This is a genomic window from Marinifilum sp. RC60d5 (assembly GCF_052400665.1).
Taxonomy (GTDB): Bacteria; Bacteroidota; Bacteroidia; order Bacteroidales; family Marinifilaceae; genus JBQTGK01.
On the sequence record NZ_JBQTGK010000001.1, the window covers coordinates 807,400 to 865,070 of the forward strand.

At 34.8% G+C, this 57,671-nt stretch carries 53 protein-coding genes and 1 tRNA gene (1 of these 54 running past the window's edge); 31 read left to right on the forward strand and 23 right to left on the reverse strand.

Annotated features, from left to right (window positions below; translation table 11 throughout):
- Positions 1–313 precede the first annotated feature (313 nt).
- From ACT3CE_RS03440 to ACT3CE_RS03470, 7 genes are all read right to left on the reverse strand, one after another.
- A complete protein-coding gene (locus tag ACT3CE_RS03440; RefSeq protein ID WP_444708361.1) occupies positions 314–1,480 on the reverse strand; it encodes a trans-sulfuration enzyme family protein in 1,167 nt (388 codons plus the stop codon).
- Positions 1,481–1,625: 145 nt separating this feature from the next.
- A complete protein-coding gene (locus ACT3CE_RS03445) occupies positions 1,626–2,807 on the reverse strand; it encodes an ATP-binding protein (RefSeq protein ID WP_444708362.1) in 1,182 nt (393 codons plus the stop codon).
- A 141-nt stretch (positions 2,808–2,948) separates the two neighbouring features.
- Positions 2,949–4,181, reverse strand: coding sequence for an aminotransferase-like domain-containing protein (locus ACT3CE_RS03450; RefSeq protein ID WP_444708363.1), 1,233 nt, complete (start codon positions 4,179–4,181; stop codon positions 2,949–2,951).
- 88 nt (positions 4,182–4,269) lie between these two features.
- On the reverse strand, positions 4,270–5,178 hold the full coding sequence (locus tag ACT3CE_RS03455; RefSeq protein WP_444708364.1) for a thiamine pyrophosphate-dependent enzyme: 909 nt from the start codon (positions 5,176–5,178) through the stop codon (positions 4,270–4,272).
- Positions 5,171–6,361, reverse strand: coding sequence for a transketolase C-terminal domain-containing protein (locus tag ACT3CE_RS03460; RefSeq protein ID WP_444708365.1), 1,191 nt, complete (start codon positions 6,359–6,361; stop codon positions 5,171–5,173). Before ACT3CE_RS03460 ends, ACT3CE_RS03455 begins: the two co-directional genes overlap by 8 nt.
- A gap of 123 nt (positions 6,362–6,484) precedes the next feature.
- Entirely contained in the window at positions 6,485–6,778 is a 294-nt protein-coding gene (locus ACT3CE_RS03465) for a 4Fe-4S binding protein (RefSeq protein WP_444708366.1), read from the reverse strand.
- Positions 6,779–6,797: 19 nt separating this feature from the next.
- The gene (locus ACT3CE_RS03470; RefSeq protein WP_444708367.1) at positions 6,798–7,337 is read right to left on the reverse strand and encodes a 2-oxoacid:acceptor oxidoreductase family protein; all 540 of its coding nucleotides are present in this window, start codon (positions 7,335–7,337) and stop codon (positions 6,798–6,800) included.
- Positions 7,338–7,613: 276 nt separating this feature from the next.
- Here ACT3CE_RS03470 and ACT3CE_RS03475 point away from each other — a divergent pair, with 276 nt between their 5' ends.
- The gene (locus ACT3CE_RS03475) at positions 7,614–8,072 is read left to right on the forward strand and encodes an Lrp/AsnC family transcriptional regulator (protein ID WP_444708368.1); all 459 of its coding nucleotides are present in this window, start codon (positions 7,614–7,616) and stop codon (positions 8,070–8,072) included.
- 44 nt (positions 8,073–8,116) lie between these two features.
- Here ACT3CE_RS03475 and ACT3CE_RS03480 read toward each other — a convergent pair whose 3' ends face one another.
- The 5 genes from ACT3CE_RS03480 to lpcA all read right to left on the reverse strand — a co-directional run bounded on the left by ACT3CE_RS03480 (position 8,117) and on the right by lpcA (position 14,029).
- Entirely contained in the window at positions 8,117–9,013 is an 897-nt protein-coding gene (locus ACT3CE_RS03480; RefSeq protein ID WP_444708369.1) for a DMT family transporter, read from the reverse strand.
- A 356-nt stretch (positions 9,014–9,369) separates the two neighbouring features.
- Positions 9,370–10,041 (reverse strand): inorganic pyrophosphatase, encoded by a 672-nt coding sequence (locus ACT3CE_RS03485; protein WP_444708370.1) that lies wholly within the window; start codon positions 10,039–10,041, stop codon positions 9,370–9,372.
- Between the two features lie 230 nt (positions 10,042–10,271).
- Entirely contained in the window at positions 10,272–11,570 is a 1,299-nt protein-coding gene (locus tag ACT3CE_RS03490) for a cation:proton antiporter domain-containing protein (protein ID WP_444708371.1), read from the reverse strand.
- Between the two features lie 191 nt (positions 11,571–11,761).
- The gene (locus ACT3CE_RS03495; RefSeq protein ID WP_444708372.1) at positions 11,762–13,300 is read right to left on the reverse strand and encodes a YifB family Mg chelatase-like AAA ATPase; all 1,539 of its coding nucleotides are present in this window, start codon (positions 13,298–13,300) and stop codon (positions 11,762–11,764) included.
- Positions 13,301–13,453: 153 nt separating this feature from the next.
- A complete protein-coding gene (gene lpcA, locus ACT3CE_RS03500) occupies positions 13,454–14,029 on the reverse strand; it encodes a D-sedoheptulose 7-phosphate isomerase (protein WP_444708373.1) in 576 nt (191 codons plus the stop codon).
- 263 nt (positions 14,030–14,292) lie between these two features.
- Here lpcA and ACT3CE_RS03505 point away from each other — a divergent pair, with 263 nt between their 5' ends.
- The 6 genes from ACT3CE_RS03505 to ACT3CE_RS03530 all read left to right on the forward strand — a co-directional run bounded on the left by ACT3CE_RS03505 (position 14,293) and on the right by ACT3CE_RS03530 (position 20,695).
- Complete coding sequence (locus tag ACT3CE_RS03505; RefSeq protein ID WP_444708374.1) at positions 14,293–15,096, forward strand: ion transporter; 804 nt, start codon at positions 14,293–14,295, stop codon at positions 15,094–15,096.
- 222 nt (positions 15,097–15,318) lie between these two features.
- Positions 15,319–15,666 (forward strand): hypothetical protein, encoded by a 348-nt coding sequence (locus tag ACT3CE_RS03510; protein WP_444708375.1) that lies wholly within the window; start codon positions 15,319–15,321, stop codon positions 15,664–15,666.
- Between the two features lie 22 nt (positions 15,667–15,688).
- Positions 15,689–17,683, forward strand: a complete 1,995-nt coding sequence (gene mutL / locus ACT3CE_RS03515) for a DNA mismatch repair endonuclease MutL (RefSeq protein ID WP_444708376.1) — start codon at positions 15,689–15,691, stop codon at positions 17,681–17,683.
- Between the two features lie 105 nt (positions 17,684–17,788).
- The gene (locus ACT3CE_RS03520; protein ID WP_444708377.1) at positions 17,789–18,610 is read left to right on the forward strand and encodes a rhomboid family intramembrane serine protease; all 822 of its coding nucleotides are present in this window, start codon (positions 17,789–17,791) and stop codon (positions 18,608–18,610) included.
- Positions 18,611–18,676: 66 nt separating this feature from the next.
- On the forward strand, positions 18,677–19,612 hold the full coding sequence (locus ACT3CE_RS03525; RefSeq protein WP_444708378.1) for a rhomboid family intramembrane serine protease: 936 nt from the start codon (positions 18,677–18,679) through the stop codon (positions 19,610–19,612).
- A 9-nt stretch (positions 19,613–19,621) separates the two neighbouring features.
- Positions 19,622–20,695: an endonuclease/exonuclease/phosphatase family protein gene (locus ACT3CE_RS03530; RefSeq protein WP_444708379.1), complete on the forward strand. Its 1,074-nt coding sequence runs from the start codon at positions 19,622–19,624 to the stop codon at positions 20,693–20,695.
- A 4-nt stretch (positions 20,696–20,699) separates the two neighbouring features.
- Here ACT3CE_RS03530 and ACT3CE_RS03535 read toward each other — a convergent pair whose 3' ends face one another.
- From ACT3CE_RS03535 to dnaE, 4 genes are all read right to left on the reverse strand, one after another.
- A complete protein-coding gene (locus tag ACT3CE_RS03535) occupies positions 20,700–21,422 on the reverse strand; it encodes a toxin-antitoxin system YwqK family antitoxin (protein WP_444708380.1) in 723 nt (240 codons plus the stop codon).
- Positions 21,423–21,525: 103 nt separating this feature from the next.
- On the reverse strand, positions 21,526–22,446 hold the full coding sequence (locus ACT3CE_RS03540) for a DUF58 domain-containing protein (RefSeq protein ID WP_444708381.1): 921 nt from the start codon (positions 22,444–22,446) through the stop codon (positions 21,526–21,528).
- Between the two features lie 128 nt (positions 22,447–22,574).
- Complete coding sequence (gene trxA / locus ACT3CE_RS03545; RefSeq protein WP_320118075.1) at positions 22,575–22,892, reverse strand: thioredoxin; 318 nt, start codon at positions 22,890–22,892, stop codon at positions 22,575–22,577.
- 52 nt (positions 22,893–22,944) lie between these two features.
- On the reverse strand, positions 22,945–27,321 hold the full coding sequence (dnaE, locus tag ACT3CE_RS03550; RefSeq protein WP_444708382.1) for a DNA polymerase III subunit alpha: 4,377 nt from the start codon (positions 27,319–27,321) through the stop codon (positions 22,945–22,947).
- Positions 27,322–27,639: 318 nt separating this feature from the next.
- On the opposite strand from dnaE, the gene ACT3CE_RS03555 reads away from it, so the two are divergent.
- Both ACT3CE_RS03555 and rimM read left to right on the forward strand, forming a co-directional pair.
- Positions 27,640–28,170: a 30S ribosomal protein S16 gene (locus ACT3CE_RS03555; RefSeq protein WP_444708383.1), complete on the forward strand. Its 531-nt coding sequence runs from the start codon at positions 27,640–27,642 to the stop codon at positions 28,168–28,170.
- A 10-nt stretch (positions 28,171–28,180) separates the two neighbouring features.
- Positions 28,181–28,714: a ribosome maturation factor RimM gene (rimM, locus tag ACT3CE_RS03560; RefSeq protein ID WP_444708384.1), complete on the forward strand. Its 534-nt coding sequence runs from the start codon at positions 28,181–28,183 to the stop codon at positions 28,712–28,714.
- 44 nt (positions 28,715–28,758) lie between these two features.
- On the opposite strand, the gene ACT3CE_RS03565 is transcribed toward rimM, so the two are convergent.
- Complete coding sequence (locus tag ACT3CE_RS03565; RefSeq protein WP_444708385.1) at positions 28,759–29,181, reverse strand: acyl-CoA thioesterase; 423 nt, start codon at positions 29,179–29,181, stop codon at positions 28,759–28,761.
- 118 nt (positions 29,182–29,299) lie between these two features.
- Here ACT3CE_RS03565 and ACT3CE_RS03570 point away from each other — a divergent pair, with 118 nt between their 5' ends.
- Positions 29,300–30,022, forward strand: coding sequence for a head GIN domain-containing protein (locus ACT3CE_RS03570; protein ID WP_444708386.1), 723 nt, complete (start codon positions 29,300–29,302; stop codon positions 30,020–30,022).
- 42 nt (positions 30,023–30,064) lie between these two features.
- Here the strand turns inward: ACT3CE_RS03570 and ACT3CE_RS03575 are convergent, their stop codons facing one another.
- Both ACT3CE_RS03575 and ACT3CE_RS03580 read right to left on the reverse strand, forming a co-directional pair.
- Positions 30,065–30,628: an L-threonylcarbamoyladenylate synthase gene (locus ACT3CE_RS03575; RefSeq protein WP_444708387.1), complete on the reverse strand. Its 564-nt coding sequence runs from the start codon at positions 30,626–30,628 to the stop codon at positions 30,065–30,067.
- A 55-nt stretch (positions 30,629–30,683) separates the two neighbouring features.
- Positions 30,684–31,502, reverse strand: coding sequence for a 2,3,4,5-tetrahydropyridine-2,6-dicarboxylate N-succinyltransferase (locus ACT3CE_RS03580; protein ID WP_444708388.1), 819 nt, complete (start codon positions 31,500–31,502; stop codon positions 30,684–30,686).
- A gap of 131 nt (positions 31,503–31,633) precedes the next feature.
- On the opposite strand from ACT3CE_RS03580, the gene ACT3CE_RS03585 reads away from it, so the two are divergent.
- The 4 genes from ACT3CE_RS03585 to ACT3CE_RS03600 all read left to right on the forward strand — a co-directional run bounded on the left by ACT3CE_RS03585 (position 31,634) and on the right by ACT3CE_RS03600 (position 35,203).
- Positions 31,634–32,449, forward strand: coding sequence for a uracil-DNA glycosylase (locus tag ACT3CE_RS03585; protein ID WP_444708389.1), 816 nt, complete (start codon positions 31,634–31,636; stop codon positions 32,447–32,449).
- A 106-nt stretch (positions 32,450–32,555) separates the two neighbouring features.
- Positions 32,556–33,416, forward strand: a complete 861-nt coding sequence (locus tag ACT3CE_RS03590) for a carboxypeptidase-like regulatory domain-containing protein (protein WP_444708390.1) — start codon at positions 32,556–32,558, stop codon at positions 33,414–33,416.
- Between the two features lie 119 nt (positions 33,417–33,535).
- The gene (locus ACT3CE_RS03595) at positions 33,536–34,360 is read left to right on the forward strand and encodes a carboxypeptidase-like regulatory domain-containing protein (protein ID WP_444708391.1); all 825 of its coding nucleotides are present in this window, start codon (positions 33,536–33,538) and stop codon (positions 34,358–34,360) included.
- Positions 34,361–34,387: 27 nt separating this feature from the next.
- Positions 34,388–35,203, forward strand: coding sequence for a carboxypeptidase-like regulatory domain-containing protein (locus tag ACT3CE_RS03600; RefSeq protein WP_444708392.1), 816 nt, complete (start codon positions 34,388–34,390; stop codon positions 35,201–35,203).
- Here ACT3CE_RS03600 and cls read toward each other — a convergent pair.
- Positions 35,187–36,659, reverse strand: a complete 1,473-nt coding sequence (gene cls, locus ACT3CE_RS03605; RefSeq protein WP_444708393.1) for a cardiolipin synthase — start codon at positions 36,657–36,659, stop codon at positions 35,187–35,189. The two genes, ACT3CE_RS03600 and cls, sit on opposite strands and share 17 nt — an antisense overlap.
- A gap of 144 nt (positions 36,660–36,803) precedes the next feature.
- Here cls and prmC point away from each other — a divergent pair, with 144 nt between their 5' ends.
- From prmC to prfB, 5 genes are all read left to right on the forward strand, one after another.
- Positions 36,804–37,667 carry a peptide chain release factor N(5)-glutamine methyltransferase gene (prmC, locus tag ACT3CE_RS03610; RefSeq protein ID WP_444708394.1) on the forward strand — a complete coding sequence of 288 codons (864 nt, stop codon included), beginning with the start codon at positions 36,804–36,806 and terminating at the stop codon, positions 37,665–37,667.
- Entirely contained in the window at positions 37,667–38,158 is a 492-nt protein-coding gene (locus tag ACT3CE_RS03615; RefSeq protein WP_444708395.1) for a regulatory protein RecX, read from the forward strand. The genes prmC and ACT3CE_RS03615 overlap by 1 nt, the downstream gene beginning before the upstream one ends.
- 83 nt (positions 38,159–38,241) lie before the next feature.
- Positions 38,242–39,651: an LPP20 family lipoprotein gene (locus ACT3CE_RS03620; RefSeq protein WP_444708396.1), complete on the forward strand. Its 1,410-nt coding sequence runs from the start codon at positions 38,242–38,244 to the stop codon at positions 39,649–39,651.
- A 117-nt stretch (positions 39,652–39,768) separates the two neighbouring features.
- The gene (locus ACT3CE_RS03625) at positions 39,769–40,365 is read left to right on the forward strand and encodes a hypothetical protein (protein ID WP_444708397.1); all 597 of its coding nucleotides are present in this window, start codon (positions 39,769–39,771) and stop codon (positions 40,363–40,365) included.
- A 355-nt stretch (positions 40,366–40,720) separates the two neighbouring features.
- Positions 40,721–41,816 (forward strand): peptide chain release factor 2 gene (gene prfB / locus ACT3CE_RS03630; RefSeq protein WP_444708398.1). Its coding sequence is split into 2 segments (ribosomal slippage): positions 40,721–40,783 and positions 40,785–41,816, totalling 1,095 coding nucleotides; the frame shifts between segments, so codons are not numbered across the junction.
- A 21-nt stretch (positions 41,817–41,837) separates the two neighbouring features.
- Here prfB and ACT3CE_RS03635 read toward each other — a convergent pair.
- The gene (locus ACT3CE_RS03635) at positions 41,838–42,047 is read right to left on the reverse strand and encodes a hypothetical protein (RefSeq protein WP_444708399.1); all 210 of its coding nucleotides are present in this window, start codon (positions 42,045–42,047) and stop codon (positions 41,838–41,840) included.
- A gap of 240 nt (positions 42,048–42,287) precedes the next feature.
- On the opposite strand from ACT3CE_RS03635, the gene arsC reads away from it, so the two are divergent.
- From arsC to ACT3CE_RS03675, 8 genes are all read left to right on the forward strand, one after another.
- Positions 42,288–42,632: an arsenate reductase (glutaredoxin) gene (arsC, locus tag ACT3CE_RS03640; protein WP_444708400.1), complete on the forward strand. Its 345-nt coding sequence runs from the start codon at positions 42,288–42,290 to the stop codon at positions 42,630–42,632.
- A gap of 54 nt (positions 42,633–42,686) precedes the next feature.
- On the forward strand, positions 42,687–43,736 hold the full coding sequence (locus tag ACT3CE_RS03645) for an endonuclease/exonuclease/phosphatase family protein (RefSeq protein WP_444708401.1): 1,050 nt from the start codon (positions 42,687–42,689) through the stop codon (positions 43,734–43,736).
- A 213-nt stretch (positions 43,737–43,949) separates the two neighbouring features.
- The gene (locus ACT3CE_RS03650; protein ID WP_444708402.1) at positions 43,950–45,812 is read left to right on the forward strand and encodes a methylmalonyl-CoA mutase family protein; all 1,863 of its coding nucleotides are present in this window, start codon (positions 43,950–43,952) and stop codon (positions 45,810–45,812) included.
- Positions 45,813–45,868: 56 nt separating this feature from the next.
- Positions 45,869–48,025, forward strand: a complete 2,157-nt coding sequence (scpA, locus tag ACT3CE_RS03655) for a methylmalonyl-CoA mutase (protein ID WP_444708403.1) — start codon at positions 45,869–45,871, stop codon at positions 48,023–48,025.
- Positions 48,026–48,112: 87 nt separating this feature from the next.
- On the forward strand, positions 48,113–48,616 hold the full coding sequence (locus ACT3CE_RS03660; RefSeq protein WP_444708404.1) for a hypothetical protein: 504 nt from the start codon (positions 48,113–48,115) through the stop codon (positions 48,614–48,616).
- A 39-nt stretch (positions 48,617–48,655) separates the two neighbouring features.
- Positions 48,656–49,126 carry a hypothetical protein gene (locus tag ACT3CE_RS03665; RefSeq protein ID WP_444708405.1) on the forward strand — a complete coding sequence of 157 codons (471 nt, stop codon included), beginning with the start codon at positions 48,656–48,658 and terminating at the stop codon, positions 49,124–49,126.
- Positions 49,107–49,550, forward strand: a complete 444-nt coding sequence (locus ACT3CE_RS03670) for a DUF2752 domain-containing protein (protein WP_444708406.1) — start codon at positions 49,107–49,109, stop codon at positions 49,548–49,550. The genes ACT3CE_RS03665 and ACT3CE_RS03670 overlap by 20 nt, the downstream gene beginning before the upstream one ends.
- Positions 49,551–49,754: 204 nt before the next feature.
- Entirely contained in the window at positions 49,755–49,913 is a 159-nt protein-coding gene (locus tag ACT3CE_RS03675) for a hypothetical protein (RefSeq protein ID WP_444708407.1), read from the forward strand.
- Here the strand turns inward: ACT3CE_RS03675 and ACT3CE_RS03680 are convergent.
- Positions 49,910–50,758, reverse strand: a complete 849-nt coding sequence (locus ACT3CE_RS03680; RefSeq protein ID WP_444708408.1) for an MBL fold metallo-hydrolase — start codon at positions 50,756–50,758, stop codon at positions 49,910–49,912. The genes ACT3CE_RS03675 and ACT3CE_RS03680 overlap by 4 nt on opposite strands.
- A 107-nt stretch (positions 50,759–50,865) precedes the next feature.
- Here ACT3CE_RS03680 and ACT3CE_RS03685 point away from each other — a divergent pair, with 107 nt between their 5' ends.
- Both ACT3CE_RS03685 and ACT3CE_RS03690 read left to right on the forward strand, forming a co-directional pair.
- Positions 50,866–52,230 carry a UDP-N-acetylmuramate--L-alanine ligase gene (locus ACT3CE_RS03685; protein ID WP_444708409.1) on the forward strand — a complete coding sequence of 455 codons (1,365 nt, stop codon included), beginning with the start codon at positions 50,866–50,868 and terminating at the stop codon, positions 52,228–52,230.
- Positions 52,231–52,379: 149 nt separating this feature from the next.
- Positions 52,380–54,629 carry a tetratricopeptide repeat-containing sensor histidine kinase gene (locus ACT3CE_RS03690; RefSeq protein WP_444708410.1) on the forward strand — a complete coding sequence of 750 codons (2,250 nt, stop codon included), beginning with the start codon at positions 52,380–52,382 and terminating at the stop codon, positions 54,627–54,629.
- Between the two features lie 51 nt (positions 54,630–54,680).
- Here ACT3CE_RS03690 and ACT3CE_RS03695 read toward each other — a convergent pair whose 3' ends face one another.
- Positions 54,681–55,997: an acetyl-CoA hydrolase/transferase family protein gene (locus tag ACT3CE_RS03695; protein WP_444708411.1), complete on the reverse strand. Its 1,317-nt coding sequence runs from the start codon at positions 55,995–55,997 to the stop codon at positions 54,681–54,683.
- Positions 55,998–56,470: 473 nt separating this feature from the next.
- On the opposite strand from ACT3CE_RS03695, the gene ACT3CE_RS03700 reads away from it, so the two are divergent.
- Both ACT3CE_RS03700 and ACT3CE_RS03705 read left to right on the forward strand, forming a co-directional pair.
- Entirely contained in the window at positions 56,471–57,412 is a 942-nt protein-coding gene (locus ACT3CE_RS03700; protein WP_444708412.1) for a hydrogen peroxide-inducible genes activator, read from the forward strand.
- 229 nt (positions 57,413–57,641) lie between these two features.
- A tRNA-Glu gene (locus ACT3CE_RS03705) sits at positions 57,642–57,671 on the forward strand (it continues 42 nt past the right edge of the window).

Consider the following 57,671-nt stretch of genomic DNA (forward strand, 5'->3'; position numbering starts at 1 on the left):
TTATGAATATGGTGAGCAAAACTACAGCCCTAGGATTATTTAATTTCGGAGCATTTATTAATTCTGGCATTCTTATTTTTAAAATAAAAATGCCAGATTATTACATTCAAAAAATTTGAACCATAATAGTTCCCTACATTATGGTTTGTGTGGCATCTTACTTTTGAGCTTTCTACTCCAAATATTATTTTCTTTTTCTATTAATATTTGCAAGCTGCTCTCCCGCTTGTATTTTTTCTTTAAATTATAATGCCTGCCATGAGAATTTAGTAAGGCTATAATAAACTACTGCCAATTGTCAAATTTTAAACCATTATATTTTCTCCAGAGCTTCTCCAATCCTACTTTTAAGAAGTTCGATATTCTCGATACCCACCGATAAACGAATAACTCCTGGTAATGGGTATTTAGCGCCCCAAACTGGCTCAACCGGCAAAAGAATGGTATCTACTTCGCCCAAAGTTGGGACTAAAGGTATTGTATTTTCTAAAGCAGAAATAAAGCAATTGCATTTCTCTCGTTTATCCTCATCGGAATTTCCCTTAATATCAAAAGTTAGCATGCCTCCAAAACCTTTATTGCCAAACAAATCAACGGCTTCTTTTCTGGTTGGATGCGATTCCAACCCCGGATATAAAACCTCTTCTATTTTAGGATGATTCTCTAAATATTCGGCTAAAACAGATGCATTATCGCAATGCTGTTTAAAGCGCAATTCGAAAGTTTTAAGCTGTGTTCCCAGGCGGTAAGCATCATCAGGACTAAGAAAATGACCAGCCCACTTGCGATACTCAATTGCTTCTTTCATTAAATCCTTATCGTTACCACAAATAACACCGGCAGTTATGTTACCATGTCCGCTTAAATATTTTGTTACCGAATGAATTACCAAATCGGCCCCATCGAGCAATGGTTTCCACAAATAAGGCGTTCCAAAAGTGTTATCAACAATAATTTTACAATGATATTGCTTAGCTAGTGCCATTATTTTTTTTACATCAGCAACAATTAACATTGGATTCGATACCGCTTCGAAATAAAGAAATTCAGGACTAATTTCCTTCAGCATATTCTCCAGTTCCCCCAAATCATAAGAACCATTATTCGCATAAAATCGGCGAATATCCATATTTCTTCTCTTAATTAATACTGTATCGATAAAAGAATTGGTTCCACCATATATTTCATGAAAAAACAAACAGGGACCCGTTTCCTTTCCTTTCTGAAAAATAGATACAGCCACATCGATGGCCGCCATTCCTGTTTCCACAAGCAGGGCCCAATTACAGTTTTCCAATTCCATAATCTGCTTTTCTACCGCTACAGTAGTAGGATTACGATAACGAGAATAAATATAATTATCAGGCTCATGCGGATGATCAATCTCTGCAGAAAATGCTTGTTTTGCTGTTTTCGAATCTTTTAAGTTAAATCCGGCCTCTCGGTAAAGAGGTGTGTGTGATGCATTTATATTTTTCATTTGTCTATTCTAAATAAGATGATTCACAATTTTTAAAAATCATGAAAAATTAATCAAAAAAATTAAGAGATAAAGATAGATTGTAAAAAATTACGCATAAAAAAACCACTCGAAAGTGGTTTTTAAAACTCATAACTATTACTAATTAAACAGGAATTGTAAACCAAAAAGTAGTTCCTTTTCCTAATTTGCTACTTACACCAATTTTACCATTATGCCTTTCTATAAACTCTTTACTTAAAATAAGTCCGAGACCTGTACCTGTTTCATTATTTGTTCCTAAAGTGCTACTATTTTCTTCAAAAATAAAAATAGATTTTATTCTATCCTCACTTATGCCAATACCATTATCGCGGACACTGCATTTAAACTCCTTCTCGTTTTGTTCGGCACTTACAGATATTTTTCCACCGTTGTTACTATACTTAATTGCATTACTTAGTAAATTAAGCAGAACTGTTTCTATCATCTTAGAATCGGCCAACAAGTCTAATTGTTCATCAATTTTATAAGTAAGAGTAATTGTTTTCATTTTGGCCTGCAATTTCACAATATCAAATACATCATTCACTAAATTAATAAATCTAAAATTTTGCAAATTAACATCAATACCATTGGTTTGTGCCATCGTCCATTCCAATAAATTGTTCAGATAATCGTAGGTATTTTGCAAATTATTATTTAATAGCTTAGTGAATTTCTTAAGTTTCTCATCATTTTGATCTTTCACCATATCCACCAATAAATCGCTAAATCCCAGTAAAGAGCTAAACGATCCTTTTAAATCGTGTGCAACCACCGAAAAAAACTTATCTCTTATCGCGTTGTATCTTTTCCTTTCCAATTGGCATTTTATGCGTTCCGATATGTTTCTGGCACTACCAATTATTTCTTTCGGAATACCATTTTCATCACATACAAACTTAAAAACTATCTCAAAATCGATAGGCTTACCCGCTCTATTGAGAATTACAGTCTCAAAATAAACCGATTTACTTTTTTCTGATCGCTTAATTTCACATAAAGCAATCCTGGCTATTCTATTAAACTCCTTCGGTGTAACATGATCAGACAATTTACTTCCGGTCCATTCTTCTACTGTAAATCCCAATTGATTATAAATCGATGGATTTACATAGGTAAAACACGATTGCAAATTCATTTTCCACACTACATCCAAAGAACTATCGACGAATACTTTATAATCTATAGAACTTGTATTATACTCCAATAACTGTGGGTTAAACTTTTCTGTGCATCCCATATCCTCTTTATATAAGAAATAGTTATTTTTCAAGAAGTTAATAAAATTTAACCTAACCATCATAATTTTATCCTTCTTTTTTTTAGAGTAATTAAGTCATACCATACATATAATTTAACAACGTTTAATAAAAAAAACGCTGCAAATAGTAAGAATAACATTTGCAGCGCTTTATATGATTTCTATTTGAAATAGTAAATCCTTCTAGGCAAAAATTTCGCTTTCAGTAGTCACCATTTCCTTTTCTATAATTTTAGCCAATCGTCGAATACCTTCTATGGCTTTTTCGTTATTTACATAAGAAAAGTTAAGACGCATAGTATTGTTTCCACCACCATTGCAATAGAATACATTTCCGGTAACAAATGCTACCTTTTTCTCAATCGCTTTATGAAACAAATCCAGGGCATTCATATTTTCGGGTAAAGTAATAAACAGGAACATTCCTCCCTCGGGATGTGTCCAGCTTACCCCTTTAGGCATGCACTTCTCCATCTCGCTAAGCATTACATCGCGACGCTGATGATACAAATCGATTGTTTTTTTCAAATTACTTTCGAACACACCCGATTTTAAATAACGAACAGCAATTTTCTGCACAAAAGTAGGCGTACATAAATCGGCTGACTGCTTGGCAATTACAATTTTCTCATTCACGGCTTCGGGCCCTAATATCCAGCCAATGCGAAGACCAGGAGCAAAAATTTTCGAGAAAGTTCCCAGTGTCAAAACATGATCATCATTATCAAGCTCATACATCATAGGCTGTGCTTCGCCCTCGAAACGCACTTCGCGATACGGACAATCCTCAACAAGTAAAACATCATATTTATGAGCCAATTCAAGAATCTCTATTCGTCGCGATTTAGGCATTGTAATTCCAGTAGGATTCTGAAAATCGGGAATAACATAAATAAATTTTGGCTTAATACCCTGTTCTGCCAATTCTATCAGTTTAGCTTCCAGTAAATCGGCACTCATCCCCTGCTCGTCCATTGGTACTCCTGCCATTTTAGCACCATAAGCCTGAAAAGCACCAATCCCGCCAAGGTAAGATGGCAAACCGCAAATAACAGTATCGCCTTCGTTCACCAAAACTTTGCCCACTAAATCTAATCCTTGCTGCGATCCGGTGGTTACAATCAAATTATCTAAAGAACATTCAATTCCTTCGTCTTGATATTTTTTTAAAAGCAGCTCTCTTAACTCTGTAACTCCCTCGGTAGCATCGTACTGCAAAACAGCAGCACCTTCTTCTTTCAGCATTGTCGAAATTAAACCATCCAAACTATCAACCGGAAACGATTCGGGTGCTGGTAAACCTCCTGCAAAAGAGATTACTTCCGGGTTTTGCGTTAATTTTAAAATCTCACGAATGGCTGATCTTTTAATATTATTACTGATATGAGAAAAAGTACCTTTTAAATCGCTGATCATGATATTGTTATTTTTGTGTTTTGTGTTTTTGTATTATCTCTTTTCGTATTATGAAACTATTTTACAATCTATAAAGAGATTAATTTATTTACAGCCAGTTTTTGCGCATGCGCTTCCATTTGTAATCGCGATGTTTTGTTACACATTCAATATCCTCATCAGTCATGTGCTTAAAACGGGCCTGCTTTTTTAAGTAATCTTTCACCGATTTAAATTCCTTTGGATTTCGGTTCAGTTTATATTCTCCATCTTCATACTCTGCAAGAAAAATCAGACCACAGTCTACTGCGTCTTTGGCAATTTCTACCGATGTTTCGGTGGGTGTTCCCCATCCCGTAGGACAGGATGCATATACATGAATAAAAGTTGCTCCTTTGGTATGCTTGGCTTTGTTTACCTTGTTCATAAAATCCTGAGGATAACCAATACTGGCCGTTGCAGCATAGGCAATATCGTGCGCAGCAATAATCTCAAACAAATTCTTTTTGTGAGTTACTGTTCCCGGGAGATTTTTTCCTGCCGGTGTGGTAGTTGTTTTGGTTCCGTAAGGTGTTAATCCACTTTTCTGGATACCCGTATTCATATATGCTTCATTGTCGTAGCAGATATAAAGCACATCATCATTACGATCTATCATTCCCGATAAAGCCTGAAAGCCGATATCGGCCGTTCCCCCATCACCGGCAAACACAACGGTTTTAAAATCTTTCTGTCCTAAAGCCTTGGCTCCGGCAGCAATTCCCGCTGCCATACTTGCCGATCCCGGAAAGGTGGTAATAATGGCATTGGTATTGAATGCCATTTGCGGAAAAATAAATCCTACTGCCGACATGCATCCGGCTGGTAGCGCTGTATAAGTACGCTCGCCCAAAACCTTTAACGCCAGTCGAACAGCTATACTTCCGCCACATCCGGCGCAAGCCTTATGACCATAAAAAAATTCCTTTTCGGTCATGTTTTTCGCATTCACTTTTGGGATATCTACTAGATTAGTCATTGGTTTCAACATTTAGGCTAAAAAATTCTACTTTCTCTTCACTCTTATTCTCAAGTCCGGCGAAAAGCTTGTCAAACATCTCTTCAATTTCTGCTTTGGTGATATCGCGACCACCTAGTCCGCCAACAAAATTGCTTTTGTAAACATACTTGTCAACCTTCGAAAGAGCAGAATTTACATTGGTATAAACGGTTCCTTCGTATCCAAAAGAAATATCCTTATCGATAACCCCTATTGCTTTCACCCGCTTTGCCAAACTTTTCACTTCAGCTTCAGGAAAAGGACGCATGTAGCGGATTTTTAACAATCCAACTTTTTTACCTTCGGCTCGCATTTTGTCAACCACTACACGAACAGTTCCACAAACACTACCCAAAGCAACCAATACCACATCAGCATCTTCGCAGCGGTATTCCTCTACCATTCCGTGATATTTTCTACCAAACTTATCGGCAAAATCCTCATCACATTTGTGAATCACATCAATGGCATCGAGCATGGCTTTATTTTGCTGATATTTAAATTCGGTATTATCATCGGGACGAGAGCTAAAACCTAAATTCTTGGGTTCTTCGAACGACATTTTATTAGGCGTTTGAAATGGAGGTAAAAATTCATCTACCTTTTCCTGTTCAGGAATTTCAACCAACTCGTAGGTGTGAGTCAGAATAAATCCATCAAGATTCACCATCATTGGAGTTAGCACATCTTTGTGCTCAGCAATTTTGTAAGCCTGTATAATCATATCTAAAGCTTCCTGTGCATCTTCCACATATACTTGTATCCAACCCGAATCCAGCAATGAAAGAGAATCGCGCTGATCGCCATAAATACTCCATGGCAAAGCCACCGAACGATTGGCATTCATCATTACCACAGGCCAGCGACCACCACTGCAATAGTGTAATCCTTCGGCCATATACAACAATCCCTGAGAGGAAGATGCAGTAAATGTTCTGGCACCAACCGAACTAGCTCCCATGGTTGCTGAAATCGCTGAGTGCTCGGACTCTACATGCATATATTCTCCATCCATCTCGCCTGCTTCTACCATCTCTGATAATCGCTCAACGGTAATGGTCTGCGGAGTTATTGGATAGGCAGCAATCACATGCGGACGTGATAATCTTACGCCCTGCGCTACTGCCTCATCTCCTGAAATAAAAATCTTATTATTTTTCATCTCTAATAGTATCTTTTTTTTTAGCTTACCAATCATACTTAATCAATAAGCTACTAGCTGTCTGCTGTCAGCTTTTTATTACCCTTATCATTTTGCTTTTGCAAAAACTTGAAGCTTAAAGCTTTATTCCTTCACCATTGTAATTGCATTCTTAGGACATTCGTGGGCACATACGCCACAACCTTTGCAATAATCTAAATCGAATGTAATTTTGCCATCTTCTTTTTTTATGGTTCCATCGGGACAAAGCAAGTAGCAACGCAGGCAGTACACACATGCCTCATGATCTACCACAGGACGAAAGGTTCTCCACCCGGCATTGGTCTCAGGAAGGAATCCCGCTTCATATTGCGGTCCAGTTGGATAATCATCAATATGAATTGGAGTTTTATATTCAGTATGTTTTGGACGATTCATTTTAATCAATTAAGAATTATTAATTGTTCATTAGTTCAAATGCTTTTTCAACAATTTTCTCGTTTAGTGCTGCCAGTTTCGGTTTCATTTCGGTGTGGATACTCGCTATTGCAGCCTCCTTGCTTACCAATCCCGATACAGCCGCCAAAGCTCCATACATAGCAGTGTTGGTAATTGGTCTGCCTAATATTTCCATAGCCAGAGATGTTGCATCAATACCCTGCAAATCGAAATCTTTCAATTGCTCGCTATAAGAATCAATCTTTTGAGTATTAATTAAAATACAGGCTCCCGGTTTAATTCCTTTTTCGAATCCCGGCACAATTAAGGTTTCATCCATAACCACAACATAGTCGCTTTCCTGTACCTCGCTGCGATCGTGAATTTTTGTATCATCAATTTTGGTAAATGCCAAAACAGGAGCTCCTCTTCGCTCGGGTCCAAAAGATGGAAATGCCAAAGCATGCTTTTCTCCGTGAACACTAGCTGCAATTCCTAACAAACGAGAAGCGGTAAATCCACCCTGTCCTCCTCGTCCGTGCCATCTAATTTCTTTCATGTAAGTTAGATTTGAGATAAGAGAATTCAGATGTGAGATATCCTGAATCTCTCTCAATATTTAGTTTTTGTTGTTATCTGTAAATCAATCTCGTTCTTAGATCTTGAATTTAAAATCTAATCAAGAGGTTTACTCTTGTAAAAGTACCTGTTCACGAAATTATTTACCAGTATTTAGAATAAATACAGAAAACTAATCTAGTATATATGCTATATTAAAGAATTTATATCTTTACAAACACATAAAATACCAATATCAATAGAAAAATATTCTTCTATGGAAAATTTGGATCGAACCGATCGGAAAATTTTAGAGTTGCTACAGCAGGATTGTCGAATAACAATTAAAGAGTTAGCAGAAAAACTACACCTTAGTAATACACCTATTTACGAACGGGTAAAAAAGATGGAACGCAGCGGAATTATTAAAAACTATGTGGCTGTTCTCGATCCGGAAAAAATCGATAAAAGCATGGTGGTTTTCATCTCTATTTCAATAACCAAACACACCAGAGATGTGGTAGATCATTTTAGGCAGGAAGCTTTGGCTTTACCAGAAGTAATGGAGTTTTATATCACGTCGGGAAATTTTGATGCCATGCTTAAAATTATGGTGAAAGATATGAATGCTTTCCAGTTTTTTATTCAGGAAAAACTTTCAAAATTCGATTATATCACTCGCTTTAACAGCACTTTCGTGATTTCCTCGTCGGAGAAAATTGGGTATGATTTGTAGTTGTTTAGCCTGGTAAACTGCCATGGTAGTTTTATGAGAAAAACCTATTTATTTATAAAAGCAAATAGTTTTTTTACGCTTTGCATATTCATCTTCAGTTTTATCTCAGCGAACAATATACCAGCAAAAATCAGTAACCCACCAATAACTATTTTTTCGCTTAACGCTTCATTCAAATAAAAATAAGCAGTGATAGCAGCAAATAACGGTTCGAACGAAAAAATAATAGAAGTTGTTATTTCGGATATGTATTTTTGATAATAATTCTGAACCGTATACATAAATGCTGTGGCAAATAAAGCGGTAAAAATAATAGCCTGCCAGACTTTAAACTCCTTAGGAAAATACAATTCTCCTTTTACACCAGAATATAAAAAACATAAAAATCCGAATATAAAAAACTGAGTTATTGATAATAATATGGCATCACTTTTACCACTATAACGTGTGACCATAATAATGTAACTGGCAAAAAATATAGCCGAAAATAAAACCCAGGCATCACCTATATTAAGACTTAATCCATTTCCTAATGTGAGTAAAGCCAAACCCATTGTAGCTAAAACAATAGCAATTAAAATATTAAAACCAGGCAAACGCCTTTGCATTACAGATAAAATTATAGGAACAATAACAACCGATAAACCAGTAATAAAAGCACCCTTAGAGGCACTGGTGTATTGCAAACCAATAGTCTGTGCAAAAAAGCTAATCATTAACGGAATAGCTAAAATAGCTCCGTATTTTAAGGTATCTGAATTAAATTTTTTTAAGCGTTTAAAGAAAATAAATACAAGTACCAGAGCTGCTACTAAAAAACGATAAGCAAGAAAATTAGTGACACTAATAAGAGATACGGCATCTTTTATAAAGACAAAAGTCATCCCCCAAAATATTGTGCCCAACAAAAGCAACAGAATTGTTTTAATTTTAATATTCATATTTCTAATTTATATCTTAAATATTTTATTTAAGCATAGTAACAATAAATAGAAGCAGATAAAGATATTTCCCAATAAGAATTTAAAAGTAAAACCTAAAATTGGCGCACCGAAACAGCTTCATTAGTCATTTAGTAATGATGAAGCCATGGTACATAGAGAAGATCTATGATGAGCTAAAGTAATATCCGAAATCTTCCACAGCCTAGATATCACCGATTATAACAATTTACAGATACTCAATCTGATGCGAATATATTCTTTTTTTTATAAAGATAAAAATGCTGATAATTAAAAATAAAAAGCGACAACTCTGCAGAGTCATCGCTTTAAATATGATAGGTAGTTCTTGTTACTTATACATGCTTTAATATGTCTTCCAAATTCTCAAATCTGGTTTTGTAATCGTTCATCGACCGAAGAATTACTTCGTGAGACTCTTCACATCCATAAGTATGCGTAATTTCAGCTTGTCGATCAAGTCCTGGCATATCTTTGTAAGTCAGAAAATAGTGTTTTAGTCTATCAACAATTACATTGGGCACACACTTAATATCGGTAAACTGACCGTAAGTAGCATCGTTTTTTAGTACAGCAATAATTTTATCGTCGGCTTCGTTGCCATCAATCATTCTAAAGCCACCAATAGGGCGAACTTCAGCAATAATATCGCCATGAGAAATCGACTTCTCTGTTAGAATACAAATATCCAACGGATCGGCATCACCCTTAATTTCGGGCTTACCCGATTTTTCGCTACAATACTCACCTACAGAATCGCCGCAGTATGTTTGTGGTAAAAAACCATACAAAGCAGGCACTACATTCGAATATTTCTGAGGTCGGTCTATTTTTAAATATCCACTTGTTTTATCTACCTCGTATTTTACTGTATCGGTAGGTACCATTTCAATAAAAGCCATAACCGACTCAGGAGCATTATCTCCTACATCAAGTCCATGCCATGGATGCGACTTATAACGCAAGCCCATTAGTCTTGCAATTGGGTCGTTTAATTTATTTCCCATAATTAAAAATTTCATTTGTTGTTTCGGCACTCCAAACAACACAATTAGTTAGCTGTAGGCAAATGTAATAAAACAATATAAAAAACAACCTAATCGTCTTTTTCTTTTGTCTTAATAACTAGAAAATGAGTATTTATCGCCAGACACATTTGATACTCCGCAATATATCCAAAATTTGTAAGCTTTGGGATAGTCTCATTAAAAACAGGCACACTATTACCTATTGCTTACTACTCATCTTTACTGGCTGATGAATCCATTTCCTTATCACCAATCTTTTCTTCTTCAAAACCTGGGGTAATTGTTAAAGGAATATCCCGAACAATGGCCGAGTGAATCAGTCCCCAGGACATAATAAGACTCGTTGAAATAATAATAAACAATAAAATACCAGGATCGAAAGACTCGTTACTATACTTATGAGGAATTGCATAATACAACAAAACAGTAATCAAGCCTCGTGGTGCAATCCATATTTGTGGAAAAATATCAATCCCTATAAAAATACGAAGCAACAACCAGCGTATTACATATATACTAAGCAGAAGCATTAAACTAACTTCCAAAACCTGATAATCGAGCAAATTAGAAACAACAATACTTAAACCAAATATCACAAAGAAGAAGGTCCTGACCACAAAAGCAGATTCCATAGTTATTACATGCAACTCGCGCTTTAAAACTTCAAACCTTTCTTTGTGAAGAAATTTCCGAAGCTTGCCCCGATAAAATAATTCATTATTCTGAGCTATTATTCCAAATACTAGTATAATTATTAGTGGCGACAAGTGTAATATTTTCCCTACTGCATAAAGCAATACCAAAAGAGAAATCAACAGAAATAAATGTGCACCATCTTTAACAAACTGAAATGCATACAACAATAAATAGCTAGCCACAAAAGCAACTATGCATGATACAACAATACTGATTCCAAAACTTAACATAGGGTGCATAACTTCTGATACAGCAAAAGGATCTTGATTTTTAAAGTCAAGCACATTCAACACAAAATAAAAAAGCATAATGCCAATAATATCGCTAAAAGTACTTTCATAAACATGAAATTCCCTTTTTTCTTCGCTTAGCTTGCCAACACTGGGAATAATAATTGCACTCGAAAGTATCGATAATGGCGTGGCATACAAAACAGAAGTTAGCCAATCCATATTTGGAATGGCATAATAGATGATAGCCGACGCAACAAATAAAGAAACAGCCAGTCCTAAATTAGCAACTAGCAAGGATTTAGTAATTACCTTAATCTTCTCTTTTTTCAACTCCAGGTCGAGCGCCGCCTCTAAAACAATCATGATTAAACCAATAATTCCAATCACCTCGAGTATGGGAAAAAAATTAATTTCCGGAACATGAAGTATCTTTAGGCCATACTGAATAAAAATACCCAGTCCTATCAGCATCAATACCGATGGAACATGGGTTTTATCTGCAATCTTAGTAAAAATAAAAGAGAGTAAAATAATTAAACAACCTGCTATAATTATTTGATAGGAATCGAATTCTAACATTTGCAATAGATAAATATTGATTTTAGATCGAAAATAATCATTTTTAAGATACAAAATCCCCAAAGCCCAGGTTAAAATATTAGTTCCTTAGAAAAAACTTTTTTCCACATCCATAGTCATATACTAAAAATGATGAAAACGGAATTGGTAAAAATTGGTATGCTATGTCCATACAAATTTATAATTATCATCTATCCACCCCAACCATCGCGATCGAGACTGCGATACTGTATGGCTTCTGCCAAGTGCTCACTTTTAATGTCTTCTGCTCCTTCCAGATCGGCAATTGTTCGTGATACTTTTAATATTCTGTCGTAGGCTCTAGCCGATAAGCCAACCTTTTCCATAGCAGTTTTTAGCAACGCCATTCCTGCCTCATCGGGTCGGCAATATTTTCGCAATAGCTTAGAGCTCATTTGTGCATTGCAATGCATGCCCTCTTCGTCTTTAAAACGCTCGGTCTGAATATCGCGCGCCGCTTCAACCCGTTTACGAATAACTTCACTTTTTTCTGACAACTGAGAGTTGGAGATCTTATCGAAAGAAACCGGAACCACCTCTATGTGAATATCTATTCGATCTAAAAGCGGACCACTAATCTTACTCAGGTATTTTTGTACCATTCCGGGGCCACACAGACAATCCTTCTCGGGATGATTATAATATCCGCATGGACAAGGATTCATAGAAGCAATCAACATGGTGCTTGCAGGATATTCAACCGAAAATTTTGCTCTCGAAATGGTTATGGTTCTATCTTCTAATGGCTGGCGCATAACCTCTAAAACAGTACGCTTAAACTCGGGTAACTCATCTAAAAAAAGCACTCCATTGTGAGCTAAACTAATTTCACCTGGCTGCGGATAAGTTCCGCCACCAACCAGGGCCACATCTGAAATGGTGTGATGTGGATTTCTAAATGGCCTTTGTGTCATTAAAGAGCTGTTTTTCTCGAGAGTTCCGGCCACCGAATGAATTTTAGTAGTCTCTAATGCTTCCTGCAGACTTAAGGGAGGCAAAATACCGGGAATTCGCTTTGCCAGCATGGTTTTACCAGCACCAGGTGGGCCTATCATTATGATATTGTGTCCGCCTGCGGCAGCAATTTCTAAAGCTCTTTTCACATTCTCCTGTCCTTTTACATCAGCAAAATCGTGAGGAAATTTATTTAAATGAGCATAAAATTCGGCACGCGTATCAACCTCGGTTGGCTTTATTTCCTGATCTCCTTTTAAAAACTTGATTACCTCGTTTATTGAGTCGGCTCCATATACTTTTAGTTTATTAACTACCGCTGCCTCTCGTGCATTTGCTTTGGGTAATATTAACCCTTCAAAACCCTCTTCTCTGGCTTGTATTGCCATAGGTAAAACCCCTTTCACAGGCACTAAACTACCATCGAGAGAAAGTTCTCCCATTATCATGAATTTATCGAGTGTATCGCAAGTAATCTGTTCGGTAGCTGTTAATATTGCAATGGCAAGAGGCAAATCGTAGGCCGATCCTTCTTTGCGAATATCGGCAGGAGCCATATTAATAATAATTTTTTTACCCGGAATTTTATATCCCACTTCGCGCAGGGCAGAATCGATTCTCTGCTGACTTTCTTTAACTGCATTATCGGGCAAACCTACAAGTGAGAAACGCACTCCGGGAAAAACATTTACCTCGATAGTAATGGTTGTTGCATGAATACCATGAACGGCACTTCCATAAGTTTTAACAAGCATGTATATAGATTTTCTTTTTAACAAAAAGCTTTTTGAATATAAGCATTTTAAACGATCAATCAAAACACATCACCCTCATTATCAACTCAACAATATTAATTAACAAAAAAAGGATGCCGAACCGACACCCTTTTTCTGTTTCTTTACTTCCTCTTATTTCAATTTCGCTTCGATGTACTGAATCAAACAATGAATTACCTTAATATGAATTTCCTGCACCCTATCGGAATATGATTTCCAGGGCACTCTAATTTCCACGTCGCAAACATCAGCCATTTCGCCTCCTGTTTTTCCACTTAGTCCAACCACATACATTCCTTTTTCTTTTGCCACTTTAATGGCATTAAGAATATTAGCAGAATTTCCTGATGTACTAATTCCTAACAATACATCTCCTTTTTGTCCAACTCCTTCTACATATCTCGAAAAAATAGACTCGAACCCATAATCGTTACCCACACAAGTAATATGGCTGGGATCAGAAATAGCAATTGCAGGCATCGATACTCTATCATCGCGAAAGCGACCCGTTAATTCTTCGGCAAAATGCATCGCATCGCACATAGAACCGCCATTTCCACAAGAAATTATTTTGCCTCCATTTTTTATAGCCTCAGCCATGGCATCGCCAGCTTTTTCTATGGCCTTAAAATTTTCTTCCTTAGCAATAAATTCGTTCAACACAGTTTGTGCATCTAAAAAACTGCTTTTTATATCGTTTAGACTCATGTTATACCAATTAAGTTTCAAACTTATAAGAGATACCACCAGATATTTAAAAATAACTGATCAGCAAAATGCTTAAAATATTTTAAATATAGATTAGTGGTAATCAATTTTTCTCAAAAGTAAGAAAAGCAATAATAATTATGAATTAAGAATCAGGAATAATAGATCTGCGTAATAAACACTTTCTTAAAACAGATAAAGCAATTCATCGCACTTTTAAAATTTTCTGATTAAGTTTACTGTTAAAACCAAGCCTTTTAGCTATGTTACCTACAAAAGAAAAACTATACGAAATTATCTTTGAAGCTGATACCAAAAGTGGTAAAATATTCGATATCACTCTACTTGTTATTATTCTGCTTAGTATTCTTTTAGTAATGCTCGAAAGTGTACCTTCCATCGAAAACCAGTATCATCAACTTTTAAGAATTTCGGAATGGGCCATTACTATTATTTTCAGTATAGAATACATTCTGCGAATATGGATTGTTAGACATTCTAAAACCTACATTTTTAGTTTTTATGGGATAATCGATTTTTTATCGGTACTCCCTACCTATGTCGCGCTTTTTTTTGCCGGAACACAAGGTTTAATGGTAATTAGAGCACTGCGCCTGCTTCGGGTTTTTCGAATACTAAAATTAAACAGATACCTAAAAGAAAGTGCAATTATTATACGCGCACTTAAGCAAAGTAGAATTAAAATTTCTGTTTTTTTATTCGCAGTTATCACTTTAGTGATAATTATTGGAACAATAATGTACTTAATTGAAGGTGCCGAAAATGGATTTACCAGTATTCCGAGGGGAATTTACTGGGCCATTGTAACCTTAACCACTGTTGGCTATGGAGATATTTCGCCGGCTACCCCATTAGGACAATTACTAGCCAGTATGGTAATGATAATGGGATATGCTATAATTGCCGTTCCTACAGGAATTGTTACAGCTGAATTAAGCAAGCATAATCATCCAAATATATCAACTCAGGTTTGTCCTAATTGCCTAAGCGAAGGACACGCTCACGGTGCAAAATACTGCAGCAATTGCGGCAGTAAACTTAATTGATGCCTTTATACCTAACAGTATACCGAATTTTAAATAAAACAGCATATCTTTTAGAATTTTTTAACGCTTTGATGAAGGTAAAGAATCCAATTATTTCAATAATTTATAGGTATATTTGTAAGTCCTTTTTGAGACAGTTTAGTATTACAAATTCAATTTTCGACAGAATATATTGAATTATACTTATTCATTAACTAACAAATAGGTGTAAAACAAATAATTATGGGATTTGCTAGTTTTTTTAAAAAACCTGAATATAAGAGATTTAATATACAGCCTCGTTATTGGGACCCTGCAAAAGAGGAACGTCAGGATAGAGAAAGAAGAATGAAATCGGAACTCGGTATCAAGGATGAAAATGAAGAATATATTCCAAATATAAAGGGTCGAATGAGAAGCGAACTTCGACACAAACACATGGATACCAGTAGTGTAAGAAGATCTTCAAATATTAGGTTACTACTAATTTTTATTATACTTGCCCTGGCAGCTTTCATTTACATTAACGGATGGGATGAGGTGCTTCAAAAGATTATTGTTGGCATTGAACAGTTAAAGTCTAATCGCTAACATCTAAATATCAAATAAATATATGTCAGATTTGATACAGATTCTACCAGACAATGTAGCAAACCAAATTGCTGCAGGAGAAGTAGTACAAAGACCCGCATCGGTAGTAAAAGAACTTGTTGAGAACGCAATAGATGCAGGAAGCAGCTCGATTAAAATTAATTTAATAGATGCAGGAAAAACCCTTATTCAGGTAATTGATAATGGGTGTGGTATGTCGGTTACCGATGCCCGATTAGCATTTGAACGACACGCTACTTCTAAAATACGAAAAGCGAATGATCTGTTTGCCATCAGAACAATGGGGTTTAGAGGCGAAGCTTTAGCTTCTATTGCTGCAATTGCTAATGTTGAGCTAAAAACCAAACGCATCGAAGATGAGTTGGGAACTCATATCACTATTGATGGCTCTGAACTTATATCGCAAGAGGTATCGGCATGTTGCGAAGGAAGTAATTTTATTGTTAAGAACTTATTCTTTAATGTTCCTGCCCGACGAAAATTCCTAAAAGCAAATTCAACCGAACTTCGAAATATTATCACCGAATTTCATAGAATTGTTCTTTCAAATCCTGATATATCTTTTCAGCTAATCCATAACGATACCGAAATTCATAACCTGCCCGCAGGTAATATTCGCCAGCGCATTATGAATGTTTTTGGGAAAAGTATGAATTCCAGGCTAATTACAATCAATACCAAAACAAGTATTGTTAAACTTACTGGGTTTATAGGAAAACCAAAAAATGCAAAGAAAAATTTAGGGGAACAATTCTTTTTCGTGAACAATCGTTTTATGAGACATCCGTATTTTCATAAGTCTGTTATTCAGGCTTACGATAAAATACTACCTCCCGAAACGGTTCCTCCATATTTCATATTTTTCGAGGTTGATCCTAAAATTATAGACATTAATATTCATCCTACCAAAACAGAAATTAAGTTTGAGGATGAACGTGCCATTTACCAAATTATTCAAGCCTCAATTCGCGAGGCTTTGGGGAAATTTAATATTGTTCCTTCCATCGATTTTGATGAAGACACAAGTTTAGAAATTCCGGTGGCTGGTCAGGATACTGAGATTGAAGCTCCAATGATTAAAGTGAATCCGGAGTTTAATCCTTTCGATGCAGAATCGAATTATAATCCTTTTGACGCGGAAAAAAATTATAATCCTTTCGATAACCCAAGCCAATCCATTGAATCGAATCCGTTTTTTCAGGAGTTTAAAGCAAAAACACCAGAGTCTACTGGCCAGGCACGCAAAAAAGAGGTGCCCGAGAACTGGCAAAAACTTTATGAAACTGCAGGAACTTCGGCACAAAAAGAAGGCGATCAGCCAGCTATCGACCCCGAAAATATTCCCGATTATTTTCAGACTCCGGAAATTCAGCAGCCCGAAGTACAGCAGCAAATTCTGCAACCTAAACTTCAGAATGCCGAACAGCCAAAAAAAGCAAAAAACTTTTTTCAGCTAAAAAACAAATATATTCTTACACCAATTCGCTCTGGTTTAATGATAATCGATCAGCGAAAAGCTCATGAACGTATTTTGTTCGAAAAATTTATAAACTCGCTGGAAAATCATCAGGGAATTGCTCAGCAAACTCTTTTCCCGCAAACCATAGAACTTAATGCTTCGGATTACACATTACTGCAAGTAATTCTAGAAGACGTAAAAGCATTGGGATTCGATATCCGAGAATTTGGAAAGAAAACTTTCGTGATTAATGGAACTCCAGCCGACATACAAAATTCGGAGCCCAAAGAATTACTGGAAAATTTACTGGCAAATTATAAAACCAATCAGTTAGATGTAAAACTAAAAGTTCGTGAAAATCTGGCAAAATCATTAGCCAAAGCATCGGCTGTTAATTATGGCAAATCTCTTAGTTATGAAGAAATGAGCTCCATTATCGATCAGCTATTTGCTTGTAATGTGCCCAATTTTACACCCGATGGAAAACCCATAATTTCGGTATTAGAAACTCAGGAACTCGAAAAAAGATTTAAATAATCGATTATTGCTGACAAACTGTCCTGAATTTAGAGAATTGGGCCAGTATTTTTAAAATGGTCTGACAATTGTTATGACTAGCTAAAATATTAAATAAAAAATCGGATGACACAATATAGACCTCCTTTACTAAATTTACCGCCGGTAGTAAAAAACCTGCTAATTATTAATGTTATCATGCTTTTAGGAACTTATGTTTTGCAAAGCAAATTTGGTTTAAATATTGATAACTACCTGGCATTACATTTTCCAGCATCGGATTATTTTATGCCTCATCAGTTTATTACTCACATGTTTATGCATGCCGGCATTACCCACCTGTTTTTTAATATGTTCGCTTTATTTATGTTTGGACGTGTATTGGAAAGTGTTTGGGGACCTAAACGATTTCTTCTGTATTATATGATAACAGGAATTGGTGCTGCATTAATACAAACCGGAGTAAACTGGTTCGATTATAGCTCTATGAAATCGGCTGTTGATGCATTTTCGAATACACCAACACCCGAATTAATGTCCGAATTCATAAAAAATCATGTTGGAGAAGTTCGCCCATGGGTACAGGATTTTATTAATTCATGGGCCGAATATCCGAATGATGCAAGTGCTACAAATCAGGCTGTTATTTTAATGAATAGAATGCTTGAAGGACAAATTAATGGTGCAACCGTAGGTGCTTCGGGAGCTGTATTTGGCATTTTACTTGCCTTTGGTATGCTGTTCCCAAATACCGAGTTAATGCTTCTTTTTCCTCCCATTCCTATTAAAGCAAAATATTTTGTTATCGGATACGGAGTTTTAGAATTATTCCTTGGCTTTCAAAATCAGGCAACCGATAATGTTGCTCACTTTGCCCACTTAGGAGGTATGATATTCGGCTTTATTCTGATAAAATACTGGCAAAAAAATTCGAATCGTTTTTATTAAATAATGATTTATTTTAAACAATAATATCAAACAAAGAAAGTTAATATCGATAATGAATGTTTGTTTATGAGAAGGAACTTCAATAATCCATATCAAAGTTATTCCAACCAAAATATTTGGAATGGAATTAAAGATTCTTTTAAAGATGGAAGCAATCTTACCAAATTAATATACATTAATTTAGCGGTGTTTCTTGTGGTGAAAATTCTTGGTGTATTCACCTATTTTTTTCAGTATTCGCCCTCGCAAATACCATTTATGGTTTATTGGCTATCGGTACCGGCCGAAACAAGTGCCTTATTAGGCAGGCCGTGGACCGTTTTTACTTATATGTTTTTGCATCAGGATTTTCTGCACATTTTATTTAATATGCTATGGTTGTTTTGGTTTGGAAAAATCTTCTTGTCTTATCTCGATCAGAAAAAGCTACTTAGCATTTATTTAATTGGAGGTTTAACAGGTGCAGCAACCTATATTTTTGCCTATAACATTTTCCCTGTTTTTCAAGATGTTCGCTTTGGAGCTTATGCTTTGGGTGCATCTGCTTCGGTAATGGCTGTGGTATTGGCAACAGTAGTTTATGCTCCTAACCATGTTATCAACCTCATGTTTATTGGTCAGGTAAAAATTAAACACATTGCCATTTTCTTTTTAATTACTGATATTATAAGCATTCCCAACGGAAACGCTGGTGGTCATCTGGCTCATTTAGGTGGTGCTTTTTATGGATGGTTATTTATCTCACAACTACGAAAAGGAAAAGATATTTCATCTGGTTTTAACTCACTTATGGAATCATTCTTTAAACTGTTTGGCAAAAAAAAGAAAATGAAGGTAAGCTTTAAAAACACTCGCAAAATGAGTGATGAGGAATATAATAAATCGAAAAAAGATAACCAGAAAGAATTAAATCGTATTTTAGATAAAATTGCAAAATCGGGTTATGATAGCTTAACTAAAGAAGAAAAAGAAATTCTATTTAAATCGAGTAATCAAAAGTAAAGAACAATCTTGAAAAATTTTCTTCATAAAGCATTGGTAATTTTTAGCCTTATTTTTTCGGGTTCCTTACTCGTTTCCTATTCGGCTTCTTTTATCAATCCTGAAAAGTTTTGCTTACCCGCCTTTTGGGGACTAGCTTACCCTTACCTATTGGCAGCAAATTTTCTTTTTGTTATTTACTGGGTTTTCAGAAGACGATGGAGCTTTTTAATTCCTTTAATTGTAATTTTCGTAGGCTACAAACCTCTTTCCAATTTTATTCAATTAAATAACTCAGGTGCAAAAGTTAAAACAGAATCGGATCTTACTCTTTTAACCTATAATGTAAGAGCTTTTGATAAATACCAATGGACTAAAGATCCTAAAACACCAGAAAAAATATTACAACTTTTAAAAGAAAAACAAGCTGGAGTAATTTGTTTTCAGGAATTTCGTTACACTAAAAGTGGTAATATCTCGCTACGAAACTTAAAAAATAATAGTGCTTGCAAATATTCTTATATTGGCGAAAAGAAAAACGATGTTGCCATATTTTCTCAATACCCTATTGTTAAAAAAGGAGAAATAAAATTTAGCAATGACAATAGATGCAATGCTATTTTTGCCGACATAAAAATTAAAGGCAAAATTTATAGAATCTATAATCTTCATTTGGAATCGAACCGAATGGGAGGTAAGAATTATGCCTTCATCAACAAAAAAGAATTTAAAGCCGACGAACAGGAATTAGAAGAGATTAAAGATATTTCTTTCCGCCTTAAACATGCTTTTAAACAAAGAGCAAATCAGGCCAAAATTATCCGCAAACATATTTCACAGTCTCCTCATCCGGTAATTGTATGTGGCGATTTTAATGATACTGCTCACTCCTATTCTTACCAAACCATTAAAGGAGATTTTATCGATTGCTTTCGTGAACATGGAAGCGGCATAGGAACCACTTATTCGGGCGATTTTCCTTCTTTTAGAATCGATTTTATTTTTCACGACAAGAACTCGAAATGCAATTATTATAAACGAATTAAAAAAAAATATTCCGACCATTTTCCGATTTATGTAGAACTGGAATTAAGCAAAGAGTAAATATTTACTTCACCAATATTCGATAATCGCGCTTAGAAACGTAAATGTTATGATTTTGAGTCTGATACTTGGCCACAATGCTTATAACAGTATCCATAGATGTATTTTTAGGTAAAGGAATTTCGTAACTAACCGATCCTTCCTTTGCATACATTGGCTCTGCCATTACGGGTATGTATTTATCCTTTATTAAATCGCTCACATAAAACACAACATTCTTAGAATAATTGGAGAGAAAAAATTTCAGGACAATCCTATCCGATCGTTTAAACTTTTGAACTTCAATACCAGGAAAATTCTCTCGTAAACTTCCATCGTGCTTGTATTCTTTTAAGCCAATTCCGGCTTGCCCTTTAAAGTATGGTGTTTCGGCCCAAATTTTACCATTGCTATAATATTTTTTCTGCACCCCTTCTTTTTCGTCCTTCCAATAGGGTGTTAAACTATAAATATTACCGTTTTTATGATATTTTTTGGCTGTTCCCGACTTCTCATCATCCACATACATTATTTCGTCGCTTAATGCTCCCGATGAATAATAGATCCTGGTAACTCCATGACGAACGCCATTCTTAAAATTAATTTCGGCAGATAATCTGTTTTGCTCATCGTATTGTTTCACAAGGCCATTCTCAACAAAAGCCTTATCCCGATGGTGGCTATGATTTGTTTTTTGATCGCAAGCAAACAAAATGCAAATGCAAAAAATAGTTAACAGATATTTCATTGAAAGATTCTTAATTTAAAACCTACAAATACAAGTTTAATCTTCTTCTCAATAAAAATAATTTAAACATTGGGAACTTAAAAATAAAAGCCAATAATTAATTCTACATCAGCTTCTTTCTCTTTACAAGGTAAGATTGTAAAACGGCACTAAATTCTTCGCGGATATCTGCTTCGACAAAATCGATAGAGAACTGTCCGCATAACAATTTTAATTCTGTAAAAAATTTCTCCTGCTGGGTTTTATACAATTCTCTAATTTCTAGAGGATTTAATTTTAGACTTTCTCCTGTTTCCAAATCAATAAATCGACTGGGTCTGTTTTCAAAATTAAAATTCGATTCTAATTCAATATCTCTAACCGAAAAAAGTAAGACTTCATGTTTATTAAAACGAAGATGCTGCAGAGATTCTATAATTTCCTGTGGCGATTCGCCCCCTGTAAAATCGGAGAAAACAATTACCAATGATCGCTTGTGCAAACTTTCGGCCAGTTGATGCAAAGTATTTGAAATGTGAGTTGCTCGATCAGTATCGATTCCTTCGGCATTGTAGACCTTATTTAGTTCGGCATATAATAATTGTGCGTGAGTAAGCGAAAGCTTAGCGGATGTCATCAAATTAATCTGATCGGAAAAAGTACACAAACCAACCGCATCTCTTTGTTTACGCAAAAGGTGAATTAATGCAGCTGCACACAAAACCGAATAACTTAATTTCGACTGACTTTTCTTTTCATAGGGAAACAACATCGACGAAGATGTATCGATTACAATATGTGCTCTAAGGTTGGTTTCTTCCTCGAACTGTTTTACAAACATTTTATCGCTTCGGGCATAAAGCTTCCAATCGATATGCTTGGTCGATTCTCCTTTATTGTATAAACGATGTTCGGCAAATTCGACCGAAAAACCATGGTAAGGACTACGATGTAATCCTATTAAAAATCCTTCAACTATTTGTTTAGCGATAATTTCTAAATTATCGAATTCTTCGAATTGTATAAGATCAGAAAGTTGTTTCACCGCAGAATTTTTAATTAAAAAAGAAATTATAACAATTCTAAGTTAATGCTGGACTTAGTATTTGCTATTAGGAATAAAAAAAGGGCATAGAATTAAATTTCCATGCCCTAAATATATTTATGATCCTCTTACAAAAGAGCGTCAATTTTTTCAGCAAAGCTTGATTTTGGAACTGCTCCAACTTGTTTATCAACAATCTCGCCACCCTTAAAGAAAAGAACAGTAGGAATATTGCGAATTCCAAATTTAGCTGAAGTAGCAGGACAGCTATCAACATCCATTTTTGTTACAACAACTTTTCCATCATAATCTTGTGAAAGTTCGTCCACGATTGGGCCAACCATTCTACATGGACCACACCATTCAGCCCAAAAATCAACCAATACAGGTTTATCTGATTTCAATACAACTTCTTCGAAATTAGAATCGTTTACTTCAATTGTCATGGTAATCTATTTTTTAGTGTTTCTATATATACTTAATATTATTTAATGCAATTTAATTAATTTTGAACTTAATTTCCGAATTATTTCTAAAATATTCTATCAATTCGTTCGATAATTCAACACGACAGCTCCTTGAGAACATTTTAACTTTCATATTTTTATCATCAGAAATAATAAAATTCACTTTCAAATTTCCTTTACTTTCCTCCATGCAGCTTGCCATTTCGGTAACTAACTCTTCGCTTAAACTTTGCAAAGGAATTTCAATTGTAACTTCTTTGACTTTTTTCTCCATTACCTCGGTAAGAAGAGTAAAGCCTTTAACTTTATACTCAAGCTCTGTTGAATCTCTTGGCCAGCTTCTGGTTTGTACTCTTCCGTTAATAAAAACCGACAAACCTTCAATAAAATAATTGCTAAACTCTACAAAATCTTTTGCAAAGAAAGCTAATTCATAGGAATCTGTGAAATCTTCAATGTTAACAATTGCAAAAGGATTGCCATTTTTTGTGGTTCCCCTGCGAATTGCTGTTACCATTCCGGCAATATTCACATCTTTATCCTTAAAATTTGCCAAATCTGACGATAATTCAGATAAAGTAGCATTACAAAAAGCATCTATTTCAAGTTTGTAATCATCAAGTGGATGAGCAGACAAGTAGATACCAATTAACTCTTTTTCCTTATTTAAACGTTCTAACTTGTTCCATTCAGCACACTCAGGGATTTTTGGGGGAGTAACTACATAATCTTCAACACCTCCAAATAAAGTTTGTTGTTTGTTATTATTTTCGGCTTGCAATTTATTCCCGTATTTCACCAGATGCTCCATAAAAGTAACATCGCTTTCGTCGGGCTGAAAATACTGACTCCGCTTTAGTCCAAAACTATCGAAACCTCCTGACATAACAAGGTTCTCCAAAGTTCTTTTATTTACTGATCTTAAGTTTACACGCTCAACAAAATCGAAAATATCTTTAAAAGGTCCATTTTTTCGCTCTTCAATAATATCGTGTACAGCCTGCTCTCCTACTCCTTTTACTCCTACCATTCCAAAACGAATTGCTCCTTCCTTATTTACAGTAAAAGTAGAATAAGATTCATTCACATCAGGACCAAGAACGGGTAAGCCCATTCGCTTACACTCATCCATAAATATAGTCACTTTCGTGATATCGGTTAAATTACGACTTAAAACAGCAGCCATAAACTCTGCAGGATAGTGTGCTTTTAAAAATCCTGTCTGATACGCAATATAAGCGTAACATACCGAGTGCGATTTATTAAATGCATACTTTGCAAAAGCTTCCCAGTCTGACCAAATTTTTTCAATCAGTTTATCTGCTTTCACATTATCGCCACCAACACCCTCCATAAACTTAGGGTTATCGTGACATCCATTGATAAACTCAACCTTAAGTTTATCCATCATGGCAATCTGTTTTTTACCCATTGCTTTACGCAAGGTATCAGACATGCCTCGGGTAAATCCCCCCAAGGCACGAGATTGAAGCATTACTTGCTCCTGATAAACAGTAATACCATAAGTATCTTTCAGATAATCCTCCATAATTGGATGATCATAAGCAATCTCCTCTTCCCCATTCTTTCTTTTAATAAAGGAAGGGATATATTCCATTGGTCCGGGACGATACAAGGCATTCATGGCAACCAAATCCTCAAAACGATTTGGCTTAAGTGCACGCAAATGTTTCTTCATTCCCGGCGACTCGAACTGAAAAATAGCCGTTGTTTCTCCACGGCTAAAAAGCTGAAAAGTTTCCTCGTTTTCGAGATCTACATTGTTAATATCAACATCAATACCTTTTGAGAGTTTTACATTGGACAGAACCTCTTTTATAATTGATAAGGTTTTTAACCCCAAAAAGTCCATTTTTAACAAACCAATATCTTCCACAAAACGTCCGTCGTATTGGGTTGTTAGTAGTTCTTCTCCTTTAGTAGGCATTACCGGCAAATGTTCGTCAAGAGGATTTTTCCCGATTAAAACCCCACAGGCATGCACTCCGGTTTGTCGCACAGATCCCTCCAGCGATTCGGCAAGCTTAATAGTTTTGGCAATCAACGGATTCGAAGATTCTTTTTCTTCGAGCAAAGCGGGCTCTTCGGCATAGGCCTTTTTAAAATTCATTTTAGGTGCTTCGGGCACCAGCTTAGTTAAACGAATGGCTTCTGCCAGATCTAAACGAAGTACACGTGCCACATCTTTAATGGAACTTTTAGTAGCCATTGTACCAAAAGTACAAATATGGGCAACTTTATCGTGTCCATATTTATGAGTTACGTAATCGAGTACTTCCTGTCTACCATCATCATCAAAATCAATATCTACATCGGGCATCGATATACGATCGGGATTTAAAAAACGTTCGAACAGTAAGTCGTATTTTATGGGATCAACATCGGTAATTCCAATGCTATAAGCAACCACAGCTCCTGCTGCCGATCCACGCCCAGGCCCTACAATTACACCATTATCTTTAGCCCAGTTAATAAAATCCTGTACAATAAGGAAGTAACCAGGGAATCCCATTGTTTTAATGGTATTCAACTCAAATTTTAAGCGCTCAATTACATGATCTTCTGGTTCATCACCATAACGTTTCTTTGTTCCTTCAATTGCCAGATATTCTAAATAGTCTGATTCTAACTTAATGGAGATTACTTTATCGTAACCACCAAGTTTTTCGTAACGATCTGCTTCGAATTCCTCAATAAGCTTTGCTTCGTCGTATTTATTTTTATAATCTTCCAAAGTTCCAAACTCTTCCGGAATAGAAAACGAAGGCATAATTGGATTCGAGTCCAGTTCAAAAGCCTCCACTTTCTCAGCAATCTCGATGGTATTGGCAAGCGCATCGGGAACATCAGCAAAAAGCTCATTCATCTCTTCGGTAGTCTTAAACCACTCTTGCCGGGTATAACGCATGCGCGAAGGGTCATCGTAATCTCGCCCCGTACTTAAACACACCAAAACATCATGTGCTTCGGCATCTTCGGGATTTATAAAATGCGAATCGTTAGTCGCAATTACTTTAACAGCAAGTTCCGCTGCTAATTCACGAATAATCTTATTTACTCTCACCTGATTCTCCCACACATCCGTTTTTAAACGCGGATCGTTATTCGGGTGGCGCATAATTTCCAGGTAATAATCTTCTCCAAATACATCTTTAAACCAAAGAATGGTTTCTCTGGCTTTATCGATATTACCATTCATAATATGCTGAGCCACTTCTCCGCCCAAACAGGCACTACTTACAATAAGGCCTTCGTTGTATTGTTCCAGAAGCTCCTTATCGATACGTGGTTTATAATACATCCCATCGGTATAAGCAATGGATGTTAATTTTAAAAGGTTTTGATATCCTTTATAGTTTTTAGCCAATAAAATTAGATGATAACCTCTACCATCCGATTTATTTTCTTTTATTAAATGACCTCTCTTGGCAACATAGGCTTCAACCCCAAGTATGGGTTTAATTCCTGCTTTATTACAAGCAACATGAAACTCTTTTACACCAAACATACTACCATGATCGGTTATGGCAACAGCCGGCATACCATCTTCTTTTGCTTTTGCTGCAATGTTAAAAGTTTTAGCAGCTCCATCGAGAATAGAATATTGCGAATGAACATGCAAATGAACAAAATTTTGTGGTGTAATATTCTTAGCTGCCTCTCTTCTTTTTCGTTCCTCTTTTTCGATAGAAATTTTATCGAAAGCTGTATTTACCTTAAAAGATTCGTACTCAATACCAACTAAATCGATAGGTTTCGGGTTATTCAATTTGAATGCATGTACCTGTTCTGGTGACATTCTTAGATTCTGAGAATCTAAACCATCAACTCTTATTAACTCCAGAAAACAGCGTGAAGTAGCTTCTACATCGGCCGCAGCATTATGTGCCTCGGCAAAGGGAACACCAAATAATTTAGTATGCAATTCGGTAAGCGTAGGATTTTTAATCTGCCCCTTGCGTTTTAGATTACAAAATTCTTTACTCCCGGTCATAGTATCCAGTAGAGTTGCATTTGTAAGCTCTTGCTCATTCATTTCGGAACGTAGCAATTCGCATCCGGTGATATTAATATCGAAAGTAACATTATGCCCGATCACAAAATCAGATTTCCTTACATCCTCCATAAAATCCAAAAGAGCATCTTTTAAAGGAATTCCCTTTTCTATTGCTATTTCTGTTGAGATACCGTGAACAGCAACTACATCTTCGGGAATGGTATAACCTTCGGGAGTGATCACATGATTTTTTGCGAACAAAAAATTTCCTTCAATATCGTGACATTGCCATGCCAACTGAACCATTCTTGGCCAGTTTTCGAAATCACTTAATGGGGCTTTCCATTTTTTTGGTAAACCTGTAGTTTCAGTATCAAATATTAAAAACATCTCAGTATCAGAATTTTAATTTCTTACCCTTTAAAAAAAGGCATTTTGCGAAAATAAGGAATGGTATTCAGTCAGGCAAAATTAGTAAATATGATGAACTATTTCCCTCTGGTAATCAACAAAGAATAGTCTTTAGTAAAACAGATAAACGCAACTTGCTACTTCTCTATAACAATGAAAGTTAGTCCTCTAAAATAATTTTTATTCATCTGTTTTTATTCAAAAAATAAGTTGTATCTTTGTCGCGCTTATAAATCGTGGTATGTATACCGCAACTATAAAGTAGGCAAATTTATTAATCTTATTTTAAAAAGAGTTATGCCAGTAAAAATTAGACTAGCAAGACACGGTCGTAAAAGACGTGCATTCTACCACATTGTGGTAGCAGATAGCAGATCACCACGTGATGGTAAGTATATTGAGCGTATTGGATCTTATAATCCAAACACCAATCCTGCTACAATTGACCTAAATTTTGACAAAGCTTTAACATGGCTTACTAATGGTGCTCAGCCTACCGACACTGCAAGAGCTATTTTGTCATACGAAGGTGTAATGATGAAAAAACACTTGTTAGAAGGTGTTAAAAAAGGTGCTTTTGACGAAGCTAAAGCTGAAGAAAAATACCAAGCCTGGAAACAAGAAAAAGAAGCTAAAATTAACGCTAAGAAAGATGGTCTTTCTAAAGCTGCTGAAGATGAAGCAAAAGCTCGTTTTGATGCAGAAGTTAAAATTAGCGCTGACAGAGCTGAAGCTATTGCTAAGAAAGCTGCTGATGCAGAAGCTGCTGCTAAAGCTGAAGAAGCTGGTGATGCAGAAGCTGCAAATGAAGAAGAAGCAGAAGCTTAATTTTGATTGCATGCTAAGAATAGAAGATTGCTACCTGACTGGTTCGTTCATTAAAACTCATGGAGTAAAAGGTGAACTAGTAGCTAAAAAGAATAGTGATCTTCTTGAAAGAAATAAATTGGAATCAATCCTGGTCGATATCGACGGAGGATTGGTTCCTTTTTTCATTAATGGGATAAACAAACGCAATCATTCCAGTGTTAAAATTATACTGGAAGATATGGACACCGAAGCTAAAGCCAAACGGTTTATTGGTTGTGATATTTACATTCCCATAAAAGATGCTCCGGATTTTATTGAAGACGAAGACGAAATTGATCCTAATATTTTAATCGGATTCACTTATATTGACGAAGAAAAAGGTGAGCTTGGTAAAATTGAAGACATTCAGGATTATGCTGGGAATATTGTTCTGGTAATCACCATAAAAGGAGAAGAAGTTTTAATCCCATTTGCCGACGAAAACTTTATCGATCTTGATGAAGAGAATAAAAACATAACCATGGATACGCCTGATGGTTTAATCGATTTATACCTGCAATAATTTATCGAGAATCCAAACTGTAATCTACAGTTTCAAGGAAGCATCTATTCTACAGCCATTTCCCCCTCAAATTCCTCAATTCTAGTTTTAAGAATTTCTGTTAAAGGAACACTTTTTCCATTTTTTGGATCATAAGCTACCATTACTTGCGAAGTTTTGGTTTTTATTTCCCCACTCATAGAATCAACAATATTCTGATACAAAGCTATGCTCTTATTTCCTATTTTATAAATTCGGGTATGCACTTCAACCTTATCGTTTAAGGTAATTGATGACAAATAATCAATGGTAAGGTGCGCAACAATTAAGGCAGAATCTTTCCATTCTATATCCTCACCATATACCTGCATTAAATAATCCATCCTTGCCAAATCAAGATAACTTAACTGCACTCCATTATTCACATGCCCCAACAAATCGATATCACCAAAGCGAATTTGTATTTTCTTGATATGTTTAAATTCCATTCCCCTTATTTTTTTGCGAAGATAAACAGAAATAATTAATTGCAAATTCAAGTGCAACTTTTCAGCTCCTTGTTCGTCATTTAATTATATACGAACTTTAACCTAAAAATAAATTGTTATGAATTCAAAATACTTTAATTCGCTTGCGTTTGTTTTTGTCTTTTTCTTCAGCATTTCGATGCTTATGGCCCAAACCACAGAAAATCGAAAAACAGAATCTTTTAAATCTATTAACCTATCAATCTCTGCTAAAGTTTACCTCACTCAAGAAAATACCACCTCAGTAAAAATTAAAGCTTACGATAGAGATCTTAATGAAATTATTACCGAAGTTGAAGGTTCTACCTTAAAAATTAAGCGCAAAAGTAATAAAAGCTGGGGCTGGAACACTCGTTCGTTAAAAAAAGTAGAAGTTTACATTTCTACTCCGAATATTGAAAACCTAAAAATTTCGGGTTCGGGAAATATTATTGCTCAAACTCCAATAAATTCAGGTAGTGTTGCCTATACAATCAGCGGAAGCGGAAATATAATTATAGATAAACTAAATGCAGAAAATGTAAATTGCAGTATTTCCGGATCGGGTGATGTAAGATTAAAAGGGGAATGCGAAGATGAAGTTAACATTCGCATTAGTGGTTCAGGCGATGTGGAAGCATCTCATTTTATAGCTAAAAAGGCCGATATTCGTATTTCCGGATCGGGAGATTGTGAGGTATATGCTTCAGATAAAATTACCGCTCGCGTTGCGGGTAGTGGTGATATTTATTATCGAGGTAAACCCGAATATGTTGACAGTAAATCGGCAGGGTCGGGTTCCATAAAATCTGTTGGTGAATAACACTCAATAATAATCTGTAGGGGGATTTCCTTTTGGATATCCCTACGGTCTTAGTATTTGAATTTCTCCTCCCACACCAACTTTTATAATACTCGAAGCTGTGGCTTTTTCCATTTCTTCCTGACGATACTCTACCACATAATCAACTAATTCTTTTAAGTCCTCGTTTATTTCATAAAAATTAGCGGGCGATTGCTCTCCACTCCTATTGGCAGATGTTGAAACAATTGGTTTCTTAAAACGCTGAATGAGCCTCATGGTAAAATCTTCCTCAGTAATTCGAATTCCTATTGTTCCATCGGAATTAATAAGGTTTGGAGCTAAATTTTTGGCTCCCGGATAAATAAGAGTCATTGGTTTATCATTGGCATCAATTAAATCCCAGGCAATTTCGGGCACCTCATCTACATAAGAATTTAATCGGTTAGGATTTTCCATTAACACCAACATGGCCTTGCAATCTTCTCGTTGTTTTATTTCATAAACCCTTTTCACCGCCTCGGGGTTTGTTGCATCGCAGCCAATTCCCCATATCGTATCGGTAGGATATAAAATAATTCCTCCTGATTTTAATACTTCAAGAGCTTTATTGATGTCGTTTTGCATACTGTTCATGTATTTAGTAGAGACGTAGCATGCTACGTCTCTACTTTAAATATTTTTACACGGCTACGTTATACTCGCGCAATGCATCGTTTAATGAAGTTTTTAAGTCAGTTGATGGTTTACGCTTACCAATAATCAGCGCGCAAGGAACTTGATATTCGCCTGCTGGGAATTTTTTCGTTCTGGTTCCTGGAATCACCACCGAACGAGCCGGAATAAAACCTGCATATTCAACTGGTTCGTCACCTGTAACATCAATAATCTTAGTTGACTTAGTAAGTACAACATTTGCACCCAATACCACCTCTTTTTCAAGATGAACACCTTCAACTACAATACAACGCGAACCAATAAAACAATTGTCTTCGATAATAACCGGAGCTGCCTGAATTGGCTCTAGAACTCCACCAATACCAACACCACCACTAAGGTGAACATGCTTACCAATTTGGGCGCAAGAACCTACTGTTGCCCAGGTATCTACCATAGTTCCCTGATCAACGTAAGCACCAATATTTACATACGAAGGCATCATTACCACATCTCTGGCAATAAATGCTCCATATCGCGATACAGCATGAGGAACCACACGAACTCCCAATTCGGCATAGTTGGTTTTCAATGCCATTTTATCGTGGAATTCAAACGGACCTACCTCAATGGTTTCCATTTTTCGAATTGGAAAATAAAGGATTACTGCTTTTTTAACCCACTCGTTTACTTTCCATCCTTCTTCAAACGGCTCTGCTGTTCTAAGCTGTCCTTTATCAAGAAGCTCAACAACCTGCTCTATATTTTTCTGCACCTCAGGAGAACTCAGAAGAGATCTGTCTTCCCATGCAGATTCGATGCTTTGTTTAAGATCTGTGTACATTTTTTAATTACTTATTAATTTTGGTTAATGGCAACAAAACTAACTAAAAGTAGAATAGTTAAAAAGTGGAATGGTCAAAAAGTGAAAGAGTTAATGTAATTGTATGAATTAGAATATTCAAAGACAAGAATATGAAGAACTGGAAACAGTATTTTATATTTGGTTTTTTTACTTTTGGAAAAATTAATTATCAAATCATGCAAAATTCAATCTTCCTTTCAAATATATCAATTCACAAATCATGGAAACCTTTTCTTTCGAATGATATTATTGATTTAATTAAAAATATAGAATCTTCTATTAGCCTGGAAAATTCAACCCCAAAAAAAGAACTTGTTCTTCGCTTTTTAGAAATGGATTTAAAAAAGATTCCGGTTATTATTCTTGGCCAGGATCCTTACCCACAAAAAGGAGTTGCCACAGGCCGATCGTTTGAGGTAAATGGATTAAACTCTTGGCACGATAAATTTAGAAATGTATCCTTAAAAAATATTTTACGCAGCATTTATAAAGCATATACTGGCGAAGCATTAAAATATTCGGAAATTATAAGAAAATTAAACGAAGGTGATCGTTTGGCAATGGATAATGATTTTGAGGTTTTACCCCCAAACCAGCTTTTTAAATATTGGTGGGAAAAGGAAAATGTACTACTACTTAACACTGCACTAACTTGTGAAATAGGAAAACCAAATTCTCACACCAAACTATGGACCCCATTCACACACAAATTATTACAGTTTATTGCCGATAATAATAGAGAAGTCGTTTGGTTCTTATGGGGAAATAATGCTCAAAAAATAGTCGAAAATATCGATATCCAAAATAAAATTGAAACCACACATCCCATGATGTGCTATCAACGAGAAAATGATATTTTATTTGGTAAAGTAAATCCGTTTAAGGAAACTTTAAAAAAAGTAAACTGGACTGGAACAAAAATTTAATTGCTTCTTGTTTAATTTTATTAAAGATTGTTAAGAACTCATAAATTCATAGTGCTTCCCGAATCATTAAACTATTTTTGAAACAAATCAAAACTTGTTTTAGTCTGTGAAAAATTTTAAGACGAGTATTTTATTATTACCACTACTTCTATCAATAATAAATACTTTTGCTCAACAGAACCAAACAAACAATACATTTATTTTATCGGGAAAAATTATCAATCCTGAAACAAAAAAAGGAATTGCATTTGCTCACATTAAGATTGAAGATTCTTCGTGGGGAAAAATTTGCGATAGCCTTGGTTTTTTTCACTTGCGTGTTCATCGTGAAAAAAACCTTGTAATAACAGCGATTGGCTACAAAATGAAAATCTACAATACCGGACAGCAGGACAAAGAACCTGAAATTTTTGTAGAAATCCCCATGCAACAAGAAAGTTATATGATTCAGGAAATAAGCGTATACCATCCTGGAACATGGGCTGAGTTCAAATCAAATTTCCTAAGCTGTAAACTTTCTCGCGATACCATTGCTTCCATTATGACTATAAAATCTCATTTTGGAGGTGGTAATCGTGGAGGAACCAACATTCATATTGGAAAAGGAGGCATTGGTGCCGGTTTTGGCATAAATAGCAGTGCTAAAAAAAGAAAGGCCATGCAAAAGGTTCAGGAAATGACAATTTCCGAATCGAAAAGAGTTTTACTAGCGCAAAAATACAACCGCGAAATGGTTGGATTACTTTGCAAAGAAAGTGGCAAACGTTTGGATGCTTTAATGGCATATATAAACGATAGAAATAACTTTACCCATCAAACCAGCGCATACTTTATTGGCTGCAGAGTAAAACAGTTATATGGGGAATTTCTTAAAAAATATCCACCTTTACAGCATCTCGACAATTTAACATTAAGTGATACTGTTAATATTTCGAAGTCTTTATTCTATGAACAAAATAATGATTAAACTTTAAATTAAGTACAATACAGCTTAATTTCGGTTAAAGTGTGTTAAAAATTGTAACAATCTTCCTTACAGAGTGCTGTGAATATTATCTTTAAACTCCATTTTAAATAGAAACTGTATTGAAAACTCTAATCCTAAGCCTTGTACTTGTTATTTCTTTTGCTTTTAACATATTTGCACAAGATGAATCTGACCTAAGTTTTATTGTATCTGGAAAAGTAATTAATTCGGAAACGAAAGAGGGCGTATCTTTTGCTCATATTAATTTAGATGATACTTATTGGGGCATTGTTTGTGATAGCCTTGGTTTTTTTCGTTTGCGAGTAAATCCCGATCAGAAACTTAAGATTTCGGCCATGGGATTTAAAGAACAAATTGTTTCTATTATTCCTCCTTCGGCTGAAGATAAGGTTTTTCAGGAAATTTGCATGGAAAAAGAAAGCTATATGCTTAAAGAAGTTGAGGTATACTCTTTAGGTAGCTGGAGCGATTTTAAGGAACAATTTGTAAAACAAGATACTCCCGAGGAAGAAAATATTGCTTCCAGTTTTGATTTCGGGAACTTAAAATTAGCGCAAGCCGAAGCTAAAACCTTACGAAATAAAGGTTTTGGGATGAGTTTGAACATTTGGGGATCTGGCAAAAAAAGAGCCAAAGGCATGCGAGCAATTGATCCATTACAGGATTTACACGATAGAATGCTTAGCGAAAAATACAATAGAGATCTTGTAGCAGAAATTACTCATGAATCGGGTACACGTCTTGATTTATTAATGAAATATATCAATTCAAACACTCAATTTTCTTACCAAACGCGAGATGTTTATATTGTTTCGAAAATTAAGCAACTTCACAATAAGTTTATAGAATCAAACCCTACATGGGATTATGATTTTACTTATACCGATTCACTTGAAAGCATACCAAACCACCTTCGCCCTTAAGCTGAAAATACTCAAGCCAACACCCAAATGAACCCACTAAAAAACTTTACTATTATTTTGCTTTGTTTTTTTTCTCTGTATTCGTATGCTGAAATTGAACAGGATTCCATTATAAGTATATCGGGACAAATTCTGCAGAATAAAAGTTTAGAACCTATTTCTAACGCTACAATATCAATAAAACGAACACGCAAAGGTACTATTTGCGATAGTCTGGGAGTTTTTCATTTACAAATACAACAATCCGACACTTTAATAATTAGCGCATTAGGATATCAACCTAAACAATGGGAAGTCCCTTTTATTTTTAATCCCGATTTCCCTCCTTTTTTCACAATTAAACTGAACGATATTTCTTATTTACTAAAAGAAATAGACATTTATGCTTTAGGCACTTGGGATGAGTTTAAAGAAGAATTTCTGAATGCAGAAATAACAGAGAAAAATCCTATAAATGAGGATATTAAGAAACAACTAAAACCATTTAACACTAAAAAACCCAATATAGTGCCTGCTCAGTACCGACCAAAAAGAGAAGGAAAAATGGGCGTTGTTGATGCGATCTTTAGACCTACTGATTTTCTTCACAATAAATTTAGCAAGACTGAAAAAGCCAAGAAAAAAATATCGAAACTTATTCGGGAAGAAAGCAAAACAAAAAAGATCAATAAAAAATTTAATGCCGACATTGTTTCCGATGCTACAGGATTAAAAGGTGAAGAGTTAATTAAATTTATGGAATATTGTGGCGGTAAAATTAGTGTAAGCGAACACTCATCGGAGTATGAGGTGATGAAGCAAATTCTTGATTTATATAAAGATTACACTACAAAAGAGGAGTAAACAAACGGGCAATGGATTCTTTTAATTTCTGCAGTTTATTCCTTTGTCGCCATTGCTCAAGTTTAATTTCTTCGCTTAAAGTTAAATCCTGCAAAAAACGTTCGCGCAATTGCATGGTAATCTCTTCATCGTAAACCAAAGCATTCACTTCAAAATTTTGCTCAAAACTTCGCACATCCATATTCGCAGTACCTACGGTCGACATAATTCCATCAACAGTCATTATTTTGCTATGATTAAACCCATTTTTATAAAAATAGATGCGAACTCCGGCTTCCAATAATTCATCGATATAAGAAAGTGTGCTCCAGTAAGTCATAAACGAATCTGATTTGTTTGGAATCAGCACTCGCACATCAACCCCACTCATAGCAGAAGTTTTTAATGCCATTAAAATACTACTGTTGGGCATAAAGTAAGGAGACGAAATATAAACGTTCTGCTTTGCCGATGTTATCGCCGAAAAATAAGCTTGTAAAATACTTGCCCAATCGGAGTCGGCACCCGAAGCAGTAATCTGTAACAAACATTTTTCTTTCGCTTTTTTATAGGGCAAGTACTTATCGTTAAGTAACACCTCTTGCCTAACAAAATACCAGTCTATTAAAAAAACAATCTGAAGACTCGATGCAGCCTCTCCCGAGACTTTAAGGTGTGTATCGCGCCAAATGCCAATTCCTGGCAAGCCTTTAATATATCTGTCTGCAAAATTTAAACCACCTACAAAAGCCGTACTTCCATCAATCACAATAATCTTTCGATGATTTCTATAGTTTACCCTACTGGTTAAAACAGGAAATCGCACAGGTAAAAATGCCTGCACTTTAACACCAGCCTTTTCGAGATCTTGCACATATTTCTTACTCAATTTCCAACTTCCAACATCATCGTAAATTACCCGCACCTCAACTCCTTCTATAGCTTTAGCAATCAAAATATCAAGCAATTCGGAGGCAAGTTCTCCATCTTCTATAATATAATACTCGAGATGAATATGGTCTTTTGCACGCTTTAAGGCCTTAAAAATAGATGAAAAAGTCTCCTTTCCATCGTTCAAAATCTGTACCTTATTGTATCCGCTAAGCAAAGCCTTCGAATTATTTAAAAGCAATGTCATGATATTCTTCTTTTCATGAATTCGCTCATTTTTAAGAAAACGATTCTTTTCGAGCCGTAGCTTTTGATCATGACTCATTACTTGCAGCCATTTTAAATCACCCAGTTCTTTATGTCCGAACATTTTTCTTTTTCGAAAACTCTGCCCAAAAACCAGATAAACAATAAATCCAAAAACAGGAAGGAATGACAATACCAAAATCCATGAAATAGTTTTTAAGGGACTTCGGTTTTCGAGAATTACAATTACAACTGTAGCTATAATCATAAGCACATACAAAACCCCAAACACCTCTAAAACGTGTAGCAAAAACTCCGACCAATTAAATGATAACAGCATAGTCAACTTTTGAGTATAGAAGATTTGTATCTTTGTATTTTATTAGTTTTAATATGCCGGATATGAGATAAAAATTAAATAGCGTATACTAGAAGAATTACACTCTCACAAACTGCATTCAATCAAAAAAAATAACCTTAACAAATGTGTCGATTAAACACTATACAATCTACAATAAATTACATAAAAAACGAACTTATTCACATTTATAGTTCGCGTGAAGCTGAAAGTATCTCCTATATTTTATTGGAATATGTACTGGCTTATTCAAGAATGCAAATTCAGTTTAACAAAAACGAAACTATAGAACAAAAAGATTTTCTGCAACTTACACTTTATCTAAAACAATTAAAAAAGAATAAACCCATACAATATGTTTTAGGCGAAGCAGATTTTTATGATCTGAAATTTAAAGTTAATGAACACACGCTTATTCCTAGACCCGAAACAGAAGAGCTGGTACATGCAATTATTCAGGAAAATAAAAATAGCAATTTAAGCATATTAGATATTGGAACCGGCAGTGGCTGCATACCTGTTTGTTTGGCAAAAAATTTAAACAAAGCGAAAGTTTCTTCTGCCGATATATCAGCAAAAGCAATAGAAATAGCCAGGCAAAATGCTAAATTAAACAAAGTGGAGGTCTGCTTTTATAATCGTGACATTCTAAAATGGGAGAATTTTGAATGGGAGCAATTCGATATTATTGTAAGTAATCCTCCTTATGTAACCGAATCGGAAAAGGAAAAAATGGAAGATAATGTATTAAAACATGAACCACATACTGCTCTTTTTGTTAGCGATAATGATCCTTTACTATTTTACCGAACCATTGCTAAGCTTGCCCTTTCAAAGCTAAAAACGGGAGGAAAACTGTATTTCGAAATCAACGAAAGTTTAGGCATAGAAATGCAAAAGTTACTGCAAGATATAGGATTTACTACTATTTTATTACGTAAAGATATAAACGGTAAAGACCGTATGTTGTCGGCCATAAAACCAATCTGATGTATAAAAATAAAAACACAAAAATTATAAGTACTAAGGAAGCCCTGTCGAAAGTACAATTTATTTGTAGCCGGCAAGAAAAATGTTGCAGTGATATTCGCAAGAAACTTCAAAACTGGAACATTGAAAAACAAGAGCAAGATGAAATAATAGATTCTTTAGTAGATGATAAATTTATTGATGAGAAACGATATACAGGTTTCTATGTCCGTGATAAATTCCGTTTTAACAAATGGGGTAGAATTAAAATTGCTTATCATTTAAAACAGAAACGAGTTCCCGAGCAAATAATAAACGAAGCTCTCAATCAAATTAAAGAAACTGATTATCAAGAAAGCCTGCAGGAACTTTTAAAGAATAAACTAAAAAGCCTGAAAGAAGATGATCCTTATCAATTAAAATCAAAGTTGTTCCGTTTTGCTCAAAGCAGAGGTTTTGAATCACAAGTATCATTACAATTTATAGATAAACTTTTATCGAGCCTGAAATAAAATTTTATTTCACTTTTGGCAAGCTTATTGTTAATGAATTATTATCTTTAAATTTGATATATTATTTCTCTAAACCAGTTCAAATGACAAAAATTTTACGCACACTATTTAATTATTCTCTTATTCTCACCATACTTGTTAGTTGCTCGGCTCAAAGCAGTATGGCAAAACGCAGACCTCCAAAGTGGGTTAAAGAAAGACCAATTACTCCTGATTATTACGTGGGAATAGCTGTAGTAAAAAAAGACAATAGTCAAAACAGTTATATTCAATTGGCCAAAAATCAGGCTTTACATGACTTATGTTCCGAAATATCGATTAATATTTCTGCCAACTCCGTTTTACAGCAATTTGAAAACGAAACCGAATTCAAAGAAGAATTTCAATCGGAAATAAAAACCAGTTTGGTAGAAGAAATTGAAGGTTACGAAACCGTAGGATCCTGGGATAATAAAAAAGGAAATGAATATTGGGTTTACTACCGTTTATCAAAATCTCAGTATGAATTACAAAAGCGCTTAAAGTTAAATAAAGCAAAAAAATTAGCACAAAATTATTACGAGCAAGCAAAACAAAGCGAGAAACAATTAAACTTGTTTCAGGCTTTAAATTATTATGCAAAAGCAATTGATGCCATTAAAAAAAATTTGGATGATGATTTATCGGTAATGACATTTAATGGAAGCATAAATTTGGGATCGGAACTTTACAATTCTATTCAGAATATTTTTAAACGTACCCAATTAACTGCAGATAGAAAGTCCATTAAGCTTGAAATTTCAACTTCGCAAAAAGAGCCTATTTTAATAAAAGCAGAATGGCTGGGCGAAACAGGAAACCAAATAATTCCTAATCTTCCCATTTCGATAAATTTTGTGAAAGGCGATGGTGTTTTAAACAACAAAGTAAGCACCGATGAGTTTGGTTATGCAGCTTCTCAGCTTTCGAAAGTAACTTCTAAAATGAAACTACAGGAAATTGAAGCTGGCATCGATTTAAGCTCTATTTTAAACGAAGAATCCGAAAATTACAAACTAAACAAATTGTTCTTTACTCCTGAATTAGCCCCAAAGAGTAAAATAATTATAAATGTAGAACGATTAAAAGCTTACATGACTTTTAACGAGCGTATTTTTGGAGAAGATTCCAAACGCGAAATCTTAAAAAATAATTTAAAGAAAGAACTCTCTGAAAACTTTTTCTCGTTTACCGACAATAAAGAAAAGGCAAAAGTAATTCTTAATATCAACACAAATGTTACAAAAGGAGAAATTAAAGAAGGGCGAAACTACAAAGTTTACATTGTATATTTAGATTGTTTCTTTTCCCTTACAGACACAAAAAATGGAATGGAAATTTTTAACGATGCCATTTACGAAGTAAAAGGAATGAAACCAATTAGCTACGATTACGCAATTAGAGAAGCCTATGAACAAGCGGTTGACGAAATTCACAATACAATAATTCCAAAACTAAACCAGCTAGACCTATAAATTTAGCAGATATTAGATTTAACACCATAAATAAAAAGCAATTATTTGAAATAATGATGAGAATAGTGAATTGAAAACAAACTCATTTCTCAAATCTCACATCTAAAATTTTAACAGATGAGAACAAGAAAATTACAATCGTTATTCCTTGGATTAGGAATTTTAGTAGCGGCAGGATTAAGCTCTTGCGGATCTGCAGAAAAAGCAATTTCTACAAAAGCACAGGGCGAAGAATTAATTGAAGTTTATTGTACTGGCCCTGATTATCAGAGTGACAAAAATAATTTTAGAGCTTCGGCCATTGGCGAGAGTTTAGACCAAATGGTTGCAAAGAAAAAAGCAGGAACAAATGCACGTGCCGAGTTGGCAACTCTTATTCAATCGACAGTTCAGGGAACAATAGACAACTACGTTAATTCAACAGAACTAAACAATGTAGAGCAAGTTGAGGAACGTTTTGAAGGCTTAACTCGCGAAGTTATTAACCAACAGTTGAATAACATTAAGGTAATCTGCGAAAAGCAAACCAGAACTGCTCAAAATAAGTATAAAACTTATATAGCTATCGAAATGAGTGCTAAAGATTTGGAAGAAGCAATCAACCAAAAATTATCGCAAGATGATAAGCTAAAAGTTGATTACGACTACAATAAATTTAAAGAAACTTTCGAGGCTGAAATGCAAAAATTGCAAAACCAGCAAAATGGAATATAAAAAATAAATACCTCTCATAGAAATAAAGAAATGGCCATCTCTACTATAAGAGATGGCCATTTTACATCTAAATATTTCTTTTCTTATAAACTAAAAAGAACTCCTACCAATGCAATAACATTTTCAAAAATGATTACAACAAACCAGCTAAAAAGTTTAGCGGAACAAACCAAAGCGCAAAAAAAGTAATCTGAGGTAGCTTTGACATTGATGTCAAATTAATTCAGATTTTTTTCAATGCATTCATTGTCCACAATCCAATCATTTTTCCAAAACACCGTATTAGCTTATCATTTCAGATTGCTCATTACTCTTTGTTTACTACCTTTACATCTTACTAATTTAATTTTCAAAAATGATTACAACAGACCAGCTAAAAAGTTTAGCGGAACGCACGGAAGCGTTAAGGAGGTATCTTTGACATTGATGCCAAATTAATTCAGATACAAGAAGAAGAAATGAGAACTCAGGCTCCGGGTTTTTGGGATAATCCAAAAGAAGCAGAAGTTCAAATGAAAAAAGTTCGTGGATTAAAATCCTGGGTAGAATTATACAATGAAGTAAGAGAATCAACCGAAGATTTATCAGTACTATTCGATTTTGCCAAAGAAGGAGAAGCATCTAACGAAGAAGTAGAAGAACAATTTTCAGCCACCGAAAAATTAATTGAAGCTTTAGAGTTAAAAAATATGCTCCGAAAAGATGAAGACAAATTCGGAGCTATTCTTAAAATAAACGCTGGTGCTGGTGGAACCGAAAGTTGCGACTGGGCAGATATGCTTTACCGCATGTATTTGCGTTACGGAGAATCGCACAACTACAAAGTTAGACAACTGGAATATCAGGAAGGCGACGAAGCTGGTATTAAATCGGCAACTCTCGAATTTGAAGGCGATTTTGCTTACGGATACCTGAAATCGGAAAATGGTGTTCACCGTTTGGTTCGCCTGTCTCCTTTCAATTCAGCCAATAAACGAATGACTTCCTTTGCATCTGTTTATGTTTATCCTGCTATTGATGATACAATAGAAATTGAAATTAACCCCGCTGATATTAGCTGGGATACTTTTCGTTCGGGTGGTGCCGGAGGACAAAATGTAAACAAAGTAGAAACTGGTGTTCGTGTGCGACATGCTCCAACCGGAATTATAATTGAAAACACCGAAAGTCGTTCTCAGTTAGGAAACCGCGAAAATGCATTGCGATTACTAAAATCTCAATTGTACGAATTGGAATTACGCAAGCGTCAGGAAAAAATTGATGCCATTGAAGGTTCTAAGAAAAAAATTGAATGGGGATCGCAAATTCGCTCTTACGTAATGCAACCATATAAATTGGTAAAAGATGTAAGAACTGCTCACGAAACATCTAACGTACAAGCCGTTTTAGATGGCGATTTAGATGGATTCATAAAAGCATTCCTAATGGAATTTAGCGGAGAAGAAAAATAAAAACTATATGAGAGACTTTGCTTAAGCATCGTCTCTCTTCTTTTTTGGTTTAAATATTCCGCCCAATAACACTCCAAACACTCCTCCATAAGGAACCATAGTATACCAATTTGCTTTTATCGGGCAAGTTCCGGAAACACAACCCACATACTTCCAATATAAAAATCCGCCTAACAAACCAATTAAACCTCCTATAACTTCAAATTTCCTGTTTTTAAAAAAATCTTTCATATCAAACTCCTCTTCTCTTTACATTAAACCCATGAAAGATAATCTAAATTATCCCACAAACACTAAATATTTTTTATTGATTTTTAAATCCAAAAAATTACCTTCCTGCACTTCTAATAATCCTTCCGAAAGCCGTATATTTGTATTCACTAAATAATAAAACACATCAGATATTATACCTATTAGTATTCCTTTTTAAATATCTATTAGCATAATAACTTTTTTTAATATTATTATAACATGACATTAAAGATTTACCACAATCCCCGATGTGCAAAAAGTCGTGCTGGCTTAAAATACCTGCAGGAAAAAGGTTTGAAACCAGAAATCAGATTGTATCTGAAAGAAGAATTTACCGAACAAGAACTTGCCGATGTTTTAATGAGAATGAACAAAGATCCTCAGGATATTATTCGTACTCAGGAAAAAATCTATAAATCAGATTTTAAAGGAAAAAATTTTAATCGCGATGAGTGGATTAAAATTCTTATTGAATATCCTAAACTAATTCAGCGCCCAATTATTGTTAAGGATCACAAAGCCATATTTGCCGATCCCGTAGAAAATGTTGAAGAAATTTTATAGCAATACCCACAAATATCCCATCGATCTCCAATTAGAGACAATTACTTTAGGGAAATGAAAAAAATCGGAAAATTATATCTTATTATGCTTTCACTGCTATCTTTTGCCTGCGATCCTTTCCAAACAAAAATTGGGAACGAGGTTTCTCTTTACGAAAGTACAGCACTAAACAACGAAGCTTTCCCCGATACTTTAAAGGTAATGACCTGGAACATTAAGTTTGGTGGTGGACGAATCGATTTCTTTTTCGATTGCCATGGCGATCGGGTAATCATGAAAAAATCTGAAGTTCTGAATAATATGTCTGCTCTTGCCGATAAAATAAATGAAATTAATCCTGATATTTTAATGATACAGGAAGCCGATGTAAATGCAAAACGAAGTGCCTATATCGATCAAGTACAATATCTGCTCGACAATACCTCATTTAATTATGCCGCTTATGCCCCACAATGGAAAGCAAGTTACATTCCTAGTAAAAGCATTGGCAAAATGAATTCGGGAAATGCAATTCTTTCGAAATGGAAATTTACGAATGCTACACGAATAGCTCTTCCTCTTATTAAATCACAAAATTCTATTGTTAGATATTTTTACCTAAAACGGAATATATTACATGTTAAACTTGAACACTCAGGTAAAAGTATCCACTTATTAACAACTCACTCATCGGCTTATGCAAAAGATGATACCAAGAAAAAACAATTGGAAATAATAAAAGCTTACGCCGATTCCATTGCCAACAAAAAAGAAAATTTAATTTTAGGCGGCGATTTTAACTCCCTGCCTCCTTACAGTAAACAAACCAGTAAATTCGACGACACCGCTTGTACAAATGGCGATTTTGATGCCGACGACTACAGCTCAGAAACACAATGGATGCAGCCTTTTTACGAAAAATATTCAGCTGCAATTCCTATTAACACATATAAAACCGACAATAAAAGCCACTTTTCACACACAACCGATAAAAATAAATTTTGGAATCGTAAAGTCGATTTCTTATTCACAAATGGAACTTTTATTTCCAAAAGTGGCAAAACTCTTCAGCAATGGATGCAGATTTCTGATCATGCTCCTATTCTTGTTGAATACGAATTATAAATTACTAAGCAATTCTGAATTTGGAATACAAGCTTTCTATTTTAATATTTATCAACAAAGTAGAAACTTATTTATGGCAATAAATTCGAGCTCTTAATTTATAATTCTTATTAAAAAAATGTTTTACAAGTATGATTAAGAACATTTTTTAAACTTTTTGTAAATGATAAAAAGGCCTTATTTTTAGGCTCTAATTTTTAAACAGTTACAGTTATGGCAGATAATAAACTTTTTAGTGACTTTGCTCCTCAATCTACACAAGAGTGGATTGACAAAATCACTAAAGACCTTAAAGGTGCTGACTTTGATAGAAAGTTAGTTTGGAGAACTAATGAAGGATTCAATGTGCAACCTTTCTACAGACTGGAGAACATGGATGACAAAGCCTTCATGAATACCTATCCAGGAGACTACCCTTATGTTCGTGGTAACAAAAAAGACAACAACAACTGGTTGGTTCGTCAGGATATTATTGTAAAAGATGTAAAAGAAGCTAATGCAACTGCTCTTGACATCATGAACAAAGGTGTCGATTCAATCGGATTCGTTTTAAACTGGAAAGACCTAAGCAAAGAAGAACTATCTACTTTGTTAGACGGTATTTTCTTGGATTGCGTAGAAATCAACTTCGAGAAATCTCACGGTTCTATCGAATTAATCAAAAATTTAGAAGCAATTGCAACTGAAAAAGGAATTGCTTTGGATAAATTAAATGGTGGTGTTTCTATCGATATCAACTCTGGTTTTAGCACTGTCGGTAATTTTTGTTCATCAGAAGAAGATTCTTTTAAATTTGTAAAAGAAGCTCTTGTAGCATCAAAAGCACTTCCTAACTTCAAAGTTATTGCTGTTGGTGGTAACTTATATAACAACTCTGGATCTTCAATTGTAGAAGAATTAGGTTTCTCTTTAGCTTCAGGTGCTGAATACCTAAGCAGAATGATTAACGCTGGACTTTCTGTGGATGAAGTAGCTCCAAAAATACGTTTCAACTTTGCTACAAGCTCTAAGTATTTCATGGAAATTGCTAAGCTAAGAGCAGGTCGTATGTTATGGGCACAAATCGTTAAAGCTTTTGGTGCTTCTAACGAAGAGGTTTGCAAAATGTTCGTACACGGTGAAACTTCAGAGTGGAACAAGACTGTATATGATCCTTATGTGAATATGTTGCGTACTCAAACTGAAGCTATGTCTGCTGTATTAGGTGGTCTGGATTCATTTACAGTTAAGCCTTTCGATTCTGTATATGCTGAATCTTCAGTATTCTCAGAAAGAATCGCTCGTAACCAACAACTATTATTAAAAGAAGAGTCACACTTCGGTCAAATTGCTGACCCTGCTGCTGGTTCATACTATATTGAGTCTTTAACTGAGTCAATCGCCGACGAAGCCTGGAAATTATTCTTAGCTGTTGAAGAAAAAGGTGGATACCTTGCAGCTTTTAAAGCTGGTTTCGTTCAAGAAACAATTAAAGCTACAGCTCAAAAAAGAGATTTAGCAATTGCTACTCGTAAAGAAAATTTCTTAGGAACTAACCAATTCCCTAACTTCGGTGAGGTATTGGAAACTCTTTCAGAAGAAGTTCTTTCTCCAGAAGATAAAACAGCCGATAATGCTGTTTGCAAAACATTGAAACCATACCGTGGTGCTCAGGCTTTCGAAGCTCTTCGTAACAAAACTGATATTTACGCTAAGAAAAATGGTCGTCCTAAGGTGATGATGTTCCCAATCGGTAATTTGAACATGCGTAAAGCTCGTGCTCAGTTTGCTTGTAACTTCTTTGCTTGTGCCGGATTCGACGTAGAAGACCACAATGGTTTTACTTCAGTTGAAGAAGGTGTAAAATTCGTAACCGAGAAAAATGCTAAGATTGTTGTGATTTGTTCATCGGATGATGAATATGCAACTATTGCTCCGGAGCTTTTCGAAGCGCTTAAAGGAAGTGCAACTCTTGTTGTAGCGGGTGCTCCTGCATGTGCTGACGAGTTAAAAGCTAAAGGTATCGAGAACTTTATTAACGTGAAATCTAACGTTCTTGAAACTTTAAAAGCATATCAAGCAGACTTAGGAATTTAATTAGTGAATTATAATTGAAAAATTATTGAAACACTAATTGCAAAAAAGAAAAAGAAATGAAGCCAAATTTTAAAGATATAAATATCAAGTCATCTCAAAGAGCTGCAACAACATCTCAGGAATGGGAGAAAGAAAACGGCATTGAAAAATCTTGGATGACACCAGAACAAATTCCTGTTAAAACAGCTTTTAACAAGGAAGATTTAGAAGGCATGGAGCACCTTAACTATATTTCAGGTTTACCTCCATTCCTACGTGGACCTTATTCAGCTATGTATCCTTTGCGTCCTTGGACAATTCGTCAGTACGCAGGTTTCTCAACTGCTGAAGAATCAAATGCATTTTACCGTCGTAACCTTGCTGCTGGTCAGAAAGGTCTTTCTGTAGCATTTGACCTTGCTACACACCGTGGATATGATTCAGATCATCCTCGTGTAATTGGTGATGTAGGTAAAGCTGGAGTTGCTATCGACTCTATCTTGGATATGGAGATCCTTTTCGATCAAATTCCATTGAACAAGATGTCTGTTTCTATGACTATGAATGGTGCTGTACTTCCAGTATTGGCTTTCTACATTGTTGCTGGTTTGGAACAAGGTGCTAAATTGGAAGAACTTTCAGGTACTATTCAAAATGATATCTTGAAAGAATTCATGGTACGTAATACTTACATTTACCCACCAGAATTCTCAATGAAAATTATTGCTGACATCTTCGAGTTTACTTCTCAAAAGATGCCTAAGTTTAACTCTATTTCTATCTCTGGTTACCACATGCAAGAAGCAGGTGCTACAGCAGATATCGAGTTAGCTTACACACTTGCTGATGGTCTTGAGTACTTGAAGAAAGGTGTTGCTGCCGGAATGGACGTTGATGCTTTTGCTCCTCGTTTGTCTTTCTTCTGGGCTATTGGAATGAATCACTTCATGGAAATTGCTAAGATGCGTGCTGGTCGTTTACTATGGTCTAAGATTGTTAAACAATTCAATCCTAAGAATCCTAAGTCAATGGCATTGCGTACTCACTCGCAAACTTCAGGTTGGTCGTTAACCGAGCAAGATCCTTTCAACAATGTTGGTCGTACTTGTATCGAAGCAATGGCTGCTGCATTAGGTCACACTCAGTCTCTTCACACCAACGCATTGGATGAAGCGATTGCATTACCAACTGACTTCTCTGCACGTATTGCTCGTAATACTCAGATCTATATTCAAGATGAAACTACAATCTGTAAGGCTGTAGATCCATGGGCTGGTTCATACTACGTTGAGTCATTAACTCAAGAATTAGTAGACAAAGCATGGGCTCATATCGAAGAAGTTGAGAAATTAGGTGGTATGGCGAAAGCAATCGAGTCTGGTATTCCAAAACTACGTATCGAAGAAGCTGCTGCTCGTACTCAAGCTAAGATTGATGCGAACACTCAAACAATTGTAGGTACTAACAAATATCGTTTGGAGAAAGAAGATCCATTGGATATCTTGGAAGTAGACAATACTGCTGTACGTACTGCTCAAATCGAAAGATTGAACAAACTACGTGCTAATCGTGACGAAAAAGCTGTTCAAGCTGCTCTTGAAGCCATCACTGCTTGTGCAAACGGAGGTGAAGGTAACTTATTGGATCTTGCCGTTAAAGCTGCACAACTTCGTGCTTCTCTAGGTGAGATTTCAGATGCATGTGAAAAAGTTTGTGGTAGATATAAAGCCGTTATTAGAACCGTGTCAGGAGTATATTCATCAGAATCAGCACAAGATGCTGACTTCGCAAGTGCAAAAGAAAAAGCAGACAAATTTGCTGAAATGACAGGACGTCGTCCTCGTATTATGGTAGCAAAAATGGGACAAGATGGTCATGACCGTGGTGGTAAAGTAGTTGCTACTGGTTTTGCTGATATAGGATTTGACGTAGATATGGGACCATTGTTCCAAACTCCGGAAGAATCTGCTAAGCAAGCTGTAGAAAATGATGTACACATCGTAGGTGTTTCGTCATTGGCTGCTGGTCACAAGACATTAGTTCCTGCAATTATCGAGGAATTAAAGAAATTAGGTCGTGAAGATATCATGGTTACTGCAGGTGGTGTTATTCCAGCTCAGGATTACGATTTCCTTTATGAGGCTGGTGTAGTTGGTGTATTTGGTCCTGGTACCAAAGTATCAAAATGTGCTATGCAAATGCTTGACATTCTAATTGAGCAATACAAAGACTAGTTCTTTTATTGATACTATATTTGAAGACAGGAACAATGTTCCTGTCTTTTTTTGTGCTATATTTCTACTTTAATAAAATATTAGCAGATGAAAAAAACCACCCTATTACTCATACTTTTCGCAATTACTTTTACCCTTAAAGCCCAAAATAAAACGATAGAAGATAACCGATTAAAAAAACAGATACTATACGGAAAAATTACTTTAGAGGCATTCCAGAAAGATATTTGTAAAAATTGGTATAATCCCGAATACAATAACTACTCTCCAAGAGTGAAAATCCTTAGTAAATTACAGAACGAATCATTCAATAATATTAATATTACTGTAATTTTTGGATCCTGGTGTCATGATTCTCATCGTGAAGTACCTCGTTTTATAAAAATACTAAAAGAACTAAAATTTCCATTTTCACAACTCACTTTAAATGCATTAGATACCTATAAACACTCTCCAGATTTTGATACAAAAGCTAACAATATCAATAAAGTTCCCACTATAATTGTTTATTGCAATGGAAATGAAATTGGAAGAATTATCGAAACACCCAGAATAAGTCTGGAAAAAGATCTTTTAAAAATCTTAAACTAAAATTACTACCTTTAAGCTATCAGAACAACAATACAAACTATGGAACAAGTTCGCACAAATACCGGTCAAACATTTGGAATTATTGGATTAGTATTAGGTATAATATCCTTATTTATTGGATTTATACCCTGCATAGGCTTTGTAGCTATTGTACCTGGTATTATTGCAATATTACTAAGTGCAATAGGTTTAAGTCAGGCGAATAAAGACAATGGAGCACGCGGATTAAATATTGCAGCACTTATCGTTTCGATTATTGGAGTTTTAGTAGCCTCAATCTGGTTATTCTTTTTTGTAGGAGTTGCAAGTCTTAACGAAGACGAAATAGAAGGATTTGTGGAAGAAGTGCTCGAAGAGGTTATAGAAGAATCTGTTTACAATCCCGACCTGCAAGATGCCTTAAATGAATTGGAAGAACAATTGAATGATCTTCCTGTTGATTCCATAGCCAACGATATTGACAGTATTGATATGAAAATAAAGATCGAAGTTGAAACTCAGGTCGAATAATCCGAATATATCATATAATTATAGAATCATAAATCTCACTCTAGCTGGTGTTTTATGTGCTATATTTCTATATTCTGCATTATTCTCTCCTATTAAAGTAAATCATCCAATTCCATCTGTATTTACTCAACTTACCGGAGCGCAAAGCCCTTCAAGCGGACTTTCGCGCAGTTTTTCGTCTTTAATTCGATGCAATTTTGAATTGGCCAATCGCTTTAATCCAATAGGATTACAGATATTTCTATTTTTTCTTATTCAACTGATTTTTAGGACTCTATCATTTTTGCTGATAAAAAATCATTTTTCATTGATTAAACTCTATATTTTTTTAGATATTATAATCTCTATCATAGCATTTTTACTGGCTTTCAAACCTTTAATTCTATTCACACTTAAACTTTTCAGAAATTTTATCGTAAATTGATTAAGGATTAATATTTGTTAAACAAAAACTTACGATATGCTTTCATTTTTTGTGATTTTTTGCTTTCTACTATTTTCCAGTCTCATTATTACTCATCTTTATAACGAGAATAATCTGGCAAAAAGAATAAATAAGTCTGGAATATTAGTACAACGACTACTAGATCAAAACGGGATTGAACATATTGATTTAAAGAAAAAATTTATGAAATCATCCCTATCCACTCAAATCAGGTTGATGGAATATTATCTCACCTACCTGAATGCCGATTACAAAGATTTTGGTACTCAAAAATCTGTTTTTCAACGTATCTCTAAAATCGAATCTGTTTTGGCAGAATACAACAACACGGTAAGTGCTTAAAATTTACTTATTTCTGTTAAAGCAAAACGCTCTTTAACCTTAACACCTCTCTCTGATTGAATTAAATTACAGCACTCTGTTGTAATATCATGCTGAAAAAATAAAATATAATTTTCACGGACAGCTTCCTTTAAGAAGTTGTCTTTTTCTTGTAAAGAAGCTGTTGGATTAAGATCGTAACTTGCCAGCCACTTTACCGGAACATTTGCTGCCGTAGGTATAAAATCGCCTGCAAAACAAATTTTCTGCCCCTTACTATTTATTATCGGAATCATTAATCCGGGTGTATGTCCATTAAAAAACCGCACTTCAAAATTTGGAAACAACTCCCCTTCTTCTTCAACAAAATTAAGTTTACCCGATTCTTTAACGGGCATAATATTTTCATCAAAAAAAGCATCGGCTTCCCTAATATTAGGATTCAAATAGTTCTCCCATTGTTGTTTTCCAACCCAATGCTGCGCATTCTTAAACACCAATTCATAGCCCGAATGGTCTTTATTCCACTTAACCGCACCACCACAATGGTCAAAATGCAAATGTGTAAAAACAACATCTGTAATCTCATCTGCTGCAACACCTACTCGCTCGAGAGAAGCGAGCAAATTATCATCACCATTTAAATGCTGATGTTTAAAAAACTCTTCACTTTGCTTATCTCCGGTACCATTATCTATTAAAATCTTTCTATCACCATCCACAACAAGCATACTTCTTATGGCACAATTACAATAATTATCTTCGTTACACGGATATTTTTTACTCCACATTACCTTTGGAACAACACTAAACATTGCACCACCATCACACATAAAATTTCCCGTTTCAATATTGTATATTTCCATGATATTCTATTTAATTCTAGTATCTTTAATTTTTAATAAACTCAACAGAAATTAGAGTTTATCTTTTCTATAAGAACATCAAAAATACAAATTATAAACGATTATCAATGAAAGTTCATTTTATTGCAGTTGGTGGTAGCGCCATGCACAACTTAGCCATAGCACTTCACAAAAAAGGATACACAATTACAGGGTCAGATGATGAAATTTTTGATCCCTCAAAATCCAGATTAGAGAAATATGGTATTTTACCACAAAATTGGGGTTGGTATCCTGAAAAGTTAACTACCGACATCGATGCCATAATTCTTGGAATGCATGCAAGAATAGATAATCCTGAATTATTAAAAGCACAGGAATTAGGTTTAAAAATATACTCTTATCCCGAATACATTTACGAACAAACCAAAGATAAAATAAGAATTGTTATCGGCGGAAGCCATGGAAAAACCACGACAACATCCATGGTAATGCATGTTTTTAAGGAAAATCACATTGATTTTGACTACATGGTTGGAGCTCAAATTGAAGGCTTCGAAACCATGGTTAAATTAAGCAAAGATGCTAAAATTGCAATTTTTGAGGGAGACGAATACTTATCATCACCCATCGATCGTCGTCCAAAATTTCATTTATATCATCCTAACATTGCACTTTTAACAGGAATAGCATGGGACCATATTAATGTATTTCCCACGTTCGAAAACTATGTTGAACAATTTGAAATTTTTACGAAACTAATTCAAGCAAGTGGTAGTTTAATTTATTTCGATGGTGATGAACATATCAATAAAATAGTTAACAATAAGAGAGACAATATTGACTACATTCCTTATAACACACCAAAGTATAAACTCATAAATAACAAAACCGTTCTTACTACTAATTTTGGCGATATCGAATTGGAGATTTTTGGAGAGCACAACCTTCAAAATTTAATGGGTGCCTATTATATCTGCAAAAAAGCAGGACTAAGTGATAAAGATTTTTACACTACCATTCAAACTTTTTCGGGTGCTGCCAAACGATTACAAAAACTATCTGAGAGTGAATCGTGTACCGTTTTTCAAGACTTTGCTCATTCTCCCTCTAAACTAAAAGCAACTACCGAAGCTGTTAAAAAACAATTTGCCAACAGAAAACTAATTGCTTGCATGGAACTGCACACATTTAGCAGTCTTAAAAAAGAATTTTTGCCTCAGTATAAAAACACAATGAAACTGGCCGATGAAGCTATAGTGTATTTTAACCCTAAAACCATAGAACACAAGAAACTTGAACCAATTACAAAAGAACAGGTTGCTGAATCTTTTGGGGGAAATAACATTAAGGTTTTCACCGATTCAAATGAGGTAATTTCAACACTTTTATCGAATAATTTTAAGAATACAAATGTACTTTTAATGAGTTCTGGAAATTTTTCAGGCGTTAACCTTTGTCAGTTGGCTGATAACATTATAGCTAAGTCCTAATCTTACAAATATTAAGTTTTAGAGCTAATGTTTTGACCGGTAGTAAAATAATACTATTTTTAATCATCACCTGACCCAATAATGTAATAGCTATGGCTCATATTACCAAAATTTTTTCATTGATTTTATATCTTGTTTTCGCACTAAATATGTCTGGAAATTCGCAGGATAAAATCAGAAAAACAGAGGAAATATTAGCCAAAACTCAAGGTAAAGAAAGAATATTATTATTAAAAGAGCTCTCCTCACTATATCAGTATAGCGATCTTGAAAAAAGTATTTCTTACTCGAAAGAGATAGTAACTTTATCAGCATCTAAGCCACTCGAACAGGCAACAGCTCTTTATAATCTAGGGAACCTTTATCGAAAAACAAATAACTTCACCAGAGCACTAGATTGTCACAAACAATCTCTTGAATTACGAAAAATAAGCACCGAATATTCGTCCATTTCTGCATCGTATAACAACATTGGAGAAATCTATAAAATACTTTTAAAATATGAAGAAGCATTAGGTAATTTCAATAAAGCATTAGACCTTCGTGTTAAAAGTGGATCAGAAAAAGAAGTTGCATATACTTTAAATAACATTGGTAGTGTTTATTGGATGAAGAAAGAATACGCTAGTGCATTGGAATATTATTTAAAGGCTCTCGAGATTAGATCTAAACTAAACGATAAAACAGATATATCGGCCACTCTCAACAACTTAGGAAATGTATACAAGAGCCTTAACAAATACAATAAAGCTCTGGATTATTATAAAAAAGCTTTAAAACTTAGAACCGAAGATGGCAACAAATCGCTTATAGCTTATACCTTAAACGATATAGGAGGAATATACTGGCGTTTAAATAACTACAACGAATCGCTTAACTACTATAACCAATCACTTAAACTACGTAAGAATTTGGGCAACAAGCGATATACTGCTGCTACCTTAAAAAATATTGGTACTGTTTATAAAGACCTTAATGAACTAGATTATTCCCTAAAAAATTATAATGAGTCGTTAAAAATTTACGATGAAGTTGGTGATCTTAAAGAACAAGCCAATGTATTTTCATTAATAGGAAACTTATACCGAAGCTTTAACAATTTTGACAAAAGTCAGGAGTTTCATAAAATAGCATTAAATATTCATGATAAAATTGGGAATGTTAAAGGCATTGCTTATTCATCGAATAGCATTGGTGAAATTCTTATGCACTATTATAAAAGCAATGATGCATTACCATATTTGAATACAGCTTTTAAAAATGCAAAACTATCAAACGACAGAAACCTTCAGAAAAAAACCTCCGAAAATTTATTTGAATATTACTCAAACAAAGGAGATTACCAAAAGGCACTTGAGTATTATCGAAACTTCTCAAATACCCAATATGATAGCATTGTAGATCAACTAGATAAGGGTAAGATATCAGAGTTTGAAGCGAATTACGAGATTTCTAAAAATAAAGATGAAATCAAGAGTTTGAAGGAGTATAATAGAATGCAAACAATTTTAATTTACCTTTTTATTGCTCTTATTTTATCGGCCGGAATCATTAGTTACATCCTCTATAAAAATATTAAATTCAGAAAAAAAGCAAGCAAGACCTTAAGACAAAAAAACAAAGAACTGGAGGATATTAATTCTCGTCTAAAAGAATCAGAGTTAATATTACGAGATCTAAACCTTACTAAAGATAAGATATTCAATATTATTTCGAGTGACCTAAGAGAGCCATTTATCGATCTAAATATAATCAGTAAAAAACTAATTGACAGCCTAGAAGAGAAAGATATTGAAGCACAAAAATCATTGGCTCGTGAAATTCGGGACCTTTCATCTCATACCAATAATCTAGTTGAAAATATTTTATTGTGGTCTGCATCACAGGCTGGCAAAACCAATTTTGTTCCTCAATTTTTTAATGTGAAAGAGTTTCTTTCAAAAACACTTCAAAAATTATCTGGTCCTATTATTGAAAAAAATATTAAAGTTATTTTTAACTTAGATAACACCTCAATGGCCTACGCTGATCCAGCAGCGATAACAGAAGTATTCAAAAATCTGATATCGAATGCGATAAAATTCTCCTATCCCGAAGGAACAATTAAATTATCAACAAGAGTAAAAAAATATATAATTGAATTGGAAATCTCCGATGAAGGAGTTGGAATGAGCAAAAAAAATCTGAATAAAATTTTCCGACTAGACAATGACTATCTGGCCCTGGGAACAGCAAAAGAAAAAGGCGCTGGAATTGGATTACTCCTTTGTAAAGAATACATAGAAAAAAATGGAGGAAAAATATGGGCCGAAAGTGAAGAAAATGTAGGAAGTAGTTTTTACATTACAATTCCTAAATCTGAAATAATATTAGGTTCAGTTCCTAAATCGAACCAATAAAAAAGAGGCACTCAAACGAATGCCTCATATATTATACTGTATCTAAATAACCTATTTAGACAATTTACTTACAAAATGATAATGACTTCCAAATCTTTCGAAAGCTGCCTGATCAAGCTCTTCTCTATAATTTGGATGAGCAACAGAAATAATTGCCTTAGCTCTTTGCTGTAATGTTTTACCGTAAAGATTAACACATCCGTATTCAGTAGCAAACCAATGCATATTATTACGAGTAGTTACAACACCTGAACCTTGTAATAGAGTTGGCGCAATTTTAGAAATCCCTTTACCAGTTACTGAAGGCATAGCGATAATTGGCACACCACCTTCTGATGCCGCTGCACCACGAGTAAAGTCAATTTGTCCACCTACTCCAGAGTAATGTTTTGTTCCGATTGAATCAGCACAAACCTGACCTGTAATATCAATTGATAAAGCAGAATTAATAGCACATACTTTTGGATTTTGTCTGATAATTTCTACGCCATTAGTATAACCAACATCCATCATTAGCACACCTGGATTATCATCAACAAAATCGTAAAGATCTTTAGTTCCCATTAAGAAACTAGCAACAATTTTACCTTTATCCAATTTTTTGTTCATACCGTTTACAACGCCACTTTCAACCAGTGGAAGAAGACCGTCAGCAAACATCTCAGTGTGAATACCAAGATTCTTGTGGTTACCTAGCTGAGCTAATACAGCATTAGGAATACCACCAATACCCATTTGAAGACAAGCTCCATCAGGAATAATACCGGCTACATTTTTACCAATAGCAATTTCAATATCAGAAAGAGGAGCACTACCATGTTCAACAAGCGGAGAATTATCTTCACAGAACACATCACACATACTCATTGGTATCATTGCATCACCAAAAGCACGAGGTACATTTTTGTTAATGATTGCTACAACTGTATCAGCTGTTTCAACAGCAGCTAGAGAACAATCTATTGAAGTCCCCAAAGATACATAACCATGTTTATCTGGAGTACTTACCTGTACAACAGCTACATTTACGTTAAGAATCCCTTGTCGAATCATTTTTTGAGTTTCACTCAAAAATACAGGAATATAATCAGCATATCCTGCTTGTGTTTGCTTTCTAACATTAGCTCCTACAAATAGTGATTCTAAGTTAAAAACACCTTCAAATTCAGGGTCAGCGTAAGGAGCTGGACCTTCTGTATGAAGATGCTGTAATGTTACATCGCAAATTTCACCTTTACGACCTCGGTCACACATTGCTTCGATGAACTTGTGTGGTGCTAACGCAACTGAATGCAGGTGTACTCTATCTCCTGACTTAATCACCTTCGCTGCTTCCTCAAAAGAAACTGTTTTGATCTCTTTATGCATCTTTTAATCGGTTTTTATGATGTTTTGTAATAATTTCTAATTCGCCGACTAAAGTAGTATAATTTTCAAAGGCAATTTCTGCTATTCAGCATGAGTGCTAAATAACATATCTTCACTATCTATTCATAATTAAGTATTTGAGATAGTTTTAACGAATAAAAGAAACTTAAAAAAAGGTAGGTATAAACTTAACAGGCTAGTAAAAATAAAGAAGCCGGAGACCCAAACTCCGGCTTCAAAACCCAAACATCTAATAAAACTTAAATAACAAAAACTATCAAACTATTAATTTTATTACCTTTTTTTTCAAAGGTAAACCTTAAATTTGTCACAAGTAATCATCTGTATATCAAATTACTCTTTGTTATATAATGTAAATATATAAAGCTTTCTTATATCAATCAAATCAATAATGTTTATATTGTCATAGATATTTTTTATATTTGACTAAGATTCAAATAAAAAAAGATTTCATGATCACCATTACACAACTAGAATATATTGTTGCTGTTGACACCTACCGTCATTTTGCAACGGCTGCCGATAAGTGTTTTATTACCCAGCCAACTTTAAGTATGCAAATTAAAAAATTAGAAGAATTTCTTGAAGTTACTGTTTTCGACAGAAGCAAGCAACCGATTATTCCAACCGATATAGGCGAAAGAATAATTGAACAAGCGAGAATAGTATTGGCCGAAACAAAAAAAGTAAATGAAATAATAAAAGATCACAAAAACACAATTGAAGGAAATCTTAAAATTGGAATTATTCCAACATTAGCACCTTTTCTATTACCTATGTTTATAGGAGATTATATTCGAGAATATCCGGCAATTAAGGTAGAGGTAGAAGAGATGGTTTCTGAAGATATCATGAAAAGTCTAAAAAAAGACCAAATAGATGTTGGCATATTTGTAACACCTGCCAAAGACGATAAAATATTAGAAAATCCTTTGTTTTATGAAGAAATGATGATTTATGCACACAAAGATCACTATTTATTAAAACAATCTAATATTGATGTTAAAGATATTGCGACTCCAGAAATATGGATGCTTGGCGATGGACACTGTTTCAGAAATCAGGTAGTCAACCTTTGTGAAATGCACAATTTACAACATCAGGAGCTTCCCTTCGAATTTGAAAGTAATTCATTAGAAACCTTAATGAAAATTGTTGATCGGGAAGGAGGCTTTACTCTTATTCCAGAATTGGCAGTTCAATATTTACCTGAAGAAAAGAAAAATCAGGTAAAACGATTCTCTAATCTGCACCCTTTACGCGAAGTAAGTTTAGTTTATTCGCGTCATTACACAAAAAATAAACTGCTAAATTTACTGGGCAAACACATACAAAATATCGTCCCCAAAAGTCTTTTGAATAAAGAAAGAGGAACGATTGTAGAATGGCGCTAACATTTTTCTCGCTAAAATTGAAGCACTTAGTTTACAATTGGAAAAAAGTATGATTTTTTTTCAAAAAAAGTATTGTGGGTTTAAAGAATTATATCTTTCTTTGCAGCGCAAAAGGGAAAAACAGAGGCACCATTACCTTGATATCCTGATAGCATTTAAGGAAAGATTTTCAATGAAAATTTTGCAAATTAAAAAACTTAGTTTATCTTTGCAGCTCTTTAAAAATAATGGTCCGTTCGTCTAGGGGTTAGGACGCCAG

Coding starts and splice junctions, on each gene's coding strand:
- ACT3CE_RS03440 (WP_444708361.1), bottom strand. CDS start 1,480: ATGAAAAATATAAATGCATCACACACACCTCTTTACCGAGAGGCCGGA.
- ACT3CE_RS03445 (WP_444708362.1), bottom strand. CDS start 2,807: ATGATGGTTAGGTTAAATTTTATTAACTTCTTGAAAAATAACTATTTC.
- ACT3CE_RS03450 (WP_444708363.1), bottom strand. CDS start 4,181: ATGATCAGCGATTTAAAAGGTACTTTTTCTCATATCAGTAATAATATT.
- ACT3CE_RS03455 (WP_444708364.1), bottom strand. CDS start 5,178: ATGACTAATCTAGTAGATATCCCAAAAGTGAATGCGAAAAACATGACC.
- ACT3CE_RS03460 (WP_444708365.1), bottom strand. CDS start 6,361: ATGAAAAATAATAAGATTTTTATTTCAGGAGATGAGGCAGTAGCGCAG.
- ACT3CE_RS03465 (WP_444708366.1), bottom strand. CDS start 6,778: ATGAATCGTCCAAAACATACTGAATATAAAACTCCAATTCATATTGAT.
- ACT3CE_RS03470 (WP_444708367.1), bottom strand. CDS start 7,337: ATGAAAGAAATTAGATGGCACGGACGAGGAGGACAGGGTGGATTTACC.
- ACT3CE_RS03475 (WP_444708368.1), top strand. CDS start 7,614: ATGGAAAATTTGGATCGAACCGATCGGAAAATTTTAGAGTTGCTACAG.
- ACT3CE_RS03480 (WP_444708369.1), bottom strand. CDS start 9,013: ATGAATATTAAAATTAAAACAATTCTGTTGCTTTTGTTGGGCACAATA.
- ACT3CE_RS03485 (WP_444708370.1), bottom strand. CDS start 10,041: ATGGGAAATAAATTAAACGACCCAATTGCAAGACTAATGGGCTTGCGT.
- ACT3CE_RS03490 (WP_444708371.1), bottom strand. CDS start 11,570: ATGTTAGAATTCGATTCCTATCAAATAATTATAGCAGGTTGTTTAATT.
- ACT3CE_RS03495 (WP_444708372.1), bottom strand. CDS start 13,300: ATGCTTGTTAAAACTTATGGAAGTGCCGTTCATGGTATTCATGCAACA.
- lpcA (WP_444708373.1), bottom strand. CDS start 14,029: ATGAGTCTAAACGATATAAAAAGCAGTTTTTTAGATGCACAAACTGTG.
- ACT3CE_RS03505 (WP_444708374.1), top strand. CDS start 14,293: ATGTTACCTACAAAAGAAAAACTATACGAAATTATCTTTGAAGCTGAT.
- ACT3CE_RS03510 (WP_444708375.1), top strand. CDS start 15,319: ATGGGATTTGCTAGTTTTTTTAAAAAACCTGAATATAAGAGATTTAAT.
- mutL (WP_444708376.1), top strand. CDS start 15,689: ATGTCAGATTTGATACAGATTCTACCAGACAATGTAGCAAACCAAATT.
- ACT3CE_RS03520 (WP_444708377.1), top strand. CDS start 17,789: ATGACACAATATAGACCTCCTTTACTAAATTTACCGCCGGTAGTAAAA.
- ACT3CE_RS03525 (WP_444708378.1), top strand. CDS start 18,677: ATGAGAAGGAACTTCAATAATCCATATCAAAGTTATTCCAACCAAAAT.
- ACT3CE_RS03535 (WP_444708380.1), bottom strand. CDS start 21,422: ATGAAATATCTGTTAACTATTTTTTGCATTTGCATTTTGTTTGCTTGC.
- trxA (WP_320118075.1), bottom strand. CDS start 22,892: ATGACAATTGAAGTAAACGATTCTAATTTCGAAGAAGTTGTATTGAAA.
- dnaE (WP_444708382.1), bottom strand. CDS start 27,321: ATGTTTTTAATATTTGATACTGAAACTACAGGTTTACCAAAAAAATGG.
- ACT3CE_RS03555 (WP_444708383.1), top strand. CDS start 27,640: ATGCCAGTAAAAATTAGACTAGCAAGACACGGTCGTAAAAGACGTGCA.
- rimM (WP_444708384.1), top strand. CDS start 28,181: ATGCTAAGAATAGAAGATTGCTACCTGACTGGTTCGTTCATTAAAACT.
- ACT3CE_RS03565 (WP_444708385.1), bottom strand. CDS start 29,181: ATGGAATTTAAACATATCAAGAAAATACAAATTCGCTTTGGTGATATC.
- ACT3CE_RS03570 (WP_444708386.1), top strand. CDS start 29,300: ATGAATTCAAAATACTTTAATTCGCTTGCGTTTGTTTTTGTCTTTTTC.
- ACT3CE_RS03575 (WP_444708387.1), bottom strand. CDS start 30,628: ATGCAAAACGACATCAATAAAGCTCTTGAAGTATTAAAATCAGGAGGA.
- ACT3CE_RS03580 (WP_444708388.1), bottom strand. CDS start 31,502: ATGTACACAGATCTTAAACAAAGCATCGAATCTGCATGGGAAGACAGA.
- ACT3CE_RS03585 (WP_444708389.1), top strand. CDS start 31,634: ATGAAGAACTGGAAACAGTATTTTATATTTGGTTTTTTTACTTTTGGA.
- ACT3CE_RS03600 (WP_444708392.1), top strand. CDS start 34,388: ATGAACCCACTAAAAAACTTTACTATTATTTTGCTTTGTTTTTTTTCT.
- cls (WP_444708393.1), bottom strand. CDS start 36,659: ATGCTGTTATCATTTAATTGGTCGGAGTTTTTGCTACACGTTTTAGAG.
- prmC (WP_444708394.1), top strand. CDS start 36,804: ATGTGTCGATTAAACACTATACAATCTACAATAAATTACATAAAAAAC.
- ACT3CE_RS03615 (WP_444708395.1), top strand. CDS start 37,667: ATGTATAAAAATAAAAACACAAAAATTATAAGTACTAAGGAAGCCCTG.
- ACT3CE_RS03620 (WP_444708396.1), top strand. CDS start 38,242: ATGACAAAAATTTTACGCACACTATTTAATTATTCTCTTATTCTCACC.
- ACT3CE_RS03625 (WP_444708397.1), top strand. CDS start 39,769: ATGAGAACAAGAAAATTACAATCGTTATTCCTTGGATTAGGAATTTTA.
- ACT3CE_RS03635 (WP_444708399.1), bottom strand. CDS start 42,047: ATGAAAGATTTTTTTAAAAACAGGAAATTTGAAGTTATAGGAGGTTTA.
- arsC (WP_444708400.1), top strand. CDS start 42,288: ATGACATTAAAGATTTACCACAATCCCCGATGTGCAAAAAGTCGTGCT.
- ACT3CE_RS03645 (WP_444708401.1), top strand. CDS start 42,687: ATGAAAAAAATCGGAAAATTATATCTTATTATGCTTTCACTGCTATCT.
- ACT3CE_RS03650 (WP_444708402.1), top strand. CDS start 43,950: ATGGCAGATAATAAACTTTTTAGTGACTTTGCTCCTCAATCTACACAA.
- scpA (WP_444708403.1), top strand. CDS start 45,869: ATGAAGCCAAATTTTAAAGATATAAATATCAAGTCATCTCAAAGAGCT.
- ACT3CE_RS03660 (WP_444708404.1), top strand. CDS start 48,113: ATGAAAAAAACCACCCTATTACTCATACTTTTCGCAATTACTTTTACC.
- ACT3CE_RS03665 (WP_444708405.1), top strand. CDS start 48,656: ATGGAACAAGTTCGCACAAATACCGGTCAAACATTTGGAATTATTGGA.
- ACT3CE_RS03675 (WP_444708407.1), top strand. CDS start 49,755: ATGAAATCATCCCTATCCACTCAAATCAGGTTGATGGAATATTATCTC.
- ACT3CE_RS03680 (WP_444708408.1), bottom strand. CDS start 50,758: ATGGAAATATACAATATTGAAACGGGAAATTTTATGTGTGATGGTGGT.
- ACT3CE_RS03685 (WP_444708409.1), top strand. CDS start 50,866: ATGAAAGTTCATTTTATTGCAGTTGGTGGTAGCGCCATGCACAACTTA.
- ACT3CE_RS03690 (WP_444708410.1), top strand. CDS start 52,380: ATGTCTGGAAATTCGCAGGATAAAATCAGAAAAACAGAGGAAATATTA.
- ACT3CE_RS03695 (WP_444708411.1), bottom strand. CDS start 55,997: ATGCATAAAGAGATCAAAACAGTTTCTTTTGAGGAAGCAGCGAAGGTG.
- ACT3CE_RS03700 (WP_444708412.1), top strand. CDS start 56,471: ATGATCACCATTACACAACTAGAATATATTGTTGCTGTTGACACCTAC.